The sequence below is a fragment of the Streptococcus sp. V869 genome (genome assembly GCF_054353515.1).
This window is the reverse complement of record NZ_JBTHHW010000001.1, coordinates 400,392-458,062: the sequence shown is the minus strand read 5'-3', so window position 1 is coordinate 458,062 and position 57,671 is coordinate 400,392. Positions and strand designations below refer to the sequence as shown.

Sequence of the window (57,671 nt, the reverse complement as noted above, 5' to 3'; positions counted from 1 at the left end):
GCTAAAGCACCTGTATGAATGTCTTCTTTATGTGTTTGACCTGGTTCACGAAAATGAACATGGATATCTATCAATCCAGGTGCAACCACAAGTCCAGTTGCATCAATGACTTGAGCTTCATCCTTATCAATTTGAGGAGCAATTTGTATGATTTTCCCTTCATCAACAAAAACATCACAAACTTGATCCAAACCAGACTTTGGATCCATTACACGGCCATTTTTGATTAGTAACATATCTATACTCCTTTACTCGTAGAAATCCACTTGTGTATCCAATAATTTATCACCATCATAGACAAACTTGGCTGAAAAGAAGGGTTTATCTTCTAAAAGCCACTCTACGAAGGTGTGGTCTCCTTCCCAGGTTGGTTTGCTTAAAACCTCATCATAAGGAACCCATTCTAAAGTCCCTTCATTACAATCAATCAATTCCCCCTCAAACTCAGTCACCTTAAATACATAGGTGTACCAGTCTAAGTCCGGAGTGAATTCAGGGAAAGTGATAACACCCTTTAAAACCGGCTTAGCTTTCAACCCTGTTTCTTCTAAAATCTCACGTGCAGCACATTCTTGTGGAGTTTCCCCGCGCTCTAACTTTCCACCTACACCGATCCATTTTCCTTCATGGACATCATTAGGCTTTTTATTGCGATGAAGCATGAGTAATTCTTTTCCATTATCAATGTAGCAAATTGTCGCTAACTGAGGCATATAAACTCCTTATCTAAGCCAATCGATTGGCTCTTGTCCTGTTTCTTTTAAGAATGCATTGGCCTTAGAAAAAGGCTTGGAACCCCAAAATCCTCTGTATACAGAAAGAGGACTTGGATGTGCTGATTCGATAATCAAATGCTGAGGATTAGTAACTAGGGACTTCTTCTTACGAGCGTAGGCTCCCCAAAGTACAAAAACTACGGGTCTATCTAGGTTATTGACCACCTTAATAACAGCATCTGTAAATGGTTCCCATATCTGACCAGCATGCCCATTTGCTTGGCCTGCTGGCACTGTTAAACATGCATTAAGGAGTAAGACTCCCTGCTCAGCCCAAGCTGTCAAATCATGCGATTTCTTAACTCCGATATCGTCTGACAGTTCTTTTAGAATATTTTGAAGCGAAGGAGGTGCTGGGATCGAATCAGGAACTGAAAAACTCAAACCCTGAGCTTGACCAGGTCCATGATAGGGATCCTGCCCCAGAATCACTACCTTAACCTCTTCCAGAGGAGTCGTCAAAAGAGCCTGAAAAACCTTTTCCTTGGGTGGATAAACAGTCCCATGAGCATAGACCTGTTCCATAAAGTGATTAATTTTCCCAAAATAACCCTCAGGTAATTGCTCTTTAATCAAAGCATGCCAAGACGAGTGTTCCATAGCTGACTCCTTCATTTATACTGCCTCTATTATAGCAAAAAGTGGCTATCTAAACCACTTTTTACAGTTTATCTAAGATTTCTAGCAGAGCTTGATATGAGTCGACTTCATAAGTTGGATGAGCTTGCGTTTTATTTTCCAGATGATGAGGGTTGTACCAGATAGTATCAATCCCAGCATTATTGCCACCTTGAATGTCTGCTGTTAGTGAATCACCAATCATGACTGTTTTTTCTTTGGAAAATCCAGGTATTTGTTGACCAATTCTTTCGTAGAAAAGAGCATCTGGTTTTTGTGTTTTCAACTGTTCAGATATGAATACTTGGTTGAAATAAGTAGCAAGTCCTGATTGAGTTAAGCGCCCTGTCTGAATGGTAGTTATCCCATTTGTGGCAGCGTAAAGTTCATAACCACGATCAATAAGGCTATCTAAGAGTTCCATGGCCCCAGAAAATACCTGCCCCTGTTGAGCTAAATAAAACTGGTAGCGATTTGCTAAATAGGTACCATCTTTCTCAATTCCGAAATGTTCAAACAATCTAGAAAAACGAGTATTGACTAATTCTTGTTTTGTAATTTTTTTCTGCTCTAAGTCCTTCCAGAGGGTTTTATTCATAGGTATATAATAATCCTTATATGCCTGAATATCAGAAACTGTTTCTTCTTTCAGAAGTTGTGTCAATGCTACATCTTCAGCAGCATCAAAATCAAGCAAGGTATGATCAAGGTCGAAAAGTAAAAATTTGTAGCTCATTCGTTTTATATCCTTCTTTCGATATTTTACACATTTCAAAGTATAGCATAAAGAACAAGAATAACCAAATACACTTATGGAACGACTATTGTTATAAATAGACTAATAATTTAAAAATCGAGAAATAATCTGTGAAAATTGATTAAAATCTTAAAAGAACATCCTACAAAAAAATATATTAAATCTTGTAATCTCCTAGAAATATTTGACTAGGATTTTAGGTAAATTTCCTATTTTATCTTTCCTGTAAAATAAAAGATGTAAGCGGTTATTCTATCTTTTTGCGTCATTAAAAACATAAAACTTCTAATATTTCGAAAAATTTACATTTTAATATTAATTTGACACCTTAAACATTGATGTCCCTATTTTAATGTGATATAATTCACAGTATAGGGGAGTTTTAGTCTTAGACTAGGAGGAGGATCTATTAAATTTTGTCTGCAAAATTAACCTATATTACTGATTCGTCTGTTCGAAATTTATAAATAAGAAGGTAAAACATAATGAACAATAAGAAAAAGTTTAGTATTTTCTCGTTTTTAATTTGTGTCCTGACAACTATTTTTGTTTTTAGTTTGAATAAAACTTTTGCTGAAACACCAGAGGTCTCAGTAACTGGAAAATTTGTGGATACAATCAAAAATGTCAAAGTTAGCAATAATGAGGGCGGAAACCTCGATTGGGAATTAGGACAATGGGCAACATTCCGAATTAATGCTGATTTTGACTTAGCTGGTAAGGATGTTAAAGCAGGAGATACCACAGACATAACTGTACCAGATGCTTTAATTATTACTTCGGATAGTTTTGACATTAAAGATGTCAATACTAATGAGGTTATTGCCCATGCAACAGTGGATAAGGATAATAAAAAACTCTCCTTGACATACACCGATTATGCAGAAAAGCATTCAGATACTAAGGGATCGTTTTTCTTCTATGCCCGTATCGACTTTAAGAAACATCCACAAAAAGGTGAGGTACCGGTAGAAATCACCATTAACAAAGAAACAAAATTTGGTGGTAAAGTTTCATTTACTGGTGTTGGTGATGGTAATCCTAATGAATTAAAGAAAACTAGTTGGGTTCATTCAGATAATCCTAGAATAATTACCTATGGAATCTCAATTAATCAAAAGAAACAAAATATTAAAGAAGTGACTATTGAGGACAAGTTACAATTCACGAATGCGTCCTATGTAAAAGATAGCTTCCGTGTGACAAAAGGAGAAATGTCTTTTGTCAATGGCGAATGGCAATTTAATAACACTTCTGATGTAACCAATGAACATCCGGTTACTGTTAGCGCTGATGGACAATCATTCTCTGTTAGTCTTGGAGATGTTGCTGAAACGGATCAGTACCGTATTACTTATGATGTTCAGTTAAATTATTCACCTGTCGATGGAGAAGTTTTAAAAAATGAAGCTACATTAAAAGGTAAAGGAATTGTTATCAAAGAAGCTTTGAATAAAGCTGCAGTTCAAATTGCAGGTGGTGCTGGTGTTGGTTATGTTTACTCAATCAATATCCATAAAGTCGATGATGCTAACCAACCACTTAAGGGCGCTAAGTTTAAAGTTGTTCGTCAAGCCAATAATCAAGTGATTGGTGAGTTTGAGTCAGATGAAAATGGTAACATTGCAGTTAACAAATTGTTAAAAGATAAGTATATCTTAACTGAAATTGAAGCTCCTTCTGGTCACGTTATTAAAGACGCTGATACTGTAGTTAATGTTGAAGATTTTGGTGCTGATCATTCAGTAACGAAAACAATTGTAAATCCAAAAGAGGAAACAACTACAACAACTACTACGACTACAACAACTACGACTACGACAACTACTACAACTGAAGCCCCTACAACTTCAACTACTACAACTGAAGCTCCTACGACTTCAACTACTTCAACCGAAGCTCCTACAACTTCAACTACTACAACCGAAGCTCCTACGACTTCAACTACTTCAACCGAAGCTCCTACGACTTCAACTACTACGACTGAAGCTCCTACAACTTCAACTACTACAACCGAAGCTCCTACGACTTCAACTACTACGACTGAAGCTCCTACAACTTCAACTACTACAACCGAAGCTCCTATAACTTCAACTACTACTACAACTCCAGAAGTGCCAACTCCTTCTTCATCTTCTGAAACTACAACAACATCTACAGCTCCGTCAACTTCTTCTGAAACTACAACAACATCTACAGCTCCGTCAGTTTCTTCTGAAACTACAACTACAGAAGAGAAGCCAGGACTTCCAAATACAGGTGAAAGTAAAGGAACATTGTTTACAATCATTGGGGCTGTAACTTTAATTTCATCAATCGTGCTAGTAGCAATCTTGCATAAGTCAAAAGAAGACTAATATAAATTAGGAACTTAAAAAAGGATTTACTTTTAATGAGTAAATTCTTTTTTTATATTTATGATTAACAATAAAAAATCGATAACTGTTTGTAGTTATCGATTTTAAAATATTTTAGTCCTTTTCACCAAGTTTACTATTGATAGTCATCATGATACTTGCAATCTTTTCACCCCAATATGGATCTGAAGCGTAAAGAACGTTCATACCAGATGATTTATTTCCTAGGTAAGTTCTGCCATTATCTATATAATTTTGACGAATCCATTTGGCTGCACCTAAGATTCCCTTATCTACATTATCGAAACTCTTAGCTGAATCGTACGGAGTAGTATCGTAGGCTGCAATACCAAAGAAATTATTCTTATCCTTAGCAATCTGACTACGTCCCCATGCGCTTTCTAGAGCGCTGTGAGCTATAAGGTAGAGTGCATTTACTTGATAGCGTTCTTCAGCTTCTTTAAAGATAGCTCCCTTACCTGCCAAACGACTTCCTTTGATATTCATAAGAGAATATACTTTATCTAATTCTTCAGCTGTGTAATTTGTTGGTTTTCTTAAATCTCTAAATAAGAAAGGATTTTCTGCTGTAAAGTTTTCAAAGTTAATACCATCAGCTGAATAATATTTTTTACCAATAGCCATTGATGAGCTATGAGGGGCTACACGAATACTTGTGTAAGGTGATAACTCATGATAAAGATAATTACCGTCAGTGGCATAGTGAGGAATGAATTCACTGTCTGAGCTGACAGCTACTAAATCACTCTTATTCATATAGCCTGAAAGTCCAGAGATTTTGACTGGAAGTCGACCGTCTTTAGCTTCATCTCCATCAATCGATACAATACTTCCTTGCGAAATATAGCTAAGTTTCTCACCAGAAGCACTATATACATTTGCTGTAATTGGTTTTACTTTATAGTATGCTGCTGTATCAGAAATCCATTTTCCATTGCTTTGGAAAGAATAGTTTTTTCCATTAATGGTAAAATTACCAGTTACATATACCCCATCTTCTTTGAGATAATACCAGGCATTGTAACTCTTATCAAAAATCCACTCGTTCTTGGCCATATAACCATACGATTTGAGATAGTAAGAACCTTGCCACTGGTTTTCAGCATAAGCACCATCAGATTTTAAGTAAAACCAACTATCGTACTTCTTATCAAAGAACCATTCGCTTTGAGCCATGGCCCCACTATCTTTTAGATAATATTTCTCTTTCCATTGGCTACTTAACATGTCACCATCTTTATGAAAAGAGTACCATGAACCATTGATTTTTTCCCATTTATCGCGGATAGCTTTTCCTGAATCAGTAGCATAATACCACTTCTCATCCATCTGCACCCAATCCTTTTCAGCCATAGCGCCACTAGTTTTGAGAAGGTAGTCATTATAAATGGTTTTACTTAACATGGTACCTGATTCATCAAAACGATACCATGAACCATTGATTTTCTCCCATTTATTACGGATGATTTTTCCTGAATCAGTAGCATAGTACCACTTCTCATCAATTTTCGCCCAACCCCTTTCGTGCATAGCTCCACTACTCTGAAGAAGGTAGTCATTGTAAACGGTATTAGTTAACATGGCACCAGATTCATCGAAGCAATACCAAGCACCGTTGATTTTTTCCCATTTGTTGCGGATGATTTTTCCTGAGTTTGTAGCAAAGTACCACTTGTCATCTATTTTAACCCAAGAATCCTCAACCATAGCACCACTTTTACTTAAGAGGTAGTCATCATAAACAGTATCACTAAGCATCACGCCATCCTGGTTAAAATAGTACCAGCGACCTGCTATTTTTTTCCAATTTGTGACAGCCTTTTTATTCTCATAATAACGCCATTGGCCATTTTCTTTTTGCCAGCCATCTTTATTAACTTCCTCAACTTTTGTTTCAGTTGTTGTTTTTTCCTTATTTTCAGGTGTTTCTTTCTTCGGCGTAATTTGCGAAGATTCTTTTTCTGCCTTGTTCAGACTTTCGTTAGAACTTTGTTTAGTCGATTTATCACGACTGTTTGATTGTTTTTGATCTTCTTTTTCAACTCCATTAGCTACAGCCTGTTCTGAAGTTTGAGCTTTATTTCTAGTTTGTGAATCCTCGGCATAAACAGTAGATTTTGCAAAGCCTGCAATCGAGAGAGCAACTGTACTCGCCAGTAAAATCCTTTTCATTGTATTCTCCTTATCATTATATAAATGATGTATTCGTTTTTGATACATAATGTTTAAAACACAGCAATTATCCATTATATTATACAATATTCTATTAAAGATAAAAGTAGAATAATTAAGAAGAAAGAAAGTTGTAATATTGTTAAAACATTTTAGAAATAAAAGTCAATAAAAAGCAGTCGAACAGTAACTGAACGACTACATTTTTTTCTAATAATTAACCTTCTATTACTTTGGTACGTTTATTAGTTAGAAGCGGATTTATAAATATAGATAGAATAGCTATGATTGCAAAACTAATACCTACATACCAATATGGTGCATCGAGTGTGGTTGAACGACCAGATAAATTGACAATACCACGGAATAGTGTGCCTGTTGTAACAATTGCTACTGCTGAGCTCCATAAATTAAGGCTAATTCTGGACAAATACGGAAGGCCTTTGAGCAAAATTGCTATATTATCCCACCCACCAGAGGTACAGCGAACAAGTAATGCATATGAACTGATGTCTCTCCAAAACTAAATGCTTCATAAATTCTAGAAAAAGCAAAGAAGAAAAGCGTAATTAGTGTATAAGAGATGACAGTTTTTTTAAAGCGTTTTTTGTTAGGATTAATAACCGATGTAGACAATATCACTCACCGCCCTTTCTGAAATTTTGTTTCCTCCAGTCGTTGGCTTGTTAATAACCTGACCGTTGAAGTAAAGCGTAGATGATCCACCACCATCAAGGTTGTAGGCCGTTTTTACACCGTTAAAAAAGTCAGCCCCAAAGGGTTGACTCATGTTAAATCTTTGATTGAGATTCACTTATTATCGTGTGTCTTTTTTAATAGTGAAATTCCAAAGAATCCCATTAGAATAGATGCGATAGTAAAGAATAATTTAGAATTTGCCTCACCTGTATTTGGTAACTGTGCTTGTTCTGCTACAGATTTTGACTCTGCTTCTGTTGCTTTTTCGGAACTAAAAGACTGTATCTGTCCAGATTCAGAACTAGAACCAGGAATCGGATCTACCGTAGTTGTAGTTGTTGGCTCTACTGTTGTAATTGTTGGTTCTACTGTCGTTACAGTTGTCGGTTCTACTGTCGTTGTAGTTGTCGGCTCTACTGTCGTTGTAGTTGTAGTTGTTGGCTCTACTGTCGTTGTAGTTGTAGTTGTTGGCTCTACTGTCGTTGTAGTTGTGGTTGTTGGCTCTACTGTCGTTGCAGTTGTTGGTTCTACTGTCGTTGCAGTTGTTGGTTCTACTGTCGTTGTAGTTGTTGGCTCTACTGTCGTTGTAGTTGTGGTTGTTGGCTCTACTGTCGTTGCAGTTGTTGGTTCTACTGTCGTTGCAGTTGTTGGTTCTACTGTCGTTGTAGTTGTCGGTTCTACTGTCGTTGTAGTTGTTGGTTCTACTGTCGTTGTAGTTGTCGGCTCTACTGTCGTTGTTATGATTTCCTTTTCATATTCATAAGCAATATGAACTGTTCCATTTTTCAACGTTCCAGTTTCCGAATCAGAAGAAGTCGAGAGTCCAACAAGACGATATATGATTCCATCAACCATTATTTTGTCAGGTCGTTCAATGTTATTATCCCCGACTTTGTATGTAACTAACTCTCCAGTTGAATCATAAATAGGAAATTCAGAAATCTTGTTGTATGTTTCTTTTAATTTTTGGTTAGTACCTTTGATAAGATAATCTACAACTACATTACCTGTATATAAAGCCGATACATCTTGGTCAGCCATATCTTCTTTTTCAGATACGTAATAAACTACTTTCTTGTTTGCTCTTAACGTAAATTTATCAACATAATTGAAAAATGTTGATTTATCTATATTGGTATCTTCAGAGATTCTTGTCCAGTCACCGTTATTTGGAGTGATATAGGTACTTGGATTAGAAGCTGACTTGATAAGATGACCATTCCTTACATAACTTTCATCAATGGATGAAGGGTCTCCCATACCACCAATATCGTCACTATTCAAATCGGCAGCAAAATAATGGTTAGAATATTCTTCTAAGTTTTGAGAGCCTGTTTCATAGCTATTAACACCACCTTCTTGACTAGCTTTCCAAACCATTCTAGCGTCAATTGGTAAGTATTTTATTTTCTTTGCTTCATCAATTGGAACTGTAACTTCTACTTTGTAAGCTTGACTCTTATCAAAATTGGTAAACAAACCATAAGATTTAACTTTGCCATCTGTCATATATCCATATTCGTAGTTGCTAGTATTGACTACATAAGGTGTTTTCCCAGATTCCAGTTCTTCAGAAGTCGGTGTATTAAAGGTTTCTCGATCATAATTTTCTGTATCATCAAAGCCAACCTCTTTCATTGGAGCATTGACATTGATAGGTTTGCCCTTTGCGTCTCGTGTACCAATAAGAGTAAATTTTACCGTAGCATCCTTAATCTTAGGAATTCGAATCAAAAGATCATTTACTGTTTGTCCATGAGTGCTAGAACTTATCCTCTGATAAGCAACTGTATAGCTATAAGTGACGTTTTTCCCATCTGTACTTACAGTAGCATTTTGCCCCTCTACGTTAACCTGACCACCATTAGAAATGATATTGTCATTCTTTAAAATTTCAGTACTTGTAGTGTTTTCATCAGTTGCCGAAGTAGAAAAATTTGCACTTGGTGATTCAAGAATGGCAATATTAGTAGTAGCAACTTGTTCATCTGCTTTAGCATTAGTTTGGATATAAGCATTTAATACGAAAAACGAAAGTGATGCTATCCCAAATTTCAACAATTTCTTCATGTATAACGACTCCTAACTAGACTATGAAATCAATTCTAAAAATTAAACTCATAGTCTAAAAAAAATCATCCTTTATTATAAATAAAAAAGATTAAGATTGCAACAATTTATATAAATTCCTTCTTTAAAGAACATTTTATCTATAATCTATATCCAAGAAAAATCCCACCAAATTCTATCTAGTGGAGGTTTTTTATTTTATTCTATTTTTTCTCTTAACTTCTCGACAAAAAGATAGGCTGCTGGACAGGTTAGAGTATTTTTGATTGTAAGATTGTTTATTTGGTAGATTTTTTTTCGGTCGGTATGTGGAAATTCTCTACAGGCCTTGGGACGAACATCATAGATAGAACATAGATTATCGCCACCTAGAAATGGACAAGGCATAGATTTAAAAACCTTATCTCCATCTTCATCAACTTGTAAGAATTCGGCTTCGAAGGCAGGAAGTTTCATCTTAAAATACTTAGCAATGCGTGTGATATCAGCTTCTTTAAAGTCGGGACCAAGAGTTTTACAACAGTTAGCACAAGCTGTACAATCAATCTCTTCAAAAACCTCTTGGTGAATCTCAAGAGCAATTTTATCCAAATTTTTTGGTGCTTTTTTCTTCAAATTTCCAAGAAACTTACGGTGTTCCTTTTGTTTATGCAATGCTAATTGGTGATAATATTCGATATCGATTTCTTTTGGCATAAATTCTTTTACATCCTTTTCTGAAACTAGTATACCATAACTGAAAACAAATAAAAACTACTGCCAAAAAGCAATAGTTTTAATAGGTTAGTTAACCTCGACTACTTCTACAGTATCCTTGCCAAGTAAAATCAGATATTTTTCAACTTTGTCTATCTGATAAGAACGAGATAGAGCCTCAGCATATAATTCTAATTGACCTCTATAACGTTCAATCAGTTGACTTGCGTAATCGTATCGGTCTGTCTTGTAGTCAAAGAGAACAATCTTATCATCGTAAAGGAGATAACCATCTAAAATACCACGGACAACAAAGTCTTCCTGACTCTTTTCGTCTCTTTTTAACATAGAGAAGGGTTGTTCGCGATAAAGCTTGTCCTGATTTTCAACAATCTCTTGACCAAGAGCTGTATCAAAGAAAGACAAGATTTTATTAAGATTAACTTTATCTTTAACAGCAGGGCTTGCTTGCACTTGCTCTAAAGCCTCTGTCAAAATCTCTAAAGTAGGTTCCTTGACAAGATTAATTCGCTGCATGAGTTCGTGAGTTGCACTACCAATCTCAGCTCCTGTAGCCTTTTCAGTTTTTGAAAAATCTGGAAGCTCAAACTGAACAGTAGTCTCTTTTGGTTTACTTTGACCAGCTACTACAACTCCTTCCATATCCATGATCGGTTCATAGAACTTTTTAATCTGACTCGGTGTCTGAACACTTGGAAGATTGATTGCTGCTCGGTGGATCTCGTTATACACTTCCACTTCTTTTAGCATTTCCAACGCATCTTTGATAGCTTCTGACTGACGGTTGTCTGCTTGGGATAGGTCTTGAAGTTGACTTTTATGTTCCAATTCTCCGATAGCTTCTTTGGTTAGGTCTTCTTCACCTTCAAAGCGCACACTAAAGTGCAAATCCTCTTTAGAAAATGCTTGATAGATGGCCCAAATCCAATCCTGGAAATTGTGAGCGTCTAGTCTAGTTTCTCGACTCAAAAGACCTTTTCCATTTGTCGGATATTCTTTAGACTCTAATTTTTCACGTGATCCTTTTCCAACTAGATAGAGTTTCTTTTCAGCACGTGTCATGGCTACATAGAGCAAACGCATGAGTTCAGAATAACTTGCTAATTGGAGTTCTTCTTCATTTTGAGTATATGTTAAGCTTGGAATAGATAATTTAATGGTAGATGGAACATATTCCTCTTTTGCATTTGTAGCGACTCTAGCTACATAATTTAACCCAATTCCATTTGTGCGACTGAGGATAACCTCAGACATAGTATCCTTCTTATTAAATTTTTGATCAATATTGAGGATAAAGACATAAGGAAATTCAAGCCCTTTACTCTTATGAATACTCATAAGTTCTACAGCATTCTTAGGTGGTGCCACAGCAACATTGGCAAGATCATGCTGGGCTTCCAAGACTTGGTCAATCATTCGAATAAATCGGGATAATCCCTTGTAATTACTCTTTTCAAACTGATCAGCTCGTAAAGCTAAGGCATAGAGGTTAGCCTGTCTGGCCTGTCCATTTGGCAAGGCACCGACATAGTCATAGTAAAAGCGGTCGCTATAGATTTTCCAAATGAGATCATAAAGTGAGTGCGTTTTAGAATACAAACGCCAAGCCTGGACGGTTTCTATGAAAAAGTCTAACTTTTTGTGTAATTCAGTCTTAATTAAATCCTTTTGGAGGCTAGTTTGTGCTTGAGCATTGACTAGTTTCTCATAAAAGTTTTCTTGGACCTTATCCTCGGATTTTTGGAGAGCAAGACGAGCTAATTCATCCTCGTCAAAGCTAAACATCGGAGATTTCATTAGAGCAACCAAAGCAAAATCTTGAAGAGGGTTGTGGATGACACGAAGAGTATCCAACATCACCTGGACTTCTAGGGATTGTAAATAGTTTGCTTGAGCACCGTCTGTCTTGACAGGAATACCATATTCAGACAAGGCGAGCAGAACTTGATCATTACGACTTCGACTAGCAGTTAAGAGAGCCATGTCCTTGAAAGGTACACCTTTATCATTATGAAGGTGAATTATCTCCTTGAGCACCATTCGCATTTCACCAGTCAGTTTATTAGTTGCAAATTCCTCCTCATCATCAGAATCGCTATCATCATCCTTATCGTACAAGAGAACTTCTGCCTTGTTTTCTGGATTTGATTGAATATCAGTATTTCCAAAAACAAGCTGGTGCATACCGTCATAAGATATCTCTCCAACTTCCTCGTCCATGAGGTGTTTAAAGACATCGTTCGTAGCATCAAGAACTTCTGAACTGCTTCGGAAATTTTCTTTAAGCAGAATTAACTGACCTTCTTTGTCATCTTGAGCGAAGCTGTGGAATTTTTCATTGAAGATTTGGGGATCTGCCTGTCTAAAACGATAAATTGACTGCTTAATGTCACCCACCATAAAACGATTATGACCGTTTGAGAGGAGTTCTAGCATTCTTTCCTGGATGTGGTTGGTATCCTGATATTCATCGACCATGACTTCGTGGAAGCGTTCCTGATACTCTTGTCGAACCTGAGGGAAGTTTTCTAAGATTTCAATGGTATAGTGGCTAATATCCGCAAATTCAAAGTCATTTTCTTTGCGCTTACGTTGTCGATAAGCTTCAACAAAATCACTCATAAAGACTTGGAAAGTCTTTGCCAAGTTCCAAGATTCTTGATGATAATCTTCTTGGAATTTCAATAAAGTGATTTGTTCATTTAGTGCAATCAGCTTTTCAAATTTTACTTTTCTCTCTTCATTGTAGGCTTCTTTCAAGTCTTTGAGTTCAGCTTTTTTGCTTAAATTCGTGAGAGCTTTACCATTCTTAGCTCTAGAAATATTTACAACTCGTTCTAAAACTTCCTGACATTGATTAAAATTCGATTCAGGCGTTAAAGCACTGATTTCATCAAGAACTTGTTGAACAGCCTCTAAATACGCAGCTTTACCAAATTCTTTTGCATCATTATCCAAATGATGACGGAAAAAGCTTTCTAAATCCCATAGTTTTTCTTTTATAGCATCTGCGAGTTTTTCTTTAGCAACTGTAAAATCAGCCTTTTCAAAACCTTTTAGGAAAGATTCCTCTAGCCAAGCCTGAGGATTGCTAGTAGATTGCAAAAAGTCATAAATCATATAGACCTGTTTACGCAGTCCACGCGCGTCTTTACTCCTACCTGCAAAGTTCTTGACCAATCGACTAAAATTATCTCTATCCTTGCCTTGGTAGTGATGTTCAAAAACTTGTCGAAAAACCTCATTTTTTAAGAGAAGTTGTTCACTTTCATTCTGAAGTATACGAAAGTTTGGAGCAAGATCTAGTAGATATCCATGCTTGGTCAGGAATTTTTGGGTAAAAGAGTCCATGGTTCCAATAGCAGCATTGGGTAAATCAGCTAATTGTCTACCTAGATGTTTTTTTAGTCCCACATCTTGCGTTTCTTGGATCTGTTGGCTGATTTTCTTTTCCAAGCGTTCTTTTAACTCGGTTGCTGCCTTAACGGTAAAGGTAGAGATAAAGAGTTGGCGAATTTCTACACCACGCGCTAGTTGGTCAAGAATACGTTCAGCCATGACAAAGGTTTTCCCCGAACCAGCAGAAGCTGAGACTAGAATATTTTGTCCAAAGCTATAAATAGCTTGAATTTGTTCAGCTGTTTTCTTAGGTTTCTTGTTAGACTGAGCTTCTGCTATTTGTAACTCTTTAATCTCTTCTTGAGATAAAAATTTCATTGCTCCAACTCCTCTCTGATTTTATTAAACCATGCTTCCTTGTCATTGCTCTTAGCTACCTTATCTAACAATCTAGCCTGACCTAGATGATAATTAGCTTCAAAACCTGTAATAGACTGATATTGCTGAACATAGGGCGCAATGCTTCTACCGTTTTCTGTATATGGATTGATAGCAAATTGACCAGATAAAATCTTCTCTGCTGCCTTTTTGTAGATAAGGGCATTATAGTCTAGTAATAATTGGAATTCTTCATCAGATAACTGATACGTCTTATTTTTATTGTAAAACTCTCCAAGGTGTTGCATCTCTTTTTCGAGAAAGAGACCTTGGTATTTCATGCTCTTATTGGTTTCAGTTACTGCCTTTGAAAGAGTTTTAACAGTTTGTAATGACTGAGTTGGTTCAGACATTTCTAAGTACATAGCTCCAAAGAAGTCTTTATTTCCTTCTTTCTTAAGAGCAGCCAAGTATGTTGGCAATTGTGAGTTTAGACCGTTAAAAAAGAGAGGAAAGTTAAATTGAGTTAGAGAAGATTTGTAGTCTACAACACCAATAGCATCTGATGTTTTCAAACGGTCAATACGATCGACCTTCCCACGAACATAAATATTACGACCATTATCTAACTGTACAAAAGCTTGTTCCTTGCCACCAAAAACAGCCTCCTCTTGAATTGTTTCGACATCAGCATTGTGACGAAGAATATGTCCAGTAGCGCGTGCCACATCTAAGAGAACTTCCTTAGCAAATTGAGATTCTAAACTTTCTTGATAAATAGCTTGAAAGTCTCTTTCTTGACTAGTTTCAGAGATAGCCTGTTCTAAACGTCGGTCAAAGGATGTATCAGCAGGAAGTTTCATCGCACGTTCAAAAATACGGTGCAAGAAATTCCCGTGACTTCTAGCGTCAGGTTTCAATCGCAATTCTTCCTGTAAGCCCAATACATACCGAAGGTAATAGCTGTATTCATTTCGATAGAATTCTGTTAGACCAGATGTTGATAGATAAAAATCTTGCTTCTGAGGATATAAAGCTTCCAGTGTATCACTAGCTAAAGTTTTACTTTTAGGACTAGTTGGTAAAACTGGATTTTCTAAACCTTGGTCTTCCAACTTTTTCCCCATGACACGAGCCAGAACTTTTACAAAAGTTAAGTCTTCATCACTTGAAGTGGATTCGCTTTGTTGATGATAGGCAACGAGACTAGACAAAAGACTGTGATAAGAACCAATATCATCTTTCGATAGATTTTTTCTGTCGATTTTCTTTTCGATTTTGCTAAATCCTAAGTTCTGCAATTCCTTCAAATATATTGACTCTTCACTCTCGTCTTCATTGAATAAACTTGGAGCTGACAAAACTAACTGTTTACGAGCAGAGTTAACCAGAGAAAGCATAGTATAACGATTCTTTTTAAGATTTTCCTGGCTAGCAATCATCAATTGTGAACCTTCTTGAGTCACTTGATTCAAGGTTTCTCTTTCTTCATCGCTCAACAAACTGTTATTTTGAGTGATTTTTGGCAAGTTGTTCTGACTTAAACCAAGCGCATAGATATAATCGGATGTCAACGGTGAAATTAAATCATAACTCTGCACCAGAACAGTATCTACTGTTGCTGGAATTGTACGGTAATTTGACAAAGACATACCCGAATGAAGAAGTGCCAAGAAATCATCTAAAGTGACCTGAGAACCTTCAAATACGGTTGCAAATTGCTCCATGACATGGCAAAAAGCCTTCCAGACTTCTTCTTGTCTTTCTTGTTCAGATACCTCCAATGTTTCGGTTAAGAGTTGTAACTGCTTGGTCAAATGAGCTTCCTTCAAAAAGTTGTTCCATTTAGCAAGAAGATTTTCAGCCTTTTGCTTGCGACTTCCTAGTAAATTTTCTAAAGGTGTAATGATACGAAGTCGAAGTTCATTTAATTTTTCTAGATCAAACTTTCCGTGATGTGACTTTGTAAACTCTTGTTTAAAACTAGAAATACCATCAATACCCAAGTAACGAATATATTGTTCAAAGGCGTCAATATCCTCTTGACTAAGATCTGTGTATAAGTCAGTACGCAAGAGATTAATCAGATCCTCCTGACGAAAATTGTATCGTTTAAGACGCCCAATAGATTCTACAAATTGAGTTAAAGGATGATGAGCCATGGACTCACTCTTACCTAGATAAAATGGAATCTGATACTGATTAAATATTGTCTGCAAAGACAGTTTATAAGACTCTACATCTCCTAACAGGATTCGAAAATTCTTATAACTAAGTTCTGAATCTTGGTGCAATTTCTGGCGAATACTACGAGCAACTAACTCTAGTTCTTCTTTTTGTGTTAGACAAGACCAGATTTGCAAGCCTTTTCTATCTTCGTCATTCAAGTCTAAACTGATTTCGGAATAATCATAAGCACTTTCGAGTAGTCTTGAAGTTTTGGCAAAGGCATCAAGTTTCTCATGGTCTTGACAAGCATTTTCTGCCTTGGTCTGATATTTAAAAGCCAAATGACGTAGAAACTCAACACTGGCTTGATAGAGGTTCCCTTCAGTAAAAGGACTTGTATAAGCTTTTTTAGTCGCATAAACCCCAATAACAATTTCAACACCCTTACGATGAAGCAAATCCACTAGGTGTTCTTCTTCTGAAGAGAAACGAGTAAAACCATCAATAACTAACGCAATCTGGCTAAAATCACTACTTACCTTGTTTTCTTCGATAGCATTGATCAGATAGGTTAATGGACTCCCCTGTGAAATTTGTCCTTGATTGAGATATGCTGTTACCTTTTCAAAAATCAAGAGTAAATCAGAACGTTTATCAGCGTCAGATAGACTTTCTAAATCCAAAAAGCTCATCTTTGCAGTTGTCATTTCATGATAAATCTCAATCAGTTGTTGGATGAATTGCGGATCTTGCTTAATAGCCCCGTAAACACGCAAATTCTTAGCGTCTATCTCAGACAAACATTTATAAAAAGCCATACCCAGACCAATATCATCGAGACTAGACTTTGCTGGTATATCGTTTAAAACCAGATAACGAGCCATTTGAGCAAAGCGCGTGACTGTAATCGCAAAAGAAGCCTGCTGACTCAAGCACTCCAGCACGGCACGTTCCTTTTCAAAAGAAAGAGAGTTAGGGGCAATATAAAAGACACGTTTACCTTGGTCAACTAGTCCTTGAGCCTCCTTGGTTAGGATTTCTGTCAAAGAAGTCCGAGTATCGGTATAAAGTAGTTTCATCTCTGCCTCATTTGCTTTTTTTCATTACCTTTTATTATACCATTTTTAAGCTGAAACAGTTTGGTGCAAAGGACAAATTTCAACCTATGAAAGATATAAAAACAGAATAAAAAATCGGAATAACTCCGACTTTTTATTATTACCTACCAGAAAACAAGAGTACCCATAATTCCCAAAATGCTGTAATGTTAATCATGATATGGAGCAAAATAGGATAATAGAGAGAGTGAGTTTTTCGGTAGAGGAATGCTAAAATTGCTCCTCCGCTTGCATAGGTGAAAAAGGCGAGTGGTGTTAAACCTGAACTGACATGCACATATCCAAAGATACAGGCTGATAGTAAAACATCTCCATACCAAGGTGAATCTTTCAAAAATGTATTCATCAGAACTCCTCGATAAACCAATTCTTCTGTAATTGGTCCTAGTAGACAAACAACAAGTAAAAGATAAGGTAACTCTCGTCTCCCTGTCATCTCAATCAATTCATTTAAAGCGATTTGATTGGACGTTGCTGGGGTTAAAAAAGAAAACACAATATCTGAAAGATAACTGACTCCATAAGCAAGAAGCAAATAAACTGGATATCTCCATTTCCACTTCAACTCAAGAATTCTTCTACCTTCGAATACTAGTAAATAAAGAATAGCTAGAAAAGTAACGCTAAACTCTAAAAAAGAAAGAATTTGAAAAAATTCTCTACTAGCAGGCACAAGTCTACCTGCAAAATGATTAAAAATCCACCAAAACCATGTCTTTCTATAAATGATTACTAACAAGGCTAGTAAAATCTGTACTGTTCTTCTTTTCATGAACCTCTGCTTTTTTATACTTTACTCTATAATATTAAATGCTCGCAAATTTAGTATATCATATTTTTGTTATCTATCTAGTAAAAATCCTAAAAAGAAATAGCATGTCTCCTTACTTTAGCCTTATTGGTCTAAAATATGCTATAATATAGGCAAAACACGTAAAAAGGTAAATACTATGATTAAATTACTTGCCCTAGATATGGATGGTACTCTTCTCAACGAAGCTAAGGAAATTCCTCAGGCTCATATTGATGCCATTCATAAGGCTATCGAAAAAGGTGTCAAACTGGTCCTCTGTACTGGTCGTCCTCTCTTTGGAGTTCTTCCCTACTATAAAAAACTAGGTCTTGATTTGCAGAATGAATACGTTATTGTCAACAATGGTTGTTCTACCCACCAAACTAGTGACTGGGGCCTTGTTGACTGGCGAGAACTTAGTAAATCTGACATCGAATACCTGAATGAACTTGCTGAAAAGAGTGAGGTCCAGTTGACTCTCTTTGACGAGGAACACTACTTCGTTCTCGGAGGCAAACCAAATCCTATTGTTCAATATGATGCTACACTTGTCTTTGCTGACCTGACTGAAATCTCACTGGAAGAAGCTACTAGCGGGAAATATCGCATGTTCCAAGGCATGTTCTTAGGCACAAAAGAGCAAACAGATGATTTTGAACAACGATTTGCTGATGAACTTTGTCAGAGATTTAGCGGTGTTCGTTCTCAACCTGTTATCTATGAGGCGATGCCACTTGGCACAACCAAGGCTTCTGCTCTTTCTCGCTTGGCTGAGATTTTGGATATCCAACCTTCTGAAATCATGGCAATGGGTGATGCCAATAACGACATTGAGATGTTGGAGTTTGCAGGGTTAGGGATTGCTATGGGAAATGCCAGCGACTACGTCAAATCTCTCGCGGATGCCGTAACAACTAGCAACGAAGAAGAGGGCGTTGCACGCGCTATTGAAAAATATATTTTGTAAACAAATAAAAGCAACCAGCAGAACATTCTGCTAGTTGCTTTTTATTTTTAAAATAAAGCTGTCAAAGCTGTGATAATCCCAAAAACAATACCTGGTGCATTAGCTGCTGCCAAAGGAATATCACGTTCTTTTTTAAAGAGTCCGTAGTAAACCCAAAGACTACAGTTAATTGCAGCTACTGCTGGCTGAATAAAGTTTCCCTTTTGACCTGCAAGGTTGTTCATAATTTGTGGAATATATGAGATATACATCATCACAGACATAAAGGTTGCAATCCAACCCAACGTTTTCATTTGCTTTTCAGTCATTTTCTTCTCCTTTCGACTTAGAACCACTGTATTATACACTATTTTTCAAATTCATGTAAGCAAAAGTTTCCATTATTATGAAAACGTAAATTATTACAATCATGTGATAAGATAATCATCAAAAATCCCTCTGAATATTACAGAGGGATTTTTATTCGTTAAGAAAACTTACTTTTTCTCAATCGGTGCTACACTGGCTAAGAGTTTTTTGAGACCAACCTCTGGAAAATTGATTTTCAATTCCTGTGTTGATCCACTGCCTGAAACTTCCAGAACAGTTCCTTCGCCCCATTTTTTATGAAGGGCAATATCCCCAACAGACCAGTTTGTATCACTAGAATCTTGCTTATTCCCAGCCGCAAATTGTCCAAATGGTAAACCACTTGATTGGATCGATGTAGGAGCAGCATTCCGCTTTCGTTCTTGAAGCGCCTGAGCGAGACTCATTCCTTTACCAAATGCTGTTCCTCCGCCACTATAAGACGCTTTAAAACTTGTATTAGCCGGACGTGCTAATCCTTGATAGATCAACAAATCTGAACTAATCTCATTGATAAAGCGTGTGGGACGATTGTAACTAGTACGTCCGAATAGCAAGCGAGAGCTTGCATTGGTCAGATAAAGAATTTTCTCGGCGCGTGTGATTCCTACATAAGCCAAACGACGTTCTTCTTCTAATTCATCTGGATCTTCAGTAGCGCGACTGAGTGGGAAAACATTTTCCTCCATACCAATGATAAAGACAACAGGAAACTCAAGCCCTTTGGCCGCGTGAAGAGTCATCAAGGTTACTTCAGATGTCTCTTGGCTACCAGAGTCCGTATCTGCTATCAAAGCCAAGTCGTTCAGGAATCGACTAAGTTTATCTAGTCCTGTTTCCTCTTCATCACTTTCAGGATCATCATCGAAGTTTTTCGTAACAGAGAGGAACTCCTCGATATTTTCAACCCGAGCCTTACTTTCCAAGGTTGCTTGGGCCTTAAGTAAATCAACGTAACCTGTTTTTTCTAATACTGCTTCTACCAACTCAGTGATTGAAAGTCGATCCAGTTGTTCACGCAAATCGAGAATCATATTAGCGAAGTCCCAAATAGATTGAGCAGCTTTCCCCTTGATACCAGACAACATGATATTTGAAGAGGCATCTAACATAGACATTTCTTGCATGTTCGCAAAGTCACGAATCTTCTCAACAGTTCCTGGGCCAATACCACGTTTTGGTTCGTTGATAATGCGTTCAAAACTGATATTGTCACTCAAATTAGCAATAAGATTGAGGTAAGCAATAATATCACGAATTTCCTTACGACTGTAGAATTTTGTTCCACCAACCATGGTATACGGAATATTTGACTTAAGCAATGCTTCTTCAATGGTTCGTGACTGGGCATTGGTACGATAGAGTACGGCAAAATCCTTATGGAGTAAGTGTTGACTGCGACAAAGTTCATCAATCGTTTTAGCTACAAATACAGCTTCGTCCTGTTCATCATTAGCACGATAGTAAATGATTTGTTCCCCATCTGCATTTTGAGTCCAAAGGTTCTTAGGACGACGGTTTTTATTATTTTTGATAACATCGTTGGCAGCTTGTAGGATGGTCTTAGTGGAACGATAATTTTCCTCTAACAAGACTACCTTAGCATCTGGATAATCTTTTTCAAAATCTAGGATATTTTGCATATCAGCGCCACGCCAACCGTAAATAGACTGGTCTGCATCCCCAACCACACAGATATTTTTGAAACGAGAAGCTAAGAGTTTAACAAGTTGATATTGAGCGTGGTTTGTATCTTGATACTCATCAACATGAATATACTGAAACTTTTGTTGGTAGTAGGTCAAGACATCAGGATTTTGGTCAAAAAGACGTAAGGTCAACATAATCAAATCATCAAAATCCACCGACTCTGACTGACGAAGCTCCTTTTGGTATGCAGTATAACATTTAGCCACAATATCAGTATACAAATCTCCAGCTTGAGCAGCATAAGCCACATCATCAATCAGGTCATTCTTAGCATTAGAAATAGTTCCTAAAATAGTACGTTCATTCCATTTTTTAGGATCTAAGTTTAATTGTTTTAAGATGCGCTTCATCAGTGTTCGTTGCTCACCTGGATCGATGATTGTAAAATTACGATTATAGCCAATATGATCTGCATCCCGACGTAAGATACGAACACACATGGAGTGAAAGGTCGCAATTAAACAATCCTGGGTAGCTGGATTCAAACCATAGGCACGCTCCTTCATTTCACGAGCGGCCTTATTGGTAAAGGTAATAGCTAGGATATTCCATGGATTGACCATCTTTTCATCAATCAAGTAAGCAATACGATGGGTTAAAACTCGTGTTTTCCCAGAACCAGCCCCTGCCATGATTAGCAGTGGACCTTCTGTATTCTGTACCGCTTCTGCTTGGCGGTCATTCATACCGTTTAATAAAGGGTTCATTTTCTCTTCCTATTCTTCAAATCAATGTTTCTATTATATCAAAAAAGACGGAAAATAACTCGGACTTGGACGAGCTTATTTTACAAAAAAGAACACCAAGCAGTGTTCTTTGTATTTTAATCATGAATTGATTCTAAGAGTGTCAAGAGTGCTTGTGCTGAGCGACGTCCAGCTTCTACGATAAATTCATCAAAAGAAATAGAAGCTTCATGGTTAGCATTATCACTCATGGCACGAACAACCAAGAATGGTAGTTCCAAGGCATGTGCTGCCTGAGCAATAGCTGCTCCTTCCATCTCTACTGCAAGAACCTGAGGAAAATGTTCTTTTATCGTTGCAATCTTATCATCACCAGCTACAAAACTGTCTCCAGTCACAATCAAACCTAAATGCCAATTTTGATCAAGTTTAGACAAGCTCTCTTGAATCAAAGTAACAAACTTTTTGTCTGATTCAAAGTAAAGTGGTTGTTGGGCCATTTGACCGTATTCATAACCAAAAGCAGTCACATCAACATCGTGGTAGGCTAGTTTTTTAGCAATCACTACATCTCCTACTGAGATGCCTTCAGCAAGGGCACCCGCTGAACCCGTATTGATGACAGCATCCACTTTAAAGTGATCAGCTAAGATTACGACACTCATGGCAGCCATGACTTTTCCAATACCACTCTCCACTAATACAAGCTCAACAGCCCCAATCCTTCCAGTGTGATAAGTTTTGCCCAATACCATTTCTTCACTGGCATTCTCCAAGTGTTGAATCAGGTAGGCAAGTTCTTCTGGCATCGCTGCAATAATACCTATTTTCATGACATCCCCCATTAAATAAATCTCATTGCTAAAACTAGCAGAATCAAGAGAAGAATAACAGCAAATAGAATCTTATTCAATTTAGAGTTAAAGACATTTCTCTTGGTATTTTCGATTCGACGACTCTTATGGATTTGAGGTTCAACCTCAATCGTTAAAGTATCTTGACTAAATCCATGATCACTTGAACGTGAAGCTCTATAATGTTGAGATGAAGTTGACAATATCTTGGTTTCTTGATCATCCACTAAAGTCGGACCAGAGATGTCTTCACCACGATTAGCGCGTTCAATCATTTCGTCTGTTAATAAAGGTTTTCCCATGGGTTCCTCCACTATTTTTCTTGTAATTCCCAGTACTGGATGGCCATGATAGTTTTGGCATCACAAATATCACCAGACTGGATGAGTTGTTTTGCTTGTTCAAGGCTAACTTCTAGTAATTCTAAAGTTTCATCTTCATCTTGTGGACGTGGATTTTCGACTTTGGATAGGTTGCTTGCCAAGTACAGTTTCAATCTTTCATTACAAAATCCAATAGCTGAATAGAAATCATATAAAAGAGTCAAATCTCCTGTATAGGCAGCTTCTTCTTCTAATTCACGAAAAGCTGCTGCTTCTGGATCTGCATTTTCACCGACTTCTAATTTTCCAGCAGGAATTTCGTAAGAAACTTTTTCAATTGCCTTGCGATATTGCTTCACTAAGACAATCTTGTTTTCTTGAGTAACTGCAAGAACACATACTGCACCGTTATGGAAAATCAAATCGCGTTGAGCCGTCCCTTTTCCTGAAGGAAGCTCAACCTGGTCTTGAACTAATTGGAAAATAGGACCTTTATAGATTTCTTTTCGACTAATCGTCTTCTCTTCAAATTCCATGGTTAGCTCCTATTTGTTTTTAGGATGGTGAGGGAGACGAGTTGCATATTCGTCCTTATTAATTTGACGGCCTCGCCCGATAGCAATTGCATCAGCAGGCACATCTTTAGTAATTGTTGAACCTGCACCAACAAGAGAGTTATCCCCTAGTTCTACTGGAGCGATAATCGTTGAATTTGATCCGACAAAGACATTGTTACCGATGACAGTTTTAAACTTGTGTTGACCATCGTAATTCACAGTGATTGTTCCAGCACCAAAATTGACATCACTTCCAACTTCACAGTTTCCAATATAAGTCAAATGACCCGCTTTGGTATTTTCGCCAATAGAAGAACCTTTCACCTCAACAAAGTTTCCAATATGAACATCCTTAGCTAGGCTAGAACCTGGACGAATATGAGCGTAAGGGCCAACTGTAACGCCATCTGCTACTGTGCTTCCCTCAATCATAGAATTGGTAATTACAGCACCAGAACCTACCGTACTATCAACGATATAAGTTCCGTTGGTTAAAATAGTTTCTGCACCAATCTTACTAGAACCTTTAAGGGTTACATTCGCTTCAATTTGAACGTCAGGGGCAATTTCGACATCAACATCAATATAAGTCGCATCTGGATTTACAAAACTAACACCATTGACCATGTGAGTTTGGTTAATACGACGACGCATAACAGCTTCTGCTGTAGCTAGTGCCACACGGTCATTTACACCGAGACTTTCATCAAAGTCTTTCAGAGTATAAGCTCCAACTTTCTCACCGGCTTCACGGAAAATACCAATTACATCAGTAATATAGTATTCACCTTGAGCGTTATTCGTATTGATATTCTTAAGAGCCTCAAACAGACGAGCATTATCAAAAACATAAGTTCCTGTATTAATTTCTTTGATTTGTTTTTCAAAGTCAGTCGCGTCTTTTTGTTCAACAATACGGAGCACTTCGGCGTTGTCATTACGAACAATACGTCCATAACCAAATGGGTCGTCAGCTTCTGCAGTTAAGATTGTAGCTACATTCTTGTGGTTTACATGGAAATCAATCAAGTTCTTTAGACTTTCACCAGTGATTAAAGGTGTATCTCCAGCGATAACCAATGTTTGTCCAGAAAGACCCTCAAGAATTGGCTCAGCCATCATTACTGCATGACCAGTTCCCAATTGCTCAGACTGTCTCACAAAATCAGTTTGACCAGCTAACACTTGCTCAACCAACTCTGCTTTATGTCCAACAACTGTAACAGTCTTTTCTGGGTCAATTGCACCTACACTACGAAAAACATGCTCAAGCATTGAAATTCCCGCAACCTTGTGCATAACCTTCGGTAAATCTGATTTCATACGGGTACCCTTACCCGCTGCTAAAATAATTGCATAATTTGCCATATTTTTCTCTTTTCTATAGAATTTCCATTACATTATACCATATTTTACCTCTTCAAAGATAAAATTGTATAAAACAAATGGAGACTTATTGCTTCAAACTGCTAGTTTTGAGTGTTTTTTTTGATTTTTTAACATATTTACGATAAACTAGAGAGGTATGAGAAAAAAAATTCGTCCAGCTTTTATAGTTATTATATTTGCTGCTTTTATAGGACTCTTGATTCTCAATCGTCCACGATTCGAAGAACACCCTGTAAAAACTAAACAAAATCCAGTACAAATAGAAACACAAGCTCTACATAACTTGGATAAGCCTATCATCGATATCTCTGGCTGGCAAAGACCTTCAGAAATCAACTATGATATTTTATCTCAAAACATCTCTGGTGCGATTGTTCGAGTTCACGGAGGAAACCAGATCACTACTGAGAACGATGCATCTTATACAAATGGAATAGATAAAGCTTATAAAAGTCATATTTCAGAGTTTCAAAAACGAAATATCCCAGTTGCTGTATATGCATACGTTTCTGGAAAAAGTGTAGAGGAAATGGAAAAAGCAGCTGAATCATTTTATAATTCAGCCTCGCCTTATAACCCTAGTTACTATTGGTTAGATGTCGAAGAAAAAACCATGTCTGATATGAACAAAGGGGTTGAAGCTTTCCGTGCTAAACTAGAATCACTTGGTGCTAAAAACATCGGTATCTATATTGGTGTTTACTTCATGCAAGAACATAGCATCAGTACAGATAAATTTTCTGCTATTTGGATTCCTTCTTATGGACTTGACTCAGGTTACTTTGAAAGTTCACCAAATACAGAACTTGACTTTGATCTTCACCAATATACCTCAAAAGGAAAAATAGTAGGATTTGAACATCATTTAGACTTAAACATCATTTCCTTATCAAAAGATAAGGAAGAGACATTTAGAAAGTTATTCTTAAAACCTTAAATGTAATTAGCAAGTTAGACATTACTTCTGCTTGCTTTTTTTATTTCTCTTACTTTGTGTTATAATACAAGAAGAGTTTTTAATGAAAATAATGTACGGAGAGAGTTTATGTTATCTTGGACTTCAAAAATTATTAAGGGAATTGTTATTGCGCTAGGCTTTATTTTACCAGGAATTTCTGGAGGTGTTCTAGCAGCAATCTTGGGTATTTACGAGAGAATGATTCGATTCTTAGCTCACCCATTTAAAAATTTTAAAGAAGATGTTCTTTATTTTTTACCAGTTGCAATTGGTATGTTACTAGGTATTGGACTATTTTCATATCCTATTGAATATCTCCTTGAACACTATCAGGTTTATGTATTATGGAGCTTTGCGGGTGCCATTATTGGAACTGTCCCAAGCCTTGTAAGGGAAGCTACTAAGGACTCCGAAAGAGATAAGATAGATATGATTTGGTTTTGGGCAACCTTCATCATTTCAGGGATTGGACTTTATGCTTTAAACTTTGTAGTAGGTTCACTAAATGCAAGATTTACAAGCTTTATCTTAGCTGGTGCCCTTCTTGCTTTAGGAGTTTTAGTCCCAGGATTAAGTCCTTCAAACCTTCTCTTAATTTTAGGACTGTATAGTCCAATGTTGACCGGTTTCAAGACTTTTGATTTAATCGGAACTTTTCTTCCAATCGCAATTGGAGCTGGAGCAACTTTGATTATTTTCTCAAAATTAATGGATTATGCTCTTCGTGTCTACCACTCTCGTGTCTATCACTTTATCATTGGGATCGTCCTTTCAAGCACTCTCCTGATTTTGATTCCAAATACTGGCAATGCTGAAAGCATCAGCTATAGAGGCTTATCTCTTGTTTCCTATGTCATTATCGCCTTCTTCTTCGCCCTTGGCATTTGGTTAGGGATTTGGATGAGTCAATTGGAGGATAAGTACAAATAATGGCAAAAAAAACTAAAGTAAAAAAGACCTTAGTCGAGCAAATATTAGCTAAGGCAGGTGTTGAACACCAAGGGATTCAAATCAATGCTTTAGAGGGAGAGCTTCCTTCTGAGTATGAGAGAAGTCACATTTTTAAAACATTAGCTCTTTTAGGGGACAAGACTGGTCCAGTTATTGGGATTGTTCCTATTACTGAACATCTTTCTGAAAAGAAATTAGCAAAGATTTCTGGTAATAAAAAAGTGAGTATGATTCCGCAAAAGGATTTAGAAAAAACAACTGGATATATCCATGGTGCAAATAACCCTGTCGGTATCCGTCAAAAACACAACTACCCTATTTATATTGATGAAAGGGCATTGGAATTGGAAAAAATGATTGTTTCTGCTGGAGAAGTCGGACACAGCATCATCATTACTCCACAAGATTTGGCAAACTTTGTTAAAGCGAACTTTGTAGATATTTTGGAGGAAAACAAGTTATGAAACTTTACTTTGTTCGTCATGGTCGAACAGTCTGGAATCTAGAAGGTCGCTTTCAAGGTGCAGGTGGAGATTCCCCACTTCTTCCTGAATCCATTGAGACTTTAAAGGAACTAGGCCAATATCTTAAAGATATTTCATTCGACAAGATTTATTCAAGTGATTTACCGAGAGCTGTTAAATCAGCTGAAATTATCCAAAGCCAACTGACAAACCCATGTCCTTTGGAAAGTGTTCCCGAGCTAAGAGAATGGCACCTTGGAAAACTAGAAGGGTTAAAAATTGCTACTTTAAACGCAATCTACCCTCAGCAAATTCAAGCCTTTAAAACGAACTTAGCTAAGTTTGATACAAGTATGTTTGAAGCTGAATCACTCTACAGCACAACTCAACGCACCATTCAATTTATTAAATCTTTGAAAAACACGAAGACAGAACAACTATTACTGGTTGGCCACGGAGCAAATCTTACTGCAAGTCTTCGAACACTTTTAGGATTTAATGAAGCGCATCTTCGTAATAATGGTGGTTTGGCCAATGCAAGTCTAACAATTATAGAGACCGACGACTTCGAAAAATTTACTCTTAAGACTTGGAACGATACTTCTTATCAAAAAAATAATTGAACTTGATCTATTACGTCAAGTTCTTTTTAGTTTTTATAGAATATCCGTGAATTTCTTGACTTTTTATGATAAAATGGGAGTATCGTGAAAAATTGATTTATTATTTCAAAATTTGATTAAAAACTAGGAGGAACCCATGTCAACAGAACATATGGAAGAATTGAATGACCAACAGATCGTTCGCCGTGAAAAAATGGCTGCGCTCCGTGAACAAGGAATTGATCCATTCGGGAAACGTTTTGAACGTACTGCTAACTCTCAAGAACTAAAAGATAAATTTGCTGACCTTGATAAAGAACAACTACACGAATTAAACGAAACTGCTACTATCGCTGGACGTTTGGTAACAAAACGCGGTAAGGGTAAGGTTGGTTTTGCTCACCTCCAAGACCGCGAAGGACAAATCCAAATCTACGTTCGTAAAGATGCTGTCGGTGAAGAAAACTACGAAATCTTTAAGAAAGCTGACCTTGGTGACTTCCTAGGTGTTGAAGGTGAAGTGATGCGTACGGATATGGGAGAACTCTCTATCAAGGCTACTCACATCACACACTTGTCTAAAGCCCTTCGTCCCCTTCCAGAGAAATTCCACGGACTTTCAGACGTTGAAACAATCTACCGTAAACGTTACCTTGATTTGATTTCTAACCGTGAAAGCTTTGATCGCTTCGTCACACGTTCAAAAATCATTTCTGAAATCCGTCGCTACCTCGATGCTCAAGGTTTCCTTGAAGTCGAAACACCTGTTCTTCACAACGAAGCTGGTGGTGCTGCTGCTCGCCCATTCATCACACACCACAATGCACAAAACATCGACATGGTACTTCGTATCGCGACTGAGCTTCACTTGAAACGCCTTATCGTTGGTGGTATGGAACGTGTGTATGAGATCGGTCGTATCTTCCGTAACGAAGGAATGGATGCTACACATAACCCTGAGTTCACTTCTATCGAGGTTTATCAAGCTTATGCAGACTTCCACGATATCATGGACTTGACTGAAGGTATTATCCAACACGTAGCTAAAGCTGTTAAAGGTGACGGTCCAGTTATCTATCAAGGAACTGAAATCAAAATCAATGAACCATTTAAACGTGTACACATGGTTGATGCAATCAAGGAAATTACTGGTGTTAATTTCTGGAAAGATATGACTTTCGAAGAAGCTAAAGCTATCGCAGCTGAGAAGAAAGTTCCAGTTGAAAAACACTACACAGAAGTTGGTCACATCATCAATGCCTTCTTTGAAGAATTTGTTGAAGAAACATTGATTCAACCAACATTTGTATACGGTCACCCAGTAGCTGTATCACCACTTGCTAAGAAAAATCCTGAAGATGAGCGCTTTACAGATCGTTTCGAGCTCTTCATCATGACTAAAGAATACGGAAATGCCTTTACTGAGTTGAATGATCCAATCGATCAACTTAGCCGTTTCGAAGCCCAAGCTAAAGCTAAAGAACTTGGTGACGATGAAGCAACAGGCATTGACTATGACTACATCGAAGCACTTGAATACGGTATGCCGCCAACAGGTGGTTTGGGAATCGGTATCGACCGTCTCTGCATGCTCCTCACAGATACTACTACTATCCGTGATGTATTGCTCTTCCCAACTATGAAATAATATTAAACTCCTAGAAGATTTCTGGGAGTTTTTCTAGTAAAAAAGACAACCTCATTTATAAGGTTGTCTTTTGTTGTTCAATTAGAATAATCCAAGAACTGTTCCATCGCTTTCAACATCCATGTTGAGAGCAGCTGGTCGTTTTGGAAGTCCAGGCATGGTCATAACGTCACCAGTAAGTGCGACGATAAAGCCTGCCCCCAATTTTGGTACCAATTCACGAATAGTAATTTCAAAGTTTTCAGGTGCACCAAGAGCATTTGGATTATCTGAGAAACTATATTGAGTTTTGGCCATACAGATTGGCAATTTGTCCCAACCGTTTTGTACGATTTGTGCGATTTGAGTTTGAGCTTTCTTCTCGAAGTTTACTTTGCTTCCACGATAGATTTCAGTGACAATCTTTTCAATCTTTTCTTGTACTGAAAGGTCATTGTCATACAAACGTTTGTAGTTAGCAGGTTTTTCGTCAATTGTTTTGACAAGCGTTTCAGCTAGAGCCACTCCTCCTTCAGCTCCATCAGCCCATACGCTAGCTAACTCAACCGGAACATCAATGGAAGCACAAAGTTCTTTCAAAGCTGCGATTTCTGCTTCTGTATCAGATACAAATTCGTTAATAGCAACAACTGCTGGAATACCAAATTTACGGATATTTTCAACGTGACGTTTCAAGTTTGCAAATCCTGCACGAACTGCTTCTACATTTTCTTCTGTCAAAGCATCCTTAGCTACTCCACCATTCATCTTAAGAGCACGAAGAGTTGCAACGATAACTACTGCATCTGGCGCAGTTGGCAAGTTTGGAGTTTTGATATCAAGGAATTTCTCAGCACCAAGGTCTGCACCAAATCCTGCTTCCGTTACTGTGTAATCTGCCAAATGAAGGGCTGTAGTTGTAGCCAAGACAGAGTTACATCCGTGTGCGATATTGGCAAATGGGCCACCATGTACAAAGGCAGGTGTTCCATAGATGGTTTGAACCAAGTTCGGTTTGATAGCATCTTTCAATATCAATGCCAAGGCACCTTCAACCTGTAAATCACCAACTGAAACAGGTGTACGGTCATAACGGTAACCGATAACGATATTAGCCAAACGACGTTTTAAATCTTCAACATCAGTTGCTAAGCAAAGGATTGCCATGATTTCTGAAGCAACAGTGATATCAAATCCATCTTCACGTGGAATACCATTAAGCGGACCACCAAGGCCAACAGTTACGTGACGAAGAGCGCGGTCATTCAAGTCGACTACACGTTTCCAGAGAATACGGCGTTGGTCGATACCTAGATCATTCCCTTGATGCAAGTGATTGTCAATCAAGGCAGAAAGAGCATTGTTTGCAGTTGTAATAGCATGCATATCACCAGTAAAGTGAAGGTTGATATCTTCCATTGGTAAAACTTGCGCATAACCACCACCAGCTGCACCACCTTTAATCCCCATAACAGGACCAAGAGATGGTTCGCGGATAGCAATCATGGTTTTCTTACCAATCTTATTTAAGGCGTCTGCAAGCCCGATAGTGATGGTTGATTTCCCTTCACCTGCTGGTGTTGGGTTAATGGCTGTTACCAAGATCAATTTCCCGACTGGATTGCTCTCAACTGCACGGATTTTATCAAAACTGAGCTTAGCCTTGTACTTTCCGTACAATTCCAAATCGTCGTAAGAAATACCAAGTTTCTCTACAACATCAACGATTGGTTTTAGCTCGATACTCTGTGCGATTTCAATATCTGTTTTCATTCAAAACTCCTCTACATCTAATGTGTTAACTCATTATATCATAAAACAAGATTTATTTATACAAAAATGAATTTATTGTTCGTATTTTTTGCCATAATTCTGTGAAATTACAAGAATTATCTATTTTTTATATGTCTTTATAGATAATAACTATAATAACTCAAAGCTAAACTAAACCGCTTTCTTTGACTTAAAAGTCTTTTTTGTGTAAAATGGTTCTATGAAAATTTTAGTAACTTCTGGTGGTACTAGTGAGGCTATAGACCGTGTTCGCTCTATCACTAATCACTCTACAGGTCATCTTGGCTTGGTTATAACAGAAGCTTTAATAAAAGCAGGTCATGAAGTTTGCTTGATTACAACTTCTCAGGCAGTTAGACCAGCTAGTCATCCAAATCTTAAAATCATAGAAATAAAGAATACTTTGGATTTACTTGAGGAGATGCGAAATCTTGTTAAAGATTATCAAGTTTTAATTCATTCTATGGCTGTATCTGACTACACCCCAGTCTACATGACAAGTATAGATGAGGTACAAGCAAGTCAAGATCTATCGAAATTTCTAACTAAGCAGAATACTGAGTCCAAAATTTCTTCAAAGGAAGATACTCAGATTCTCTTTCTTAAGAAAAATCCTAAGATTATTTCTCTGGTCAAAGAATGGAATCCTAAAATTCATCTAATAGGTTTTAAACTCCTGGTTGATGTCACAAAGGATCATTTGATAGATGTTGCTAGAGAAAGTCTTAAAAAGAATCAAGCAGACATTATTGTTGCTAACGATTTGAATCAAATAAACTCTGAACAACACCTGGCTTACTTAGTTGAAGAAAACGATTATCAAACAGCATACAGCAAACAAGAAATCGCTGAGCTAATAATTAAAAAAATTCAAGGATTTACTTTTTAGAAAGGAAAGTTATGGCTCATATTACTCTTGCAATTACTGGTTCAATTGCTTCCTACAAGGCTGCCGATTTAGTCAGTTCTTTGAAAAAGCAAGGACATAGTGTATCGGTCTTGATGACAAAAGCTGCTACAGATTTTATACAACCATTAACACTGCAAGTTTTGTCCCAAAATCTGGTTCATCTCGATGTCATGCAAGAACCTTATCCAGACCAAGTCAATCACATCGAAAGAGGAAAAGAAACTGACTTGTTTATCGTTGCTCCAGCAACTGCTAATACCATTGCAAAATTAGCATATGGTTTTGCTGATAATATGGTGACTAGTACTGCTCTGGCATTACCAGATAATATCCCTAAATTACTTGCTCCTGCCATGAATACAAAAATGTATAACCATCCTACCACACAAACAAATCTTAAAACTCTTGAAAGCTATGGATACGGGATCATCTCTCCTAAAGAATCTCTCTTAGCTTGTGGGGACTTCGGAAGCGGCGCTTTAGCCGATTTGGAAATTATTATAGAAAGAATAAAGGAAACTCTCAATGAACAAACGCTCTAACATCGCACCTGTTGCTATCTTTTTTGCTAGTATGATTGTCATCCATCTACTTAGCTCTATCTTATTTAATGTATTACCATTCCCAATTAAACCTACTATTGTACACATTCCTGTTATTATTGGAAGTATCATTTACGGCCCACGGATTGGTGCAGTCCTTGGATTTTTAATGGGTATGATTAGCTTAACAGTTAATACAATTACTATCTTACCAACTAGTTATCTTTTCTCACCATTTGTACCTAATGGTAACCTATATTCAGTTGTGATTGCAATTGTCCCACGTATCTTGATCGGTTTGACACCTTATTTCGTTTATAAACTGCTAAAGGGAAAAGCCGGGCTCATTTTTGCAGGTGCACTTGGTTCACTCACTAATACAGTATTTGTCTTAGGTGGTATCTTCTTCCTCTTTGGTAATGTTTTTGATGGAAATATTCAAAAACTATTAGCGACTGTTATCTCTACAAATTCGATAGCAGAATTAATTATCTCGGCTATTTTAACTCTCGCTATTGTTCCAAGACTTGAAAAAATTAAACAATAAAAACTGTATCAAGAGATACAGTTTTTTTAGTTATTACTGAGCTAAACGAGCTTCTTCTAAAATCTTTTCAATCTTAGTAGTCAACAAGTCAATCGCTACCGTATTGGTTACACCTTCAGGAATTACAATATCAGCGTAACGTTTTGTAGGTTCAATGAATTGATGATACATAGGTTTCACTACACCAAGATACTGATCAATAACGCTATCCAAACTACGGCCACGTTCCTCCATATCGCGTTTAATACGACGGATGATACGAACATCATCATCAGTATCTACGAAAATCTTAATATCCATCAAATCACGAAGTCGTTTGTCTTCCAAAACCAATATTCCTTCTACGATAAAAACATCTTGAGGTTCTTGGCGATAAGTCTTCGAACTTCTAGTATGTGCTGCATAATCATAGGTAGGAATATCAACAGGCCGTCCTGCCAATAATTCTTTGATTTGCGCAATCATTAAATCAGTATCAAAAGCAAAAGGATGGTCATAGTTGGTTTTGATACGTTCTTCAAAGGTTAAATGAGATTGATCTTTATAATAGGAATCATGCTCAATCATGGCGATTTTTTCATTGGGGAAATGCGATAAGATTGCTTTAGAAACGCTGGTTTTTCCTCCCCCAGATCCCCCTGTTACTCCGATAATGATTGGTCTGTTTTGCATAGTTGCCTCCGTATTTTTCCTTTGTCTATTTTACCATATTTTTAGAAAATTTTACAGGTGGACTTTTTAAAATAAAGTAGAAAAAACCTTGTAGTTTTGTCCTACAAGGTTTTAATGTTTTTAATCAAAGTTAACGTATTCTTTAGAAAGTTCAAGAACTTCTTCCATTGTTGAACATTCAGTAAGAGCTCGGTTAGCATATTCTTGCATTTTAGCTGTATCAAGTTTCTTCATCAAGCTACGTGTACGAAGTACTGAAGTAGCAGACATTGAGAACTCATCCAATCCCATTCCGACAAGAAGTGGAACCGCAGTTTGGTCACCGGCCATTTCACCACACATACCAGCCCATTTACCTTCAGCGTGAGCTGCTTTGATAACATTGTTAATCAAGCGAAGGATTGATGGATTGTATGGTTGGTAAAGATATGAAACTTGTTCGTTCATACGGTCAGCAGCCATTGTGTATTGGATCAAGTCGTTTGTACCAATTGAGAAGAAATCAACTTCTTTAGCAAATTGATCAGCAAGCATAGCTGCAGCAGGAATTTCAATCATGATACCTACTTGGATATCATCTGCAACTGCAACACCTTCAGCAACCAATTTCGCTTTTTCTTCTTCAAGAATAGCTTTTGCAGTACGGAACTCTTTCAATAAAGCAACCATTGGGAACATGATACGCAATTTACCGTGAACAGATGCACGAAGCAATGCACGCAATTGTGTACGGAACATTTGGTTACCAGTTTCAGAGATTGAGATACGCAAAGCACGGTAACCCAAGAATGGGTTCATTTCTTTAGGAAGATCAAAGTAAGGAAGTTCTTTATCCCCACCGATATCCATTGTACGAACAACAACAGGTTTACCGTTCATACCTTCAAGAACTGCTTTGTAAGCTTCGTATTGATCGTCTTCAGTTGGGAAGTCTTGAGAATCCATGTACAAGAATTCAGTACGGTAGAGACCAACTGCTTCTGCACCGTTTTCGTTCACACCCTCAACGTCTTTAGGTGTACCGATGTTCGCAGCCAACTCAAAGTGTTTTCCATCTGCAGTAACTGTTTTAGCATCTTTCAAAAGAGCCCATTCAGCTTTTTGTTGAGCGTAAGCTTCACCAGCTGCTTTGAATTCTGCAATTTGCTCTTCAGTTGGGTTGATAACAACTTCACCTGAAATACCTGAAACAGCCAAGACATCACCATCTTTTACTAGATCAGTAATGTTGTTTGTACCCAAAACAGCAGCAATTTCAAGTGTACGAGCCATGATAGCTGAGTGGCTTGTACGTCCACCAATGTTCGTTACAAAAGCTTTTACAAATTTTTTGTCCAATTGAGCAGTATCAGATGGAGTCAAGTCGTGCGCAATGACAATTACTTCTTCATTAATAGAAGCTGGGTTTGGTAATTTCTTACCAAGAAGATTTGCCAAAACACGTTTGGTAACGTCGCGGATATCCGCTGCACGTTCTTGCATGTATGGATTGTCTTCCATTCCCTCAAAGATAGTAATAAACATGTCTGTTACTTCTTTAAGACCTGCTTCTGCATTTACTTTTTTTGCACGAATAGTTTCTTTAATCTGACCAATCAATTCAGGGTCGGCAAGAACCATCAAGTGAGCGTCAAATACTTGCGCCGCTTCTTCACCAAGCGTACCTACAGCCTTCTCGCGGATAAGAGAAAGCTCGTTTTGAGAAGCTTCAAGAGCAACATCCAAACGAGCCTCTTCTGCATTTGTATCTTCGACTGTAATAGTCTCGAATGATAAATCCGGTTGAACGAGTAGATATGCTTTAGCAACTGCAACACCATCAGATGCTGCGATTCCTTTAAGCATTTCTGTCATATTCTTATGCCAATCCTTCTTTTTCCATTGTTTCTGAGATTGCAGCGATAGCATCATCAGCATCCGCACCTTCAGCAGAGATTGTAACGTCTGCACCTTGGCCAACACCAAGACTCATAACACCCATGATTGATTTAAGGTTAACTGATTTACCTTTGTATTCAAGAGTGATATCTGAAGCAAATTTGCTAGCTGTTTGTACCAACAATGTTGCTGGACGTGCGTGAATACCTGTTTCTGCCACTACGTGGAAATCTTTAGAAGCCATAATTTGACTCTCCTTTAATTGTTTTCTTTTTGAGTTATATCTGATAACCCTTACAATTTGGTATTATATCACCTTCTGTGATTTTTTTCAAGTGTTTTATGGGATTTCTTCGTTTTCCTTTCAGATAACTTGCTGAAAATCTTCTATTTTATATATCAAAATACATCATGTAGTTTTTTATATTTTTAACATTTAGAAAACGCTGTTATTTATGGGTTTTATTTTTTCGCAAGCACTATATATTGTGTTTAGTCATCTCTCATCTAAAAAAAATCTACAATATTTAGTTTTTCTTCGTTGACAAAGATTTTTTTTCTGATATACTTAAGATGTAATTAAATTTTGAAAGGGGAGTTACAGAATGGTAACTGTTTATTCTAAAAATAATTGTGTTCAATGTAAAATGACCAAACGATTCTTAGATAGTAACAACATCACATATCGCGAAATCAATCTTGACGAACAACCTGAATTTATTGAACAAGTTAAAGAGCTCGGCTTTAGCGCTGCTCCTATCATCCAAACACCGACTGAAGTTTTCTCTGGGTTCCAACCAGCAAAACTCAAAAAACTTGCTTAACAATCAGGACTCAAAGCTTCTATGTCAATCTTAGAAGCCTTTCTTTTGTAATGAATTAAAGGGAATTTTATGGGATTAAAACAACTCGAGGATGTAACTTACTTCCGTCTAAATAATGAAATTAACCGTCCAGTTAATGGTCAAATTATGCTTCATAAAGATAAAGAAGCCTTGGATGCATTCTTTAAAGAAAATGTTGAGCCTAACTCAATGGTATTTGATTCTATCAGAGATAAAATTGATTACCTCATCAAACAAGACTATATCGAAACAGCATTTATCAAGAAATATCGTCCAGAATTCTTAGAAGAGCTTTATCAATTTATTAAAGATCAAAACTTCCAATTCAAGTCATTCATGGCAGCATACAAGTTTTACAATCAATATGCCTTGAAAACTAATGATGGGGAATACTATCTTGAGAGCATGGAAGACCGTGTCTTCTTTAACGCTCTTTACTTTGCTGATGGCAATGAAACTATCGCAACTGATATCGCAAATGAAATCATCCACCAACGCTACCAACCTGCTACACCATCTTTCTTAAATGCAGGTCGTGCACGTCGTGGTGAATTGGTATCCTGTTTCTTGATTCAGGTAACAGATGATATGAACTCTATCGGACGTTCTATCAACTCAGCTCTTCAGCTTTCACGTATCGGAGGCGGTGTCGGAATTTCCCTCAACAACCTTCGTGAAGCTGGAGCCCCTATCAAAGGATATGAAGGTGCGGCTTCTGGTGTCGTTCCAGTTATGAAGCTTTTCGAAGATAGCTTTTCTTACTCTAACCAACTTGGTCAACGTCAAGGTGCTGGGGTTGTTTACCTCAACGTCTTCCACCCAGACATTATCGCCTTCCTTTCAACTAAGAAAGAAAATGCCGATGAAAAAGTTCGTGTGAAGACTTTATCACTTGGTGTTGTGGTACCAGATAAATTCTACGAATTAGCACGTAAAAACGAAGAAATGTATCTCTTCAGTCCTTATTCTGTTGAAAAAGAGTATGGCGTACCTTTCAACTATATTGATATCACTGAAAAATACGATGAATTGGTTGCAAATCCAAACATCCGCAAGACAAAAATAAAGGCGCGTGATTTGGAAACAGAAATCTCTAAATTGCAACAAGAATCTGGCTATCCATATGTTGTCAATATCGATACGGCTAACCGCGCAAATCCAGTTGATGGAAAAATCATTATGAGTAACTTGTGTTCTGAGATTCTTCAAGTTCAAGAACCAAGCTTGATTAATGACGCACAAGAATTCATTAAAATGGGTACTGACGTTTCATGTAACCTTGGTTCAACCAACGTGGTCAACATGATGACTTCACCTGATTTTGGTCGCTCAATCCGAGCTATGGTACGTGCTTTGACCTTCGTTACTGATAGTTCTCACATTGTAGCTGTTCCTACTATCGACCATGGAAATAGCCAAGCTCACACATTCGGACTTGGTGCTATGGGACTCCACAGCTACCTTGCCCAACAACTGATCGAATATGGATCACCTGAGTCTATTGAGTTCACCAGCATTTACTTTATGCTCATGAACTACTGGACTCTCGTTGAATCAAACAACATCGCACGTGAACGAGGTGTTACCTTCCACAACTTTGAAAAATCAGACTACGCAAACGGAAGCTACTTCGACAAGTATGTAACAGGCGAGTTTGTTCCAAAATCTGATCGTGTCAAAGAACTCTTTGAAGGTATCTTTATCCCGTCTGCAGCTGACTGGGCTGAACTTCGTGATAAAGTTAAAGCAGACGGTCTTTACCACCAAAACCGTTTAGCTGTCGCACCAAATGGTTCTATCAGTTACATCAATGACGTATCTGCTTCTATCCACCCAATCACTCAACGTATTGAAGAACGTCAAGAAAAGAAAATCGGTAAGATTTACTATCCTGCAGCAGGATTGTCAACTGACACCATCCCTTACTACACTTCAGCATACGATATGGATATGCGTAAGGTTATCGATGTCTATGCTGCTGCAACTGAGCACGTAGACCAAGGGCTTTCACTTACACTCTTCATGCGTAGTGATATCCCAACAGGTCTTTACGAATGGAAGAAAGAGAACAAACAAACAACACGTGATTTATCTATCCTTCGTAACTACGCCTTTAACAAGGGCATCAAGTCGATCTACTACGTTCGTACCTATACAGATGACGGCGGTGAAGTTGGTGCTAACCAATGTGAAAGCTGTGTGATTTAAGGACTAACTGATAACCTCTATACTAAGATTAGGCAGTAACAAAAAGTCGGTATTCCGACTTTTTGTGCGGTAGTCCAATCATAGAGTGATACACTATTCATCCTTATTTTATTTATTAAAATCAAAAGAAAGAGATTTGTAATGGAAACTTACTACAAAGCCATTAACTGGAATGCCATCGAGGATGTCATCGATAAATCAACTTGGGAGAAGTTGACTGAGCAATTTTGGCTCGATACACGTATTCCCTTGTCAAATGACCTTGATGACTGGAGAAAATTATCAAACAAGGAAAAAGACTTAGTAGGAAAAGTCTTTGGTGGTTTGACACTTTTGGATACCATGCAGTCTGAAACTGGGGTTCAAGCGCTACGTGCAGATATCCGTACACCACATGAGGAAGCTGTATTTAACAACATCCAATTTATGGAATCTGTCCATGCTAAATCTTATTCTTCTATCTTTTCAACCTTGAATACCAAGACTGAGATTGAAGAAATCTTTGAATGGACTAATACAAACCCATATCTTCAGAAAAAAGCACAAATCATCAATGAAATTTACCTCAATGGTACTCCTCTTGAAAAGAAAGTAGCCAGTGTATTCCTTGAAACCTTCCTCTTCTATTCTGGTTTCTTTACACCACTCTACTACCTCGGAAATAACAAATTGGCTAACGTTGCTGAAATCATTAAGTTGATTATTCGTGATGAGTCAGTTCACGGTACTTATATCGGGTATAAATTCCAACTTGGTTTCAATGAATTACCTGAAGAAGAGCAAGAAAAATTAAAAGATTGGATGTACGACCTTCTCTACACACTTTATGAAAATGAAGAAGGTTATACCGAAAGCCTTTATGATGGTGTTGGATGGACTGAAGAAGTGAAAACATTCCTACGTTACAACGCCAACAAAGCCCTCATGAACTTGGGACAAGATCCACTCTTCCCTGATTCAGCTGACGATGTCAACCCTATCGTTATGAACGGGATTTCAACCGGTACATCTAACCACGACTTCTTTTCTCAAGTTGGTAATGGATATCTACTTGGTGAAGTTGAAGCTATGCAGGACGATGACTATAACTACGGGTTAGATTAATTTGAAATTAGAAAAGAACATCTGTGTTTGTTATAAACTTAGATGTTCTTTTATTTTTGTTTATTTTTGTTTTCTTTAAGTTGCTGATATGTTTAAAATATGATAAAATGATATTAGATATAGGGGGTGATTCAATGCTAAAACAAGAAAAACTTGATTTGATTTTAGATATTGTCAATACCAAAGGAACAATCACTGTCAAAGAAATTATGAGTCGTTTAGATATCTCGGATATGACAGCTCGGCGTTATCTACAAGAGCTAGCTGACAAGGATTTACTTGTTCGAGTGCACGGAGGTGCTGAAAAGCTTCGTTCAGGCTCTCTATTAGCAAACGAGCGCTCTAATATCGAAAAACAAGGCTTGCAAATCGCCGAAAAGCAAGAGATTGCTCGATTTGCCGGTCACTTAGTTGAAGAAAGAGAAACAATTTTTATCGGTCCTGGAACTACTCTTGAGTTCTTTGCTCGTGAACTTCCGATTGATAATATTCGTGTCGTAACAAATAGCCTACCCGTTTTTATTATCTTGAATGAACGAAAACTTACAGATTTAATTTTAATTGGTGGAAATTATCGAGAAATCACTGGCGCTTTTGTTGGTACTTTGACTCTCCAAGACATCGAAAGCCTGCAATTCTCTAAAGCTTTTGTTAGTTGCAACGGAATTAAAGATCAAGCTATTGCTACATTTAGCGAAGACGAAGGTGAGGTTCAAAAACTAGCATTAAATAATGCAAATAAAAAAATCCTTTTGGCTGACCATAGTAAATTTGATAAATTTGATTTTTACACCTTTTACAATATTGTAGATATCGATACCATTATCTCCGATTCAAAACTTAGCGATGAAACCCTAAAAGCTTTGTCCAAACAAACAAAAATTATTAAATCAACATCTTAAAAAGTCTCACCATTGGTGAGACTTTTTTATTATTATATCTTACTGAACTTTATACGCGTTCAGTCCATGAAGTAGCTGTTTTTTGAAGTACTTTATTAAGTTCATCGATGTTTTCAAAACCAGTTGTACGAAGCCATTCACGTGCCGCTGCTTCACCATCTTTGATGTAAGCCTCAACTGATCCAGCCCATGTTGCACGTCCACAAAGAACACCATTGAAGTTTGCACCTGATTCGTGGGCAAAGACAAGTGTTTCTTGGAAGAGTTTAGCTGATACACCCGCACTCAAATAGATGTATGGAAGATTAGTTGCTTCGTCTTGTGCTTTGAAGAATGCTGCTGCTTCTTCACGAGTGTGAACAACCTCTCCTTCAGCGAATCCTTCAACGTATTTAACGTTAACTGGAACTTCCACTTTCAAAACATCAATGTTAAAGCGTGGGTCTGAGAAGACTTTCATAGCACCAATAACTTTGTGTGGTTTTACTTTAGCGTATTCAGCAGAACCTGCATCCGCAATTTTTTCATCGTAAGCAAGGATTTCAAGGAAGAATGGAATATCTTCTGCCACACACTCAGAACCAATACGTTCGATGTAGGCTTGTTTTTGTTGGTTAAGTTCGTCAGAGCTATCTACATCGTAGTAAAGCAAGAATTTAACTGCATCAGCACCTTGTTCTTTAATACGTTTTGCAGACCAAACATCCAAGCAGTCTGGCAAACGTTTTGTACTTGTTGTGTCATATCCTGTTTTTTCATAAGCAAGGAGAAGACCGGCATTTGGTGCAAGAGCTTTTGTAGCAGGAAGACCATATTCAGGGTCAAGAAGCATTGATGAAGCGTATTTAGTCAATTCATCTGCTACCAAAACTTTGAGTTCTTCCATTTGAGCTACTGTAGGCTCTTCTGTTTGGTATTGAGCCATCAAACGTTTCAAAGCACCACGTTGGTCAAATGCAAGAGCTGAGATGATTCCATTTTCATCTGAGAGTTTTTTCAAACAAGCACGTTTATTTTCTGTTAAAGTCATTTTATACCTCTTTCACAATTAATTGGTCAAATAAATTTTGATAGTTAGCCATATTGACATGCCCGGTCATTTTTTCTTGAGCATTTAGCATACCAAGGACATTCGCCTTAGTCAATAATTCTTGATCAGATTCTTTATGGAAAAGACCTGATGCAATACCTGCTACAGTAGAATCACCAGAACCAACTGGATTTACTACTTGAATTTTTGGAATATCTACTTTATAGAAAGTATCCCCGTGTTTTGCAAAGGCACCGTTAGCACCTAGAGAAACGATAATCCACTCAATTCCATCAAATAAAGGATCTTGAAGAACTTCTTTTAATTCATCCAAATCTTTAGAAATTTCTCTTCCCAATAGTTGAGACAATTCTTCATTATTTGGTTTGATAACCGTTGGTTTGTGTGGTGATTCAAGAACAGCCTGAAGAGCTGCTCCTGAACAGTCCAAGACAACTGGTTTTCCTGCTTGATTAGCAAGTTCCACTAAACTAGCATAATAATCAACTGGGAGTCCAGCTGGTAGACTACCTGAAATAGCTACAACTTCTACAGTATTAAGAAGTTCTTTGAAGTAAGCCAAGAAATCTTGTCCTTCTTTTTCTTGAACCTCAGGACCTTTTTCAAGAATTTCAGTTTGATTATCACCGTGAAGAATAGCGATACAGTTACGTGTTTCACCTTGGATAGAGAAGAAACGCTTGGTGACTTTATCGTCAATATTTTCAACTAGAAAATCACCCAGTTTACCACCAACTAGACCAGTTGCGACTACAGAATCGCCAAATTCTGATAGGACGCGTGTAACATTAAGACCTTTACCACCAGCTGTTTTCGTAACATCAACAACACGGTTGACAGTGTCAATTTTCAATTCATCCAAAGGATAAGAAATATCAATGGATGGATTCATTGTGACTGTTAAAATCATAAGTCACCTCTTAGTCGTGGTATTCACCACGATCCCATTTTTCAAGGAATTCTGTAAAGAAGTTGGCATCAGTTTGGTGATCGTTATGAGTTTCAACGTGTTGGATTTTAGCGATCAATTTTTTGTTTTCTTCAGATGGTTTGTATTCAGCGTTGATGAAAGCTTCAATGATATCGCACATAAGCAATTCACCAGTGATTTTACCACCAAATCCGATAACGTTGGCATTCAATTGTTCTTTTGCATAAAGAGCTGTTGTCATATCACGAACCAAGGCAGAACGGACACCAGGAACTTTGTTTACAGCATTATTAATACCTACACCTGTACCACAGATACATACACCAAGATCAGCTTGACCGCTAACTACTGCTTCCCCAACTTTTTTACCAAAGATTGGGTAGTGTGTACGTGCATGGTCATATGTACCAAAGTCAATGACTTCATGTCCTTTAGATTTCAAAAATTCTGAAACCGCCATTTTTTCATTAGTTACGATGTGGTCACATCCAATTGCAATTCTCATTTTTATCTTACCTTTCTTTCGTTATAAAAGTTAGCACATTTTGTTCAACATGTCGACACGGATTTGGTGACGACCACCGTCGTACTTACCATTTACAAAGCCTTTAGCAATGTTTTTAGCCAATTCATCACCAACGAGTTGAGCACCCATAGTAATCATACGGGAGTTGTTGTGGCCGCGAGTCATATAAGCTGAACGTTCATCAGAAACTTCTGCCGCAACCATTCCTTTGATTTTTGTTGCAACCATAAATGGACCTGCACCATAAGCATCAATAACAATACCAAGATTTTGTTCCTCTTTTTTAACTTCTTCTGCAACTGCAAGAGTTACGTCAACGAAGTCTTGACCTTCAGCAGTAACATCCACCACGTGGAAGTTTTCTTTTTCAAGGAAGTCTTTAACAACTTCTTTCAATCTTAAACCTGCAGCATCTGCACCAATAACAATAGACATATTGTATACTCCTTTTTTTATAATAGACCAGTGAATTTTATGGATATGGATAAAGATTATCCTTTCATCAAAAAGTCCACTAGTAGTTTTGTTGACAATAGTTTTAATTAAGAACGAAGACCATATTCCGTTCTTAATAAGTTTTCTTCATAGAAAAACTAGAACAGTCACTTTGTTAAAATAAACACAAATTGTTCTTTATAAACATAATATACTACTATTAGTTGGAAAAGTCAACAATTTATGTTTGTTTTTGTTTATTTTTTTATAAAATTTCGATATCAAATCCAACGTGATCAAAATCGCCAGGTTTCAAAATTCGAACATCTTTCTTTTCTTCCAGTCGATCGCCTTCTTCAAGTGAAGTAGACAAGCCAGACCATGGTTCTAAGGCGATAAAAGGGCCTTTATTAAGAGTTGACCATACAATTAAATTTGGAAATTCTTCAAAGTGTAGTCTCAAACCTTTATCATGTTTTCTTGAGTGCAAAGCTACTTTACGGGATTCTAACTCATCTAATGTCACTGCATCATAGCTAAACAAATCATAATTTAGGCCCAATTCTTTTTGATTGTCTAACCAAGAACTTCTATCTTTGAAATCTAACATTCCTGTTTCTGGGAAAGGTTTCGGAACTGAGCACGTTTCAGGCTCTTCAAATTCAAGATAGTAATCTTCATAAACTTCATCAGCTAAGAGTGGACAATTAAAGCCAGGATGCCCTCCAATAAAGTACGGCATACTCTTTTCAGATTCTTTATTGTAAATTTTATACTCTGTACGAATTGTTTTACCAGTCACAATATAAGTGATTTCTAGTCGGAAATGATAGGGATAATTCTCATACATTTCCTCAGTATCTTCAATAGCAAATGTAACAGAATTATCTGTTTGATCAACTAAATCAAATTCCTTTTTTCTTACCAAACCATGACGCGGAATTTTTCCTATTTCATGACTTCCGTCTTTATTCTCATAAACGACGGTATCATTTCTAACTGATCCGCAAATTGGGAATAAAACAGGTGCTTGTCCACTCCAATAAGTTGGATCACCTTGCCACAGATACTCTACACCATCTTTATCCTTAATTGAAGATAAAGCACCTCCAAAAGTTTGAAACTGTACTTGCAATTGATCTGATTTTAATTCAATCACAGCTGTTACCTCCATTTTTTCAAAAAAACTAGGCTGACTGCTCCACGCTGGAAACTGACAACCTAGTTTTTACAATTTACATTTTTAGAAGCAAATTATTTAGCATTTGCTGCATATTCTTCGTTACGTTTGATCATTTGTTTTCTGTACCATGCAAAGATACCAACGTAGAATACAAGGAATACTAATGCGCCAAGGATTGCTTTGATATCACCAGTTGTAGCGTTACCAATTGCCCAACCAAATAGTTTTTCGATTGGTCCTTCAAGAGTTGAGTGAGTAATCAATTGTGATTGGTTCACACCTTCTGGGAAGGCACCTACACCTTTAGCAAGTTCAGTTGCAAATGGTGCGATAAGTGTACCTGAAAGAAGGAAGAGTGGCAATAAGAGAGTTCCGAAGATGATCATACGGAGCAATTTACCACGAGTAACTACCAAGAGAGCTGGAGTTACACCCATTGCGATGATACCAGCAAGTGGCAAGATACCATTTCCGACATTAGACAGAAGCACAGCTTCAACCAACATGATTGGTGCAAGTACGTTCGCACAAGCCCAGATTTCAGCACGACCAGCGATGAATGGCCAGTCAAGACCGATGTTGAATTTACGTCCTTGAAGACGTTTAGTAGCAACGTTTGTAATACCTTGTGAAAGTGGTTCTACGGCTGCGATGAACCATGAACCGATAAGTGAGAAGAGCTCCAAGCAGACACCGGCAGTCAAACCAAGTGACAACCAACCTTTAATAACAAGTTCCCATTTATCAGCGCCTTCTACACCAGCAACTGGATGTGGAGTTCCCATCAAACCGATAACGATACCAAGGATGAAACCGATGAAGAATTTAGATCCCCAGAAACCGATTTTCTTGTTTAGTTTAGCAGCGTCGAAGTCGTATTTATCAAGACCTGGGAAAAGTTTGTCAAAAATCTTATCCAAAACCATGATAACTGGGTTCATCATGTAGTTCATGTGAGTTGAAGTCATTGGTGATGAACTTGGTGCGTTAAGTAGGTCATCAAATGTAGGTTTCATCAAGTCAGAGTTAATGATTTTAAGAACCCCAACAAGAACAACTGCTGCAGTCGCGATAAAGAGTGAAACTCCTTGGCTAACTCCATTGTTGTCAGCATACCATTTGATTAAAAGACCTGTGATAGACAAGTGCCAGATATCGAAGATATCAACGTCAAGTGTATCAGTTTTCTTCATTGCAAGCATCACAACGTTGACAATCAACATGATGAGCAAGAAGTAAAGTGTCCAGGCAGAACCCCAAGTGATTGTAGCAAGTGGTGCCCAACCAACGTCGGTGATGTTCAATTGAATACCAGTATTTTCAACGAATTTTGCAAGAGAAGCAGAGAAAGCTCCATTAAGCATTCCGATGATAGCACCGATACCAGTAAGTGCGATGGCAAGTTTGATACCACCTTCAAGCGCTTTGGAGAATTTCACTCCAAAGAGTAAAGCCAAGAGTGTCAACACGATCAGCATGATGACTGGTGCACCCATTTCCAAAATAGGTTTAAAGACCTCATTGGCTATGTTAATAATGACGTCCATAATTTTTCCTCCCTTTATTTTTATGGAAACTTACAAAATAATATTTAACTTAATCCGTGTTCTTTGATTGCTGCTTCAATATTGTCATAAACTGGAGCGCTCATAGCAGGAATACGGAACAAGATTGGTCCAGCTTCAACTACTGGGATACCAGGGTCAAAACCTAAGTCAGTTGCAGCGATTGGTGTGAAGATATCGTAACCTTTAATCAAGTCTTCATTGACGTCTTTTACCATAACTGCGTCACATTTTACATCGTACCCACGGTTTGAAAGCTCTTCTTCTAGAGCACTTTTAATTTGGTGGCTTGAGTTAACACCCGCACCACAAGCAGCAAGAATTTTAATCATTTGGATTTCCTCCGTTTTTTAGTTTCTATTTATTTTAAAATTAAGCAGTTGCTTCTGAGATATACTGGTACAGAGCTTCTGGTTCTGTAATCTTAGAAAGCGCCTCTAGATGACCGTTACCTGTAAAGAAGTCCATCAATTGAGCAAGAATGTTTGTTTGACTTGAACTTGAATTATTGATAATAAAGAAAAGTAATGATACTTCTACTTCCTTGTCAGGTGCAATCATATTGTGGAATGTTACTGGTTTTGGTAAGCGAACCACAACAACATTTTCAGTTAAATTATGAATCGTATCTGTGTGAGGGATTGCTACATTTGGCAAGTCCTTCCCTAGAAATTCCATATCTAAACCGGTTGGGAACATTTTTTCACGTTCAATCAAAGCCAATCGATAGGTATCCGTAACAACTTTCTTTTCTTCCAATAGGGTTGCAACTTGATCAAATAGTTGCTCTTGATTATCTGCTTCTAGACAAAAGACTAAGTCTTTGCTGAAGAAATGATCTAATCCCATGATCTTCTCCCTTCATATTTAACTTTTATGTTACAAGTATAACACTATATGAAACCGTTGTCAATATTTTTTGTTGTATTTTGTTTGATTTTTATTTTTTTTGTTTGATTGTAAACAATTTGATTTTATACATATTCTTTAAAGGTTGAAAATATATAAAAAACAGGATAAATATCCTGTTTTAGTTTTAATTCTTTTTCACTGTCCAGCTTTCTTCTACTATTGGAGTCATTTCGTTTACGATTTCTAAATCACCTTCAAGAGTAACTAATCTAATCATATTATCATCCGACTTAAATACCCAAATAAGTACTTTTTTACTATTTTTATAATCTGCATAAATTTTGAGGGCATCATAGCCCCCAATATTTCCCCTATTAGTTCTAACATTTGTAAATCTAGGATTTTCTTTTATATTTTGTACAAATTTGGTCTCAAAATTAGTGAAATTTTTTACGTCTGCATTTATACTTTTAACTGAAATGGCATTCTTGTCAGTACCATCATTGTACTTAAAATCAACACTTTTCTCACCGAAATTACTTTGAACCCAAGATTTAGGTACTTTCAAGTATCCATAATCATCTGATCCAACCCATTGTGTATCTTTAGTTGGAACGGTTGTTGTAGCTTCAGCTGTTTCCTGACTAGTAGTTTCCTGAACAATTGTGGTAGTTTCAGCTGTTACATCTTTTTTACCAGTATTTGTATTACAAGCAGCAAGAGTGATACCACAAAGCAAAAGTGAAGATAAAGTTATCAATTTTTTCATGATAATTCTCCTTTCACTACTATTCTAAAGTAAGAAGAACAAAGTGTCAAATATATACTGTAAACTGGCAGTATTATCGAAAATACAATAAATCTACTACTATATTTACAAAAACTCATTCTTTTAATTTTCATTGCAAAAAGTTCTAATCAGGAAATCTATTTGAAGTCCTAAATAAAACTGGATAAAATAAAAAAGCAGGAAAAATCCTGCCTTTTAAACCTTTTTATTAGTCCAACTTTCTTCTATCAGCGGAAGCATATCTTTCAATACTTCAGGTGTTCCTTCTAGAGAAACATATCTAAACTTACCATCATCTGATTTAAAGATATAAATAACTAGATATTTTCCGTTTTTAGCAATACAGTTTACCACATAGGCATCATAACCACCAATTTTTGACTTAGATCCCCATACTTTAGAGAAATCCTTGCTTTGTTTTTTGGTTTGATAGATACTAGTAGAAACTTGAACGGGATCAAGAGCAGCATATTCACTTTCACTAACACCTAAATGCTCTGGTTTAAAGGTATTTAAAGTTACAATATTGACATCTGTTCCATCACAGTACTGAATATCATCACCACCCTCAACTTCTGTAAAATGAATCCATGATTTTGGAACCTTTACGTAGCCATAAGCATCTGAACCAATTACCTGAGTATCTTTAATCGTTGATTCGGCTACAGTTGTTGTTTCTTGTGCTGAGGTAGTTTCCTGAATTGTTGTTGTATCTGAGGTTGCTTCTTTCTTAGTTTTTGAAGTATTACAAGCAGCAAGAGTTAAGCAACACACTAAAAGCGTAGATAAGCTGATGATTTTTTTCATAATCTTTCTCCTTTCATCCCTATTTTAATGTATGTAAATAAAAGTGTCAAAAGATAACTGTAATTCATTCTAAATAATAATAGAAATTAATTATTCTTCATCCATGCTTAAGACGCTAAGGAAGGCTTCTTGTGGGACTTCTACTGATCCGATAGCTTTCATGCGTTTCTTACCAGCTTTTTGTTTTTCGAGGAGTTTACGTTTACGGGAAACGTCACCACCGTAGCACTTAGCAAGCACATTTTTACGAAGGGCTTTGATATCAGTACGAGCCACAATCTTGTGTCCAATTGCAGCTTGAATGGGCACTTCAAATTGTTGACGAGGAATGATTTTCTTAAGCTTATCTACGATAAGTTTCCCACGTTCATAAGCAAAATCTTTGTGAACGATAAAGCTAAGAGCATCCACTTTGTCTCCATTGAGAAGGATATCCATCTTAACCAACTTAGATGGTCTATACTCTGACAATTCATAATCAAAGCTTGCATAACCACGTGTCGAAGACTTGAGCTTATCAAAGAAGTCAAAGACGATTTCAGCAAGCGGAATTTGATAGATAACATTCACACGATTGTCATCAATATAGTCCATGGTCACAAAGTCCCCACGCTTGCGCTGAGCTAGTTCCATTACTGCTCCAACGAATTCTTGTGGTACCATGATTTGTGCCTTTACATATGGTTCTTCAATGGTCGCAATCTTTGTAGGATCAGGAAACTCAGATGGGTTCGATACATCCATAGATTCACCATCTGTCTGATTAACCTTGTAGATAACGGATGGTGCAGTCATGATAAGATCGATGTTAAACTCACGTTCCAAACGTTCCTGAATAACATCCATATGAAGTAATCCAAGGAAACCACAACGGAAACCAAATCCGAGTGCTTGAGATGTTTCTGGTTCAAACTGCAAACTAGCATCATTGAGTTGCAATTTTTCAAGGGCTTCACGAAGATCGTTATATTTATTTGACTCAATTGGATAGAGACCTGCAAAGACCATGGGGTTCATTTGCTTGTAGCCGTCTAGTGGCTCTGAAGCAGGATACGACGCCAAGGTAACTGTATCACCGACACGAGTATCCTGAACAGTCTTGATAGACGCTGCAATGTAACCAACATCACCAGTTGCAAGGAAATCACGTCCTACTGCTTTAGGTGTGAAGATTCCGACTTCAGTAACGTCAAAGGTTTTACCATTGCTCATGAGCTGGATCTTATCGCCAGGTTTGACTACTCCATCCATGACACGAACTTGGAGGATAACACCACGATAGGCATCGTATACTGAGTCGAAAATTAGGGCTTTTAATGGTGCTGAAACATCACCGGTTGGAGCAGGAACTTTCTCTACGATTTGCTCAAGAATTTCTTCAATACCGATACCAGCTTTGGCTGATGCTAAGACTGCTTCGCTAGCATCTAGACCAATCACATCTTCGATTTCCGTACGGACGCGCTCGGGATCTGCTGCAGGCAAATCAATCTTATTGATGACTGGAAGGATTTCCAAATCATTATCCAAAGCAAGGTAAACGTTAGCTAGTGTTTGAGCCTCAATCCCTTGGGCGGCATCGACTACCAAGATAGCACCCTCACAAGCGGCAAGAGAACGTGACACCTCATAAGTAAAGTCCACGTGTCCTGGTGTGTCAATCAAATGAAAGATATAAGTTTCACCGTCTTTAGCAGTATAGTTCAATTCAATAGCATTAAGCTTAATGGTAATCCCACGTTCACGCTCAAGATCCATGCTATCCAGAAGTTGAGCTTGCATTTCTCGGCTAGAAACTGTTTCTGTCTTTTCTAAAATACGGTCTGCTAGCGTTGATTTCCCGTGGTCAATATGGGCAATAATAGAGAAGTTACGAATCTTCTCCTGTCGTTTTTTCAATTCTTCTACGTTCATGATTCTCTTCCTTTCAGGGTATCTATTAATTATAAAATGTTTTTAATATTTTGACAAGACCATACCCTGCTAGGAGTACTAATCTTCAGCAATAAAGCCATCATTTTCGATGAAATAGCGGTCAGTCATACCTTGGTCAGTAAAGACAATACCGTGAAGGACACCGCCATAAACAGCTCCTCCATCCATTCCAATCTTACCGTCTTCTGTAATCCAAAGTTCCGCAGTACCGCGTTCTTGATTCAGTAGACCATAGACTGGTGTATGTCCAAAGACAATCGTTTTACCAGTATGATTAGCTGCTTCGTGGAATGGTTTTCTGAGCCAAACTTTCTTGTAATCTGTAGTATCATGCCAGTCATCCAAAGTCAAATCAATACCAGCATGAACGAATATATACTTATCTGTTTCAATCACAAAAGGCATCTGACGGATAAACTCCACTAAGTCAGCTGCTTCAGTTTCAACACGCTTAGCATCTGCTACTCCATCTACTGGCGCATCCAAAGGGCGACCTAGAATAGAGTTAATAGTTGTATCCCCACCATTACGACGATAGTGGTCATAGCTTTCTTCAGGATTATCCAACCATGTTAAAAACATATACTCATGATTTCCTGATAAACAGATAGCTCCTTTGTTATCAACCAAGTCCTTGACCATTTCAAGAACACGTCGGCTATCCTCTCCTCTATCAATCAAATCTCCAAGAAAGAGTAATTGAGTCTTACCATCCCATGTTTTTAGAAGGTCCTCAAGCATTCCTGCTTTCCCATGAACATCTCCGATAACATAATAGTCTGTCATTTATTTCTCCTTACTTTGCAATAATTCTCGCGCTTGACTAAGTGCTGCCTCAGTTACATTTTCACCTGCTAACATCTTGGCAACTTCTTCCACTCTTTCCTCAACTGTCAACAAGCGAACTGTTGAAACAGTTGAATGCTCATTGCTAATCTTTTCAATGAAGAACTGATAATCAGCGATAGCGATGACTTGAGGAAGATGCGAAATAGCTAGAACTTGGCCATGCTGACCAATCTTATGAATTTTCTGGGCGATTGCCTGAGCTACGCGACCTGAAACTCCTGTATCCACCTCATCAAATACAATGCTAGTCTTACCTTCCTTACGAGAAAAGGCAGACTTAATAGCTAACATCAAACGAGATAACTCACCACCAGAAGCTACTTTTACTAATGGTTTAAAGTCTTCTCCAGGGTTGGTTGAAATATAAAATTCAACACTCTCATTCCCTTCACGACTGAATTTTCCTTTAGTAAACTGAACCTGAAATCGAGCCTTGTCCATATAAAGGTCTTTAAGCTCTTGTTGAATCTCAATTTCTAATTGTTGAGCTAAGTTGTGGCGAGCAGATGCAAGTTTACTTGCTAAATCAACCAGACTTACTTCTAATTGCTTGAGTTCTGCTTCCATATCTTCTGAAGAAAGATTATTACCAGTAAGTAAATTGTATTCTTCAGTTATTTTTGCAAAGTATAACAAGACATCATCGACATTTCCACCATACTTACGTATAATGGCATGTATGAGATCTAAACGACTCTCAATCTGCATCAAGCGATTGCCGTCAAAATCTAAATCTTCGATAATATCCTCTAAACGTTTGGTGACATCTTCTAATGCATAATAAGACTCTGATAAAGAAGTTGATATTTCACAGTACTCAGCATCATACTCTTCTAAACTTTCCATGTCATTCATAGCAGAACGCACGTTAGCCAGACTTGAAAATTCTTCATTATCTAGCATGGTATAAGCATTAGTTAGCGTATCAGCAATATTTTTATGATTCAGAAGTTTATCGCGTTCTTGGTTGAGTTTGAGGTCTTCACCTGGCTGTAATGCTGCAGATTCAATCTCTGCCATCTGAAATTCTAACATTTCAATACGAGCCTTATGTTCTTCTTGATTTTTCTTAATCTCAAGAAGTTGCTTGCGCATTTGACGGTAGGCATCAAAGTTAGTCTGATAAGATTGTTTCAGTTCAAGAAAATCTGTATCACCAAACTCATCCAGCATCTGAATATGTAATTGTGGACGCATTAACTCTTCTTGGTCATGCTGACCATGAATGTCGACTAGATGTTGTCCTATTGCGCGTAGAACAGAAAGATTGACCATCTGTCCATTAACTCGACTAACACTGCGCCCGTTTTGTAAAATTTCACGACGAATGATGATTTCATCACCTAAATCGATACCTTGCTCATCAAAAATCTCTTGAAGGGGGAGACTATTGTCGATTGAGAAAAGACCTTCGATTTCTGCTTTAGGTGCACCATGACGAATGACATCTGTTGTTGCTCTGGCTCCCAGCATCATGTTCATAGCATCGATGATGATAGACTTCCCAGCACCAGTTTCCCCAGTCAGAACTGTCATTCCTTTCTCAAAATTAAGTGAAATAGCCTCAATGATGGCAAAGTTTTTAATTGAAATTTCAAGTAACATAAGGTCCTACCACTTTTTAACTTGCTCTACAATTTCTACAGCTGCTTCTTCAGTTCGCGCTACAATTAAAATGGAATTATCATCTGCTAAACAGCTAAAAATCTTATCTGAAAATGTTTGGGTTAATTGGCTTTTAACAAAAATTGTATTTCCAGGAATAACATCTAAATTGATGAGATTTCCCATTCGTTCAAAACTTTCAATATTGTTCTCAGCCAACTGTAAACTTTTGACTACTGACTTTGGTAATTCGTAGACATAAGTATTGTCTTTCAATGGAATTTTTACAATTCCTAGTTCTTTGATATCTCGAGATACAGTTGCTTGAGTAGCGGAGATACCTGCTTCTTTTAAATGTTCAACGATTTCTTCCTGAGTACCGATTTGATAATCAGTCACAAATCCTCTAATCTTCTCAAGTCTCTCTTTTTTATTCATCTTTAAACTCTCTATGTGCTTTTTCTACTAGTGGTTCTATTTCAGAAACCACCTGATTACTTGCGTGTTCTTCCTTACGTAAATAAGCAAGAAACTCAATATTACCGTGGCCGCCTTGTATAGGTGAAAAATCCAATCCTAAAACGGAAAATCCTTCTTTGACCGCCATTTCTGTTACCGTTTCTAAAACATTTTTGTGAACCTTAGCATCTCTAATAATCCCATTTTTCCCAATTTGTTCTCGACCGGCTTCGAACTGTGGTTTTATGAGGGCAACAACTTGTCCTTGATCAGCTAAGACTCTATGTAGAGCTGGAAGGATGAGACTCAATGATATAAAACTCACGTCAATACTTGCAAAACTAGGTTCTTGTTCAAAATCAGTCTTTTCAGCATAACGAAAATTAAACTGCTCCATACTAACAACACGTGAGTCTTGGCGTAATTTCCAAGCCAGCTGATTGGTCCCGACATCAACTGCATAAACTAATTTTGCTCCATTTTGAAGCATGACATCAGTAAATCCTCCTGTTGAAGCTCCAATATCAATGGTCGTTTTGCCTTCAACTGATATGTCAAAGTTTTCCAAGGCTTTCTCAAGTTTCAAACCTCCTCGGCTCACATACTTTAGCTTCTCACCCTTGAGTTTCAATTCAGTATCATCTGGAATTTTTTCTCCTGGCTTATCGAAACGTTCACCATTTAGAACCGCAACAACCAAACCAGCCATAACGCCACGCTTAGCTTGTTCTCTCGTTTCAAATAAACCTTGTTTGTAGGCAAGTACATCTACTCTTTCCTTAGCCATTGATTCTCAAACTTTCTACTATTTTTACAATTGGTCCCTTATCAAAGGTTACTAACTGACTAATCTCTTCCAGTTTTTCATTAGCTTGATCCAAAGTTTGGTTACAAAAAGTTTTTGCTTCATCTAATCCTAACAAGGCAGGATAGGTCGATTTTTCAGCTTGCAAATCTTTCTGAGGTGTTTTGCCAATTTCCTCGAAGCTAGCAATAACATCAAGAATATCATCTCTCACTTGAAAGGCAAGACCAATCAACTCTCCAACAGTTTTAAGAGCTATTTGAATAGTTGTATCCAATCCAGCGATGATTCCAGCTGCATGAAAAGGAAAGGCTAACAGTTTACCAGTCTTATTAGCATGGATAGTCCGAAGTTCCTCTAAATTCAAGTGTTTTCCTTCTCCTTCCATATCTAAAACTTGTCCAGCTACCATCCCCATACTTCCAGAAGCATGTGACAAGTTAGCTATTAAATCCACCTTAGTTTGACTCGGTAAATCTGCCTGCACTATTAAGGCATAAGGATCTAAGAAGAGAGCATCTCCTGCTAAGATAGCTATATCCTCTCCATAGACTTTATGATTAGTCAACCGCCCTCGACGATAATCATCATTATCCATAGCAGGTAAATCATCATGAATCAAACTACCTGTGTGAATCATCTCAAGCGCTGCTGCAACCTGAGCATGAGCTGGTGTGATTGGCACCTGCAAAGAGTCCAAAACCTCTAAGAGAAGATAAGGACGAATCCGCTTGCCACCAGCATGAATGGAATATAGAACCGCTTCTCTTAGATTTGAAGCTATTTGTTGCTCACCATAAAACTCCTCAAGAGCTGACTCAACCAAGTCTAGTTTTTCTTGCTTGTTCATAGAAGTTCGCTTTCTGTTCCATCTTCTTGCATGACCTTAACCAAAGTCTTTTCAGCTTTATCAAGCGTAGCTTGCAATTCTTTTGAAAGGATCATTCCTTTTTGAAATGCAGCAATAGCATCTTCTAAAGCAATTTCACCATTTTCTAAACTCTGAACAATGGTTTCAAGTTCTGCTAAATTTTCCTCAAATTTCTTCTGTTTTGACATCTTTAACCTCTAATTCTACCTGACCATCTCGCATCAATAACGTTACTTGATCAGTTTTTTTCAAATCTTTTGCTGACGATACTACGGCATCCTCTTTTTTCACAATCGCATAACCTCTGGCTACGATACAACTAGTATCTAACATGAGTAGCGCTTCTGACAAACGTTTGACTTCGGCGACCTTGGCATCATAAACTACTGCCATTTGACTACGAAGTAACTTTTCAAATTGGAGTAGACGGTCCTGATAACGATGAACCTTATTGATTGGTGATAACTGCTCTAATCGATGAACTTGTTCTAAGACTCTTTGCTCCTGTCTAACAAGTTCTGAATTTACACTTTGTTTGAGACGAAGCTGTAACTGATCCAATCGTTGTAAATAACCATCATATAAGCGTTCAGGTTGCCTGAAAATAACAGATTGGCTTAGTACTTTTAATGCTTTTTCTTTCTTAGATAAAGTATTTTGTACAGCTGTAGCCATACGTCTCTCTTGATTCTTCAGATAAGTCAAAAGATCTAACTTAGTAACAGGAGTCGCTAGTTCTGCTGCAGCTGTGGGTGTTGCCGCTCTCTTATCAGCCACAAAGTCTGATAAGGTCACATCTGTTTCATGCCCTACACTTGAAATAACAGGTAGGCGTGATTCAAAAATAGCGCGGACAACAATTTCTTCGTTAAAGGCCCAAAGATCTTCAATCGATCCACCTCCGCGCCCAATAATCAGAACATCTAAGTCGTCACGTTCATTAGCCCATGCAATATTCCGAGCAATCTCCTCTGCAGCACCTTCGCCTTGAACCTTGGTTGGATATAAAATAATTTCTACACCTGGAAAACGTCTGCTAACAGTAGTAATGATATCCTGGATAACAGCACCACTACGACTAGTCACAACCCCGATGCGTTTTGTAAACTGAGGTATTGCTTGTTTAAAGCGGTCTTGAAAAAGGCCTTCTTCTGATAATTTCTTTTTTAATTGTTCGAACTGAATCGCAAGAGCCCCTACACCATCCGGCTCTACCTTTTCAATGATGATAGAGTAGCTCCCACTTGGTTCATAGACTTGGACACGACCGATAACATTAATCTTCATGCCTTCTTCCAAATCAAAACCTAGTTTCTGATAAATACCTGACCAAATAGTCGCTTGGATAACCGCTCGATCATCTTTTAGAGAAAAATATTGGTGAGTGGGACGCTTCCGGAAGTTAGAAACCTGACCAGTTAAATAGACCCTCTCTAAGTATGGGTCTTTATCGAATTTCATTTTCAGATACTTAGTCAAAGTTGTTACCGATAAATACTTTTCCATCTCAACCTCCTTCTTTCTCTAGTTTTTCCTGGGTATTATTATACCAAAAAAACGTTTAAAAATCTCTTTTTTCACCTCTAGAATACGAAAACAAGACTGGATTTCTTTGACCTTGTCTTATAAGATACAAAAGCCCTTGGAAAACTCCAAGGGCTTTTATTAGTTCACTGAACTATTTTATTTTTTAAGGTTGTAGAATGATTTCAATCCACGGTATTCAGCTACTTCACCAAGTTGATCTTCGATACGAAGCAATTGGTTGTATTTAGCGATACGGTCTGTACGTGAAAGTGAACCAGTCTTGATTTGTCCTGCGTTTGTTGCAACTGCGATGTCAGCGATTGTTGAATCTTCAGTTTCACCTGAACGGTGTGATACAACGGCAGTGTAACCAGCTTCTTTCGCCATTTCGATAGCGTCGAATGTTTCAGTAAGAGTACCGATTTGGTTAACTTTGATAAGGATTGAGTTAGCAGCACCTTCTGCGATACCTTTTTCAAGGTATGAAGTGTTTGTTACGAAGAAGTCGTCACCAACCAATTGAACTTTACCACCAAGACGTTCAGTAAGAGCTTTCCAACCGTCCCAGTCGTTTTCGTCCATACCATCTTCGATAGTGATGATTGGGTATTTGTTTACCAATTCTTCAAGGTAGTCGATTTGTTCTGCAGCAGTACGT

General features: G+C 37.6%; 53 protein-coding genes and 2 pseudogenes (2 of these 55 cut by a window edge). 14 read left to right on the top strand and 41 right to left on the bottom strand.

The window, feature by feature from the left end; genetic code table 11:
* From ACXYSN_RS02320 to pynA, 4 genes are all read right to left on the bottom strand, one after another.
* Positions 1–236, bottom strand: partial view of a dihydroorotase gene (locus tag ACXYSN_RS02320; protein ID WP_458636010.1) — the start only. It extends 1,036 nt beyond the left edge of the window; 236 of the gene's 1,272 nt are visible here — the first part of the coding sequence; the start codon lies at positions 234–236; the stop codon falls past the left edge of the window.
* A 12-nt stretch (positions 237–248) separates the two neighbouring features.
* A complete protein-coding gene (locus ACXYSN_RS02315) occupies positions 249–713 on the bottom strand; it encodes an NUDIX hydrolase (RefSeq protein ID WP_001135775.1) in 465 nt (154 codons plus the stop codon).
* A 9-nt stretch (positions 714–722) separates the two neighbouring features.
* Positions 723–1,376 (bottom strand): uracil-DNA glycosylase, encoded by a 654-nt coding sequence (locus ACXYSN_RS02310; protein WP_458636009.1) that lies wholly within the window; start codon positions 1,374–1,376, stop codon positions 723–725.
* A gap of 61 nt (positions 1,377–1,437) precedes the next feature.
* Positions 1,438–2,130: a pyrimidine 5'-nucleotidase PynA gene (gene pynA, locus ACXYSN_RS02305; protein ID WP_458636008.1), complete on the bottom strand. Its 693-nt coding sequence runs from the start codon at positions 2,128–2,130 to the stop codon at positions 1,438–1,440.
* A gap of 506 nt (positions 2,131–2,636) precedes the next feature.
* Between pynA and ACXYSN_RS02300 the strand changes: the two genes are divergently transcribed.
* Positions 2,637–4,508, top strand: coding sequence for an Ig-like domain-containing protein (locus ACXYSN_RS02300; protein WP_458636007.1), 1,872 nt, complete (start codon positions 2,637–2,639; stop codon positions 4,506–4,508).
* A gap of 114 nt (positions 4,509–4,622) precedes the next feature.
* Here ACXYSN_RS02300 and ACXYSN_RS02295 read toward each other — a convergent pair whose 3' ends face one another.
* From ACXYSN_RS02295 to ACXYSN_RS02260, 8 genes and pseudogenes are all read right to left on the bottom strand, one after another.
* On the bottom strand, positions 4,623–6,701 hold the full coding sequence (locus tag ACXYSN_RS02295) for a glucosaminidase domain-containing protein (RefSeq protein WP_458636006.1): 2,079 nt from the start codon (positions 6,699–6,701) through the stop codon (positions 4,623–4,625).
* Positions 6,702–6,918: 217 nt separating this feature from the next.
* A pseudogene (locus tag ACXYSN_RS02290) lies at positions 6,919–7,337 on the bottom strand (hypothetical protein).
* A pseudogene (locus ACXYSN_RS02285) lies at positions 7,318–7,458 on the bottom strand (phosphodiester glycosidase family protein); the annotation flags it as partial. The pseudogenes ACXYSN_RS02285 and ACXYSN_RS02290, both read right to left, overlap by 20 nt.
* 53 nt (positions 7,459–7,511) lie before the next feature.
* Complete coding sequence (locus tag ACXYSN_RS02280) at positions 7,512–9,470, bottom strand: LPXTG cell wall anchor domain-containing protein (protein WP_458636005.1); 1,959 nt, start codon at positions 9,468–9,470, stop codon at positions 7,512–7,514.
* Between the two features lie 198 nt (positions 9,471–9,668).
* The gene (locus ACXYSN_RS02275) at positions 9,669–10,166 is read right to left on the bottom strand and encodes a YkgJ family cysteine cluster protein (RefSeq protein ID WP_441348220.1); all 498 of its coding nucleotides are present in this window, start codon (positions 10,164–10,166) and stop codon (positions 9,669–9,671) included.
* A gap of 87 nt (positions 10,167–10,253) precedes the next feature.
* A complete protein-coding gene (gene addA / locus ACXYSN_RS02270) occupies positions 10,254–13,904 on the bottom strand; it encodes a helicase-exonuclease AddAB subunit AddA (RefSeq protein WP_458636004.1) in 3,651 nt (1,216 codons plus the stop codon).
* Positions 13,901–17,152: an ATP-dependent nuclease subunit B gene (rexB, locus tag ACXYSN_RS02265; protein ID WP_458636003.1), complete on the bottom strand. Its 3,252-nt coding sequence runs from the start codon at positions 17,150–17,152 to the stop codon at positions 13,901–13,903. The genes addA and rexB overlap by 4 nt, the downstream gene beginning before the upstream one ends.
* A gap of 139 nt (positions 17,153–17,291) precedes the next feature.
* Positions 17,292–17,963 carry a CPBP family intramembrane glutamic endopeptidase gene (locus ACXYSN_RS02260; protein ID WP_254725860.1) on the bottom strand — a complete coding sequence of 224 codons (672 nt, stop codon included), beginning with the start codon at positions 17,961–17,963 and terminating at the stop codon, positions 17,292–17,294.
* Between the two features lie 178 nt (positions 17,964–18,141).
* On the opposite strand from ACXYSN_RS02260, the gene ACXYSN_RS02255 reads away from it, so the two are divergent.
* On the top strand, positions 18,142–18,951 hold the full coding sequence (locus tag ACXYSN_RS02255) for a Cof-type HAD-IIB family hydrolase (RefSeq protein ID WP_006150716.1): 810 nt from the start codon (positions 18,142–18,144) through the stop codon (positions 18,949–18,951).
* Positions 18,952–18,998: 47 nt separating this feature from the next.
* On the opposite strand, the gene ACXYSN_RS02250 is transcribed toward ACXYSN_RS02255, so the two are convergent.
* From ACXYSN_RS02250 to glmU, 6 genes are all read right to left on the bottom strand, one after another.
* Positions 18,999–19,259 carry a SemiSWEET family transporter gene (locus ACXYSN_RS02250; RefSeq protein WP_006150712.1) on the bottom strand — a complete coding sequence of 87 codons (261 nt, stop codon included), beginning with the start codon at positions 19,257–19,259 and terminating at the stop codon, positions 18,999–19,001.
* A 168-nt stretch (positions 19,260–19,427) separates the two neighbouring features.
* A complete protein-coding gene (pcrA, locus tag ACXYSN_RS02245) occupies positions 19,428–21,716 on the bottom strand; it encodes a DNA helicase PcrA (RefSeq protein ID WP_458636002.1) in 2,289 nt (762 codons plus the stop codon).
* Positions 21,717–21,832: 116 nt separating this feature from the next.
* Positions 21,833–22,528: a 5'-methylthioadenosine/adenosylhomocysteine nucleosidase gene (locus tag ACXYSN_RS02240; protein WP_458636001.1), complete on the bottom strand. Its 696-nt coding sequence runs from the start codon at positions 22,526–22,528 to the stop codon at positions 21,833–21,835.
* Positions 22,529–22,539: 11 nt separating this feature from the next.
* Entirely contained in the window at positions 22,540–22,851 is a 312-nt protein-coding gene (macP, locus tag ACXYSN_RS02235; RefSeq protein ID WP_458636000.1) for a cell wall synthase accessory phosphoprotein MacP, read from the bottom strand.
* 11 nt (positions 22,852–22,862) lie between these two features.
* Positions 22,863–23,408, bottom strand: a complete 546-nt coding sequence (locus ACXYSN_RS02230) for an NUDIX hydrolase (RefSeq protein ID WP_458635999.1) — start codon at positions 23,406–23,408, stop codon at positions 22,863–22,865.
* Between the two features lie 9 nt (positions 23,409–23,417).
* Positions 23,418–24,797 carry a bifunctional UDP-N-acetylglucosamine diphosphorylase/glucosamine-1-phosphate N-acetyltransferase GlmU gene (gene glmU / locus ACXYSN_RS02225; RefSeq protein ID WP_458635998.1) on the bottom strand — a complete coding sequence of 460 codons (1,380 nt, stop codon included), beginning with the start codon at positions 24,795–24,797 and terminating at the stop codon, positions 23,418–23,420.
* 157 nt (positions 24,798–24,954) lie between these two features.
* On the opposite strand from glmU, the gene ACXYSN_RS02220 reads away from it, so the two are divergent.
* From ACXYSN_RS02220 to lysS, 5 genes are all read left to right on the top strand, one after another.
* A complete protein-coding gene (locus ACXYSN_RS02220) occupies positions 24,955–25,755 on the top strand; it encodes a glycoside hydrolase family 25 protein (protein ID WP_006151170.1) in 801 nt (266 codons plus the stop codon).
* A gap of 108 nt (positions 25,756–25,863) precedes the next feature.
* Positions 25,864–26,706 carry a DUF368 domain-containing protein gene (locus ACXYSN_RS02215; protein ID WP_458635997.1) on the top strand — a complete coding sequence of 281 codons (843 nt, stop codon included), beginning with the start codon at positions 25,864–25,866 and terminating at the stop codon, positions 26,704–26,706.
* A complete protein-coding gene (locus tag ACXYSN_RS02210) occupies positions 26,706–27,191 on the top strand; it encodes an aminoacyl-tRNA deacylase (RefSeq protein ID WP_414330428.1) in 486 nt (161 codons plus the stop codon). Before ACXYSN_RS02215 ends, ACXYSN_RS02210 begins: the two co-directional genes overlap by 1 nt.
* Positions 27,188–27,814 (top strand): histidine phosphatase family protein, encoded by a 627-nt coding sequence (locus ACXYSN_RS02205; RefSeq protein WP_414330431.1) that lies wholly within the window; start codon positions 27,188–27,190, stop codon positions 27,812–27,814. The genes ACXYSN_RS02210 and ACXYSN_RS02205 overlap by 4 nt, the downstream gene beginning before the upstream one ends.
* 136 nt (positions 27,815–27,950) lie before the next feature.
* Entirely contained in the window at positions 27,951–29,441 is a 1,491-nt protein-coding gene (lysS, locus tag ACXYSN_RS02200; protein WP_458635996.1) for a lysine--tRNA ligase, read from the top strand.
* A gap of 81 nt (positions 29,442–29,522) precedes the next feature.
* On the opposite strand, the gene ACXYSN_RS02195 is transcribed toward lysS, so the two are convergent.
* A complete protein-coding gene (locus ACXYSN_RS02195) occupies positions 29,523–31,193 on the bottom strand; it encodes a formate--tetrahydrofolate ligase (protein WP_373113409.1) in 1,671 nt (556 codons plus the stop codon).
* Between the two features lie 220 nt (positions 31,194–31,413).
* Between ACXYSN_RS02195 and ACXYSN_RS02190 the strand changes: the two genes are divergently transcribed.
* Genes ACXYSN_RS02190 through ACXYSN_RS02180 form a run of 3 tightly spaced genes read left to right on the top strand, consistent with a single transcriptional unit; the run spans position 31,414 to position 33,213 of the window.
* Entirely contained in the window at positions 31,414–32,103 is a 690-nt protein-coding gene (locus ACXYSN_RS02190) for a phosphopantothenate--cysteine ligase (RefSeq protein WP_441348209.1), read from the top strand.
* 11 nt (positions 32,104–32,114) lie between these two features.
* Complete coding sequence (coaC, locus tag ACXYSN_RS02185; protein WP_458635995.1) at positions 32,115–32,666, top strand: phosphopantothenoylcysteine decarboxylase; 552 nt, start codon at positions 32,115–32,117, stop codon at positions 32,664–32,666.
* Entirely contained in the window at positions 32,650–33,213 is a 564-nt protein-coding gene (locus ACXYSN_RS02180) for an ECF transporter S component (protein WP_458635994.1), read from the top strand. The genes coaC and ACXYSN_RS02180 overlap by 17 nt, the downstream gene beginning before the upstream one ends.
* 33 nt (positions 33,214–33,246) lie before the next feature.
* On the opposite strand, the gene udk is transcribed toward ACXYSN_RS02180, so the two are convergent.
* The 3 genes from udk to ACXYSN_RS02165 form a co-directional block, all read right to left on the bottom strand.
* Positions 33,247–33,885 (bottom strand): uridine kinase, encoded by a 639-nt coding sequence (udk, locus tag ACXYSN_RS02175; protein ID WP_004253618.1) that lies wholly within the window; start codon positions 33,883–33,885, stop codon positions 33,247–33,249.
* Between the two features lie 120 nt (positions 33,886–34,005).
* The gene (gene ptsP, locus ACXYSN_RS02170) at positions 34,006–35,739 is read right to left on the bottom strand and encodes a phosphoenolpyruvate--protein phosphotransferase (protein WP_414314057.1); all 1,734 of its coding nucleotides are present in this window, start codon (positions 35,737–35,739) and stop codon (positions 34,006–34,008) included.
* A 4-nt stretch (positions 35,740–35,743) separates the two neighbouring features.
* On the bottom strand, positions 35,744–36,007 hold the full coding sequence (locus ACXYSN_RS02165; protein WP_000146947.1) for a phosphocarrier protein HPr: 264 nt from the start codon (positions 36,005–36,007) through the stop codon (positions 35,744–35,746).
* Between the two features lie 361 nt (positions 36,008–36,368).
* Here ACXYSN_RS02165 and nrdH point away from each other — a divergent pair, with 361 nt between their 5' ends.
* From nrdH to ACXYSN_RS02145, 4 genes are all read left to right on the top strand, one after another.
* The gene (nrdH, locus tag ACXYSN_RS02160; protein WP_016465794.1) at positions 36,369–36,587 is read left to right on the top strand and encodes a glutaredoxin-like protein NrdH; all 219 of its coding nucleotides are present in this window, start codon (positions 36,369–36,371) and stop codon (positions 36,585–36,587) included.
* Between the two features lie 69 nt (positions 36,588–36,656).
* On the top strand, positions 36,657–38,816 hold the full coding sequence (gene nrdE / locus ACXYSN_RS02155) for a class 1b ribonucleoside-diphosphate reductase subunit alpha (protein WP_458635993.1): 2,160 nt from the start codon (positions 36,657–36,659) through the stop codon (positions 38,814–38,816).
* Between the two features lie 141 nt (positions 38,817–38,957).
* Positions 38,958–39,920, top strand: coding sequence for a class 1b ribonucleoside-diphosphate reductase subunit beta (nrdF, locus tag ACXYSN_RS02150; protein WP_441348206.1), 963 nt, complete (start codon positions 38,958–38,960; stop codon positions 39,918–39,920).
* A 134-nt stretch (positions 39,921–40,054) separates the two neighbouring features.
* Positions 40,055–40,822, top strand: coding sequence for a DeoR/GlpR family DNA-binding transcription regulator (locus ACXYSN_RS02145; protein WP_373113400.1), 768 nt, complete (start codon positions 40,055–40,057; stop codon positions 40,820–40,822).
* Positions 40,823–40,871: 49 nt separating this feature from the next.
* Here ACXYSN_RS02145 and lacD read toward each other — a convergent pair whose 3' ends face one another.
* The 19 genes from lacD to eno form a co-directional block, all read right to left on the bottom strand.
* Positions 40,872–41,852, bottom strand: a complete 981-nt coding sequence (lacD, locus tag ACXYSN_RS02140) for a tagatose-bisphosphate aldolase (RefSeq protein ID WP_254729969.1) — start codon at positions 41,850–41,852, stop codon at positions 40,872–40,874.
* Between the two features lies 1 nt (position 41,853).
* Positions 41,854–42,783 (bottom strand): tagatose-6-phosphate kinase, encoded by a 930-nt coding sequence (locus ACXYSN_RS02135; RefSeq protein WP_458635992.1) that lies wholly within the window; start codon positions 42,781–42,783, stop codon positions 41,854–41,856.
* Between the two features lie 10 nt (positions 42,784–42,793).
* Positions 42,794–43,309 (bottom strand): galactose-6-phosphate isomerase subunit LacB, encoded by a 516-nt coding sequence (gene lacB, locus ACXYSN_RS02130; RefSeq protein WP_001216925.1) that lies wholly within the window; start codon positions 43,307–43,309, stop codon positions 42,794–42,796.
* A gap of 30 nt (positions 43,310–43,339) precedes the next feature.
* Positions 43,340–43,765, bottom strand: coding sequence for a galactose-6-phosphate isomerase subunit LacA (gene lacA, locus ACXYSN_RS02125; RefSeq protein WP_000029280.1), 426 nt, complete (start codon positions 43,763–43,765; stop codon positions 43,340–43,342).
* A gap of 265 nt (positions 43,766–44,030) precedes the next feature.
* Positions 44,031–44,939 (bottom strand): aldose 1-epimerase family protein, encoded by a 909-nt coding sequence (locus ACXYSN_RS02120; RefSeq protein WP_458635991.1) that lies wholly within the window; start codon positions 44,937–44,939, stop codon positions 44,031–44,033.
* Positions 44,940–45,019: 80 nt separating this feature from the next.
* On the bottom strand, positions 45,020–46,495 hold the full coding sequence (locus tag ACXYSN_RS02115) for a PTS galactitol transporter subunit IIC (RefSeq protein ID WP_006151120.1): 1,476 nt from the start codon (positions 46,493–46,495) through the stop codon (positions 45,020–45,022).
* Positions 46,496–46,539: 44 nt separating this feature from the next.
* Positions 46,540–46,845: a PTS sugar transporter subunit IIB gene (locus ACXYSN_RS02110; RefSeq protein ID WP_000590575.1), complete on the bottom strand. Its 306-nt coding sequence runs from the start codon at positions 46,843–46,845 to the stop codon at positions 46,540–46,542.
* Positions 46,846–46,885: 40 nt separating this feature from the next.
* Positions 46,886–47,362 (bottom strand): PTS sugar transporter subunit IIA, encoded by a 477-nt coding sequence (locus ACXYSN_RS02105; RefSeq protein ID WP_458635990.1) that lies wholly within the window; start codon positions 47,360–47,362, stop codon positions 46,886–46,888.
* Positions 47,363–47,549: 187 nt separating this feature from the next.
* Complete coding sequence (locus ACXYSN_RS02100; RefSeq protein WP_006151132.1) at positions 47,550–48,134, bottom strand: hypothetical protein; 585 nt, start codon at positions 48,132–48,134, stop codon at positions 47,550–47,552.
* A gap of 216 nt (positions 48,135–48,350) precedes the next feature.
* Positions 48,351–48,962: a hypothetical protein gene (locus ACXYSN_RS02095; protein ID WP_458635989.1), complete on the bottom strand. Its 612-nt coding sequence runs from the start codon at positions 48,960–48,962 to the stop codon at positions 48,351–48,353.
* A 90-nt stretch (positions 48,963–49,052) separates the two neighbouring features.
* Entirely contained in the window at positions 49,053–50,876 is a 1,824-nt protein-coding gene (gene lepA / locus ACXYSN_RS02090) for a translation elongation factor 4 (protein ID WP_006151172.1), read from the bottom strand.
* Positions 50,877–50,954: 78 nt separating this feature from the next.
* The gene (locus tag ACXYSN_RS02085; protein WP_458635988.1) at positions 50,955–51,683 is read right to left on the bottom strand and encodes a metallophosphoesterase family protein; all 729 of its coding nucleotides are present in this window, start codon (positions 51,681–51,683) and stop codon (positions 50,955–50,957) included.
* Positions 51,684–53,351 (bottom strand): DNA repair protein RecN, encoded by a 1,668-nt coding sequence (gene recN, locus ACXYSN_RS02080; RefSeq protein ID WP_458635987.1) that lies wholly within the window; start codon positions 53,349–53,351, stop codon positions 51,684–51,686.
* Positions 53,352–53,357: 6 nt separating this feature from the next.
* The gene (locus ACXYSN_RS02075) at positions 53,358–53,789 is read right to left on the bottom strand and encodes an arginine repressor (RefSeq protein ID WP_458635986.1); all 432 of its coding nucleotides are present in this window, start codon (positions 53,787–53,789) and stop codon (positions 53,358–53,360) included.
* Complete coding sequence (locus ACXYSN_RS02070; protein ID WP_458635985.1) at positions 53,782–54,597, bottom strand: TlyA family RNA methyltransferase; 816 nt, start codon at positions 54,595–54,597, stop codon at positions 53,782–53,784. The genes ACXYSN_RS02075 and ACXYSN_RS02070 overlap by 8 nt, the downstream gene beginning before the upstream one ends.
* Positions 54,590–55,465 carry a polyprenyl synthetase family protein gene (locus ACXYSN_RS02065; RefSeq protein WP_458635984.1) on the bottom strand — a complete coding sequence of 292 codons (876 nt, stop codon included), beginning with the start codon at positions 55,463–55,465 and terminating at the stop codon, positions 54,590–54,592. The genes ACXYSN_RS02070 and ACXYSN_RS02065 overlap by 8 nt, the downstream gene beginning before the upstream one ends.
* Positions 55,462–55,674: an exodeoxyribonuclease VII small subunit gene (locus ACXYSN_RS02060; protein ID WP_075567625.1), complete on the bottom strand. Its 213-nt coding sequence runs from the start codon at positions 55,672–55,674 to the stop codon at positions 55,462–55,464. The genes ACXYSN_RS02065 and ACXYSN_RS02060 overlap by 4 nt, the downstream gene beginning before the upstream one ends.
* Complete coding sequence (gene xseA / locus ACXYSN_RS02055; RefSeq protein ID WP_458635983.1) at positions 55,652–56,992, bottom strand: exodeoxyribonuclease VII large subunit; 1,341 nt, start codon at positions 56,990–56,992, stop codon at positions 55,652–55,654. Before xseA ends, ACXYSN_RS02060 begins: the two co-directional genes overlap by 23 nt.
* A 177-nt stretch (positions 56,993–57,169) precedes the next feature.
* Positions 57,170–57,671, bottom strand: the end of a protein-coding gene (gene eno, locus ACXYSN_RS02050) for a surface-displayed alpha-enolase (protein WP_006151137.1). The gene runs 803 nt beyond the window's last position; only the last 502 of its 1,305 coding nucleotides appear in the window; the start codon falls outside the window, past its right edge; it ends in the stop codon at positions 57,170–57,172.

Coding starts and splice junctions, on each gene's coding strand:
- ACXYSN_RS02315 (WP_001135775.1), bottom strand. CDS start 713: ATGCCTCAGTTAGCGACAATTTGCTACATTGATAATGGAAAAGAATTA.
- ACXYSN_RS02310 (WP_458636009.1), bottom strand. CDS start 1,376: ATGGAACACTCGTCTTGGCATGCTTTGATTAAAGAGCAATTACCTGAG.
- pynA (WP_458636008.1), bottom strand. CDS start 2,130: ATGAGCTACAAATTTTTACTTTTCGACCTTGATCATACCTTGCTTGAT.
- ACXYSN_RS02300 (WP_458636007.1), top strand. CDS start 2,637: ATGAACAATAAGAAAAAGTTTAGTATTTTCTCGTTTTTAATTTGTGTC.
- ACXYSN_RS02295 (WP_458636006.1), bottom strand. CDS start 6,701: ATGAAAAGGATTTTACTGGCGAGTACAGTTGCTCTCTCGATTGCAGGC.
- ACXYSN_RS02280 (WP_458636005.1), bottom strand. CDS start 9,470: ATGAAGAAATTGTTGAAATTTGGGATAGCATCACTTTCGTTTTTCGTA.
- ACXYSN_RS02275 (WP_441348220.1), bottom strand. CDS start 10,166: ATGCCAAAAGAAATCGATATCGAATATTATCACCAATTAGCATTGCAT.
- addA (WP_458636004.1), bottom strand. CDS start 13,904: ATGAAATTTTTATCTCAAGAAGAGATTAAAGAGTTACAAATAGCAGAA.
- rexB (WP_458636003.1), bottom strand. CDS start 17,152: ATGAAACTACTTTATACCGATACTCGGACTTCTTTGACAGAAATCCTA.
- ACXYSN_RS02260 (WP_254725860.1), bottom strand. CDS start 17,963: ATGAAAAGAAGAACAGTACAGATTTTACTAGCCTTGTTAGTAATCATT.
- ACXYSN_RS02255 (WP_006150716.1), top strand. CDS start 18,142: ATGATTAAATTACTTGCCCTAGATATGGATGGTACTCTTCTCAACGAA.
- ACXYSN_RS02250 (WP_006150712.1), bottom strand. CDS start 19,259: ATGACTGAAAAGCAAATGAAAACGTTGGGTTGGATTGCAACCTTTATG.
- pcrA (WP_458636002.1), bottom strand. CDS start 21,716: ATGAACCCTTTATTAAACGGTATGAATGACCGCCAAGCAGAAGCGGTA.
- ACXYSN_RS02240 (WP_458636001.1), bottom strand. CDS start 22,528: ATGAAAATAGGTATTATTGCAGCGATGCCAGAAGAACTTGCCTACCTG.
- macP (WP_458636000.1), bottom strand. CDS start 22,851: ATGGGAAAACCTTTATTAACAGACGAAATGATTGAACGCGCTAATCGT.
- ACXYSN_RS02230 (WP_458635999.1), bottom strand. CDS start 23,408: ATGGAATTTGAAGAGAAGACGATTAGTCGAAAAGAAATCTATAAAGGT.
- glmU (WP_458635998.1), bottom strand. CDS start 24,797: ATGGCAAATTATGCAATTATTTTAGCAGCGGGTAAGGGTACCCGTATG.
- ACXYSN_RS02220 (WP_006151170.1), top strand. CDS start 24,955: ATGAGAAAAAAAATTCGTCCAGCTTTTATAGTTATTATATTTGCTGCT.
- ACXYSN_RS02215 (WP_458635997.1), top strand. CDS start 25,864: ATGTTATCTTGGACTTCAAAAATTATTAAGGGAATTGTTATTGCGCTA.
- ACXYSN_RS02210 (WP_414330428.1), top strand. CDS start 26,706: ATGGCAAAAAAAACTAAAGTAAAAAAGACCTTAGTCGAGCAAATATTA.
- ACXYSN_RS02205 (WP_414330431.1), top strand. CDS start 27,188: ATGAAACTTTACTTTGTTCGTCATGGTCGAACAGTCTGGAATCTAGAA.
- lysS (WP_458635996.1), top strand. CDS start 27,951: ATGTCAACAGAACATATGGAAGAATTGAATGACCAACAGATCGTTCGC.
- ACXYSN_RS02195 (WP_373113409.1), bottom strand. CDS start 31,193: ATGAAAACAGATATTGAAATCGCACAGAGTATCGAGCTAAAACCAATC.
- ACXYSN_RS02190 (WP_441348209.1), top strand. CDS start 31,414: ATGAAAATTTTAGTAACTTCTGGTGGTACTAGTGAGGCTATAGACCGT.
- coaC (WP_458635995.1), top strand. CDS start 32,115: ATGGCTCATATTACTCTTGCAATTACTGGTTCAATTGCTTCCTACAAG.
- ACXYSN_RS02180 (WP_458635994.1), top strand. CDS start 32,650: ATGAACAAACGCTCTAACATCGCACCTGTTGCTATCTTTTTTGCTAGT.
- udk (WP_004253618.1), bottom strand. CDS start 33,885: ATGCAAAACAGACCAATCATTATCGGAGTAACAGGGGGATCTGGGGGA.
- ptsP (WP_414314057.1), bottom strand. CDS start 35,739: ATGACAGAAATGCTTAAAGGAATCGCAGCATCTGATGGTGTTGCAGTT.
- ACXYSN_RS02165 (WP_000146947.1), bottom strand. CDS start 36,007: ATGGCTTCTAAAGATTTCCACGTAGTGGCAGAAACAGGTATTCACGCA.
- nrdH (WP_016465794.1), top strand. CDS start 36,369: ATGGTAACTGTTTATTCTAAAAATAATTGTGTTCAATGTAAAATGACC.
- nrdE (WP_458635993.1), top strand. CDS start 36,657: ATGGGATTAAAACAACTCGAGGATGTAACTTACTTCCGTCTAAATAAT.
- nrdF (WP_441348206.1), top strand. CDS start 38,958: ATGGAAACTTACTACAAAGCCATTAACTGGAATGCCATCGAGGATGTC.
- ACXYSN_RS02145 (WP_373113400.1), top strand. CDS start 40,055: ATGCTAAAACAAGAAAAACTTGATTTGATTTTAGATATTGTCAATACC.
- lacD (WP_254729969.1), bottom strand. CDS start 41,852: ATGACTTTAACAGAAAATAAACGTGCTTGTTTGAAAAAACTCTCAGAT.
- ACXYSN_RS02135 (WP_458635992.1), bottom strand. CDS start 42,783: ATGATTTTAACAGTCACAATGAATCCATCCATTGATATTTCTTATCCT.
- lacB (WP_001216925.1), bottom strand. CDS start 43,309: ATGAGAATTGCAATTGGATGTGACCACATCGTAACTAATGAAAAAATG.
- lacA (WP_000029280.1), bottom strand. CDS start 43,765: ATGTCTATTGTTATTGGTGCAGATGCTGCAGGTTTAAGATTGAAAGAA.
- ACXYSN_RS02120 (WP_458635991.1), bottom strand. CDS start 44,939: ATGGAGGTAACAGCTGTGATTGAATTAAAATCAGATCAATTGCAAGTA.
- ACXYSN_RS02115 (WP_006151120.1), bottom strand. CDS start 46,495: ATGGACGTCATTATTAACATAGCCAATGAGGTCTTTAAACCTATTTTG.
- ACXYSN_RS02110 (WP_000590575.1), bottom strand. CDS start 46,845: ATGATTAAAATTCTTGCTGCTTGTGGTGCGGGTGTTAACTCAAGCCAC.
- ACXYSN_RS02105 (WP_458635990.1), bottom strand. CDS start 47,362: ATGGGATTAGATCATTTCTTCAGCAAAGACTTAGTCTTTTGTCTAGAA.
- ACXYSN_RS02100 (WP_006151132.1), bottom strand. CDS start 48,134: ATGAAAAAATTGATAACTTTATCTTCACTTTTGCTTTGTGGTATCACT.
- ACXYSN_RS02095 (WP_458635989.1), bottom strand. CDS start 48,962: ATGAAAAAAATCATCAGCTTATCTACGCTTTTAGTGTGTTGCTTAACT.
- lepA (WP_006151172.1), bottom strand. CDS start 50,876: ATGAACGTAGAAGAATTGAAAAAACGACAGGAGAAGATTCGTAACTTC.
- ACXYSN_RS02085 (WP_458635988.1), bottom strand. CDS start 51,683: ATGACAGACTATTATGTTATCGGAGATGTTCATGGGAAAGCAGGAATG.
- recN (WP_458635987.1), bottom strand. CDS start 53,351: ATGTTACTTGAAATTTCAATTAAAAACTTTGCCATCATTGAGGCTATT.
- ACXYSN_RS02075 (WP_458635986.1), bottom strand. CDS start 53,789: ATGAATAAAAAAGAGAGACTTGAGAAGATTAGAGGATTTGTGACTGAT.
- ACXYSN_RS02070 (WP_458635985.1), bottom strand. CDS start 54,597: ATGGCTAAGGAAAGAGTAGATGTACTTGCCTACAAACAAGGTTTATTT.
- ACXYSN_RS02065 (WP_458635984.1), bottom strand. CDS start 55,465: ATGAACAAGCAAGAAAAACTAGACTTGGTTGAGTCAGCTCTTGAGGAG.
- ACXYSN_RS02060 (WP_075567625.1), bottom strand. CDS start 55,674: ATGTCAAAACAGAAGAAATTTGAGGAAAATTTAGCAGAACTTGAAACC.
- xseA (WP_458635983.1), bottom strand. CDS start 56,992: ATGGAAAAGTATTTATCGGTAACAACTTTGACTAAGTATCTGAAAATG.